Origin of the sequence: Enteractinococcus coprophilus (assembly GCF_006716305.1) — a bacterium.
GTDB lineage: Bacteria > Actinomycetota > Actinomycetes > Actinomycetales > Micrococcaceae > Yaniella > Yaniella coprophila.
Genome location: NZ_VFOU01000003.1, coordinates 346,029 through 403,699 on the forward strand (window position 1 = coordinate 346,029; position 57,671 = coordinate 403,699).

The window sequence follows — 57,671 nt, forward strand, 5'->3', positions numbered from 1 at the left end:
CAGCTGGGCGCCGACGTCATGATGGCTTTCGACGAACTGACCACTCTGCATAACTCCCGTGGATACCAAGAAGAGTCCCTGGAGCGCACTCGCAGGTGGGCCCAGCGCTCCCTGGACGAACACGCCCGGTTGACCGAGCAGCGCTCGCATCGGCCGTATCAGGCACTTTACGGCGTCATCCAGGGCGCCCAATATGAGGATCTGCGGCGCAAAGCCTGCCGCGATCTGCGCGAGATGCGAGCCGAGTTCAACGGTGTTGAAGCCGGTTTCGACGGCTACGGTCTGGGCGGAGCTTTCGAAAAAGAAAACCTCGGGACCATTGTTGGCTGGTGTGCAGAAGAACTGCCCGAAGACAAACCGCGTCACCTACTGGGTATTTCCGAACCCGATGATCTCTTTGCCGCGATCGAAGCCGGCGCCGATACGTTTGATGCCGTCTCCCCCACCCGCGTGGGCCGCACCGGGGCGTTTTATACTGAGTACGGGCGCATCAATCTCCCGCGCGCCGAATTCGCCGCCGACCTATCGCCGCTGCAAGACGGCTGTGACTGCTACACCTGTGCGAATTATTCGAAGGCCTATATTCGGCATCTCATCAAGGCCGATGAAATCTTGGCCGGAACCCTGATGTCGATTCACAACTTGCGCTTCACAGTGCGTTTGGTCGACGACATCCGACAGTCGATCATCGACGGCGACTTCCACGAGTTCAAAGATCAGATGCTGGGACGGTACTACAACCAGCAAAAACGTCCGGTTTAGGGCTCGAATCTTTCGGCCAGCTGCTGCAGTGCTATGCGGTGGCCGTTGAGCATGCCGGTCATCATGTCTTCTCCAACAAATGACGTCGTTTGATTGGTGACGACGATGCTCGTGCCCTTCGGTGACTCGTCGAATTCCCAGGTCACCAGGCTGGTGGCCAGTGGCGCATCCTGCGTGCCCAGCGTCTCCGTGTAGACGATTAGGCGCGGCGACTCGACGAGAACATAGTCCACGACGACCGCGAACTCCAAAACGTCAGGCGTCCCGCAACGATAGGTCGCGTTACCGCCGGTGACGAACTCATCGGAATCATATTCCAGTCCGTCACCGGAGGGCACCGACCATTGCGCCCGCACCGCTGTGTCCGCATATGCCTGCCACACGTCGGCCACCGGGGCGTTCACCAGTTGGGTGACCGTTATGGTGTCATGAACCAGGTTGGTGTGCGTCATGGCTGTAACCATACGCTGGCCCACACGCTGCGTCTACGACGCGGCCTGCCCCACGGTGTAGTTACGCTCGGGCGAGACGCCGTTGACAACATAGTCTCCCAGGATGCGGGCCCGGTAGATCAACGGGTTGTGGCTTGCCAGCACTCGAGCGTTACGCCAGTGCCGATCGAATGCGCGCAATGTCGACGTGGCTGAAGCACCGCCGACCTCAAAGATTTTGGTGGCAACCTCAAGAGTGACCGGGGCGATGACCTGCTGTGCTTGATACACCTGCGCATACAGGGCGTCGACTTCGGCTTCGGGCAATGTCTCGCCACGGGCATCAGCGGCGAAGTGTTCGGCCAACACCGGTGGGATCGCACGGAAAATCGTTTCGATACCCGTCACTTGTGAGCTCAGTTCGCCAAGTAATTGCAATACCTGTGGGTCGTGTTGCACTGTGTCTGCCGCGCCGTGGCTAAAAGTGCGGGTTCGCGATTGCACATACCCAACCCCGTCACGAAGCACAGCCTTTGCGATCCCCACGAGCGTAGCTAAGTGCACGGTTTGCCAGGTCGCCTGCCCAAACGCGGTTCGGTCTCCAGAATCTAGGCCATGTCCGGGTGGGAACACGTCGGCGTCAGCGACGACGACGTTGCGGAAATACGTGGTGCCCGATGCCGTGAGACGTTGGCCGAAGCCATCCCAGTCGTCGATAATTTCGACCCCTGGCGCATCGGCGGCAACGATCAGCGAGGCTGACTCGTCATCATCGCCGGTTGCTGAGACCAAAATTGCGTCGGCATAGCCGGTGCCGGTGGAGTAAAACTTCGTACCGTTTAGAATCCACTGCCCGTCACGTCGAGAAAGTCGCGTTGTGCTTTCACCGTGAACGTTGCCGCGCTCGGTGATCGCATTGCCAACAATGAGACCAGTACCGAGCTGGGTGAGCCAGTGCCGGGCGAACTCGGCCTCATCCGCAGGACGAGACAATAGATCTTCGGCAAATCCCCAGTGCGCGCGCAGGGCTTGGGCGAGATTCGAATCGGCGGCTGCCAGGGCCACGAAAAATTCATAGGCTTGCGGCAGTGATAGGCCGTAACCGCCATATTCGACGGGCACGCGCAATCGGGTGAATCCGGCATCGCGCAGGGCTTTGATGGGAGCTTTGTTGATGCCACCGGTGGCATCGCGTTGTGGTGCAGTAGCGGTAATTTCGGCAAAAACCGGGGTCAAGGTGTCCCAGAGTTGAGCCAGCACGACGTCGTCGGCAGATTGTACGGGTGAGATAATGGTCTGCGTCATGTCAGATTCCTTGAGAATTTTGTGGCGTCGGCTTCAAAAGCTGCTGCGCACGGCGCCATACTTGCTACGAACGATTGAACATAGCCGAATCGTCACCTGGAGCACCCCACTACGGGCAGAGGGTTGCCAGCTGATCAGCCAGGGCTTCAATGATCAGCACTCGTGATTCTGATGTACTACCTAATCAAGTTCACCCTAGATTTGCAACGTGACATGACACACGGCGTCATTTAGGCGTTGGAGAGTTCACCATAGTGCGGTTCGGCGGCTTTCACTTTGCCGATCACCCAGATGGTCACCGGGGAAAACACCAGCTCGACGGCGGTCTTCCATAACCAGCCGACCAGTACGAACACCAGGTATTGGCCGAAAGTCTCGATGCCGATAACGGTTGCTGCGATGGCAGAAAAGGCAATGGTATCCAGCAGCTCACCGACCAGGGTGGAGATCGCAATGCGGCCGAAAAGGTAGCGTTCGCCGCTGCGCTGTTTCATCGCGACCATGATTTTGGCATTGGATAGTTGTCCGGCGGCAAACCCTACCAGCGAGGCCAGCACAATCAGCGGGACCGGCCCTAGGGTGCGAGCTAGGGCGTCTTGACCGTCATAAAAGTCGGCCGGCGGCAGGATGATGATCAGCCAGTATGTGAGTGAAGCGAACGCGGAGATTAAAAACGTGGTGATGATGACCCGGCGCGAGGCTTTGAACCCGTAGACTTCCGAAATGATGTCACCGACAATGTAGGCGACCGGGAATAAGAAGAACCCGCCGTCGGTGAGAATTGGACCGAACTGGACTCCTTTGGCAGCACCGATATTCGACAGAATAAAGACTACTGTCATGATGGCGAATAACACCGGATAAACATGAGATCCTACGGGCGCAAAACTGCCGTGGGAGGATGCGGTGGCATGGGTTTTTTCGGTCACGAAACGTCCTTTACAAGCGATTATTCGCGACGGTGTCACGGCCTCTGCGGCCCCGTACTCAGCTGCTGCCCCAGCTGGCGTTCAGTGGTCTCGAAAGCACATTGTAGTCAAAGTTTGGTGTCAGTTTTGAATGGTTCGACACCGCGCGGCACGAAGATCAAAGTGGTGATGATGCCAATTGCCGAAGCTGTGACGGTCATGGTCCATGACATCTGCCAGGTGCCAGCTGCTGCGGCGATGGCCGATAAAATCACCGGGCCGACGAAATTCGCGAGGTTGAACATCTGGGTGATTAGCCCGACGACCGCCGACGGCGATCCACCTTCGGGTGCAATGTCGACGGCTTGGCGGGTCACGGTGGTGGGTACCAGTGCTCCCATAAATGAGAATATGGCCGCAGCGATCATCGCCCACACGACGGTGCCGGGCACTTGGGACCAGTCCGGAGCAAAAACCAGCGTCGACATGATCGCCATGGTCGTCAGCCCGGTGATCAGCAGCCGGCGTGGCGGATGACCACGTTGCAGCAGCATCCCGGTGATAATATTGGCGATGCCGTTGACTCCCCCGACAATGGCGGTCGCAATCCCAATGATGATGGCTGCATCGATAGCGGTGTCGATGTTTGCTTCCCCAAAGATCGTCGGTAAGAAGCTTAGGATCGCGCCCCACTGCAGGGTATAACTGGCAAAGATCAGCCCGAGAGCCCACGGTAAGGGGGTTCCAATCGATGTCACAATAATGCGACCGATCCGTCTCAGTTGCACGACTCTGGGCGGATCCGCGGGAACCACAGTGACCACCACCGGGATGAAGCCCAGAGTCGCAGCCCCCATGATGAACCACCAGACATTCCAGGACACATCGGTTGCATTGAGCAATACCGCTGAGATGCCGACGCCGAGAAACAGGGCAATTCCTTGAAATGCACCCCACCAGCCCATGGCACCATTGACTTTGTCTTGCGGGGCCAACACGCGGACCATTGCGGGAGCCACCACCGTGATGAGGATAAACCCGACGCCTTCGATCGCGCGCGCCGTCATCAGCCAGGCCGTATTCACCGCAAAACCACCGGCCACCGAGGCCAGGCCGGCTAACACCAGTCCGACAAGCAACGTGTTCTTGGAACCGATGCGTTCCGCTACCACCGAAGCGGCGAGTCCGCCCAGGCCACCGGCCAGCTGAACCACGCCGACCAGCGCTCCCGCGGCCACTAGGTCAATGCCCAGGTCAGCGCGGATGAAATCGAGAGCCGAGGGAAGTTTCCAGACATGCATTGCCGCAAGAATGCCCGTGGCGACCACCACGGTCCAGGCCGGTATTCGGGATCCAGTTGTAGCCATAACCACACAGCCTACTCGGGCCACATGAAAAGATATTACAATTGGGGCAGTCAGTCCCCTGTTGCACCCGTTTGAAGGCCCGTTGTGACCACACCAGTCCCAGAAAAATACGATTCCGCACCGAAACGTCGCAAAAATACCAAACCCAGAGCTCGGTTATCGATGTCGATCTACGGTTTCCTGCTGGCCTGGTTGATCCCGAACATTGTCATGGCAGGACTCGTGGTGATCCTCAACCTTCTACCACTTTCCGATACCGTCGGTGATCTGACACCGCTGCTGACCATCGTGGGACTCTCCGGGCTCGTTTTAGGCCTCCCCCTCGCTCTGTTAACAAACTGGCTGCTGCGATACCAGCTGAATCAATCGGTGCACATTTTGGCCTATGCCGTGATCGGCATGCTCTATGGACTCACCGTCCTGCTGGCCGGCGGCGAAGGGCTCATCCCGTTGCTCATCCCGCTCGTGGGTTTTCCCGCTGCGATTTTAATGGCGCTTGGCCGGTGGACCGCAAGCTCCTTTGTGCACGTCATCGAACCGACTGGCCCATCGGGTGCTGACGACGTCGAATAAGGTGCGTTATCTCAGCGCATAAAGTCAGAAACATTGGCCTAGGCCATATAGGATGGTCCGCATGTATAGTATTCATGCACCTGCCGTGACCCTGACCATTGCGGGATCTGAAGCCACCGGTGGCGCCGGGGCCCAGGCCGATCTTCGGACCTTCCAGGAACTCGGCACCTACGGGACCGCCGCGCTGACATGTATCGTCGCCTATGATCCCAGCAACGACTGGAATCACCGGCTGACCCGTATCGACCCCGTGGTCCTAGCTCATCAGCTTGAGGCCATCCAGGCGAACTTCACCGGCCAACTCGACACGGTCAAACTGGGCATGATGGGCTCGGTTGAAACCATCGACGTCGTCGCCAACGCGCTACAGGCTCAGGAGTGGAAAAACGTGGTGCTGGATCCGGTGCTGATCTGTAAGGGCCAGGAACCTGGTGAAGCTCAGGACACCGACGAAGCGCTCAAAGCCAAGTTGTTGCCCCTGGCGACCGTGACCACCCCGAACCACTTCGAAGCGGAACAGCTCTCCGGTATGACGATCTCGAATCTAGCGGAGCTCAAGGATGCGGCCCGCAAGATTCATGACGAGTCCGGGGTCGCGGTTCTTGCCAAGGGTGGCGTTCGTTTAGACGGCCCAGAAGCCGTGGATGTATTTTACGATGGCACCGATCTCGAAGTGTTGGGGGCCGCTAAGATTGGTAACCACGCTGTGTCGGGTGCCGGTTGCTCCCTGGCTGCCGCCGTGACCGCTGAATTAGCGAAGGGGCGCACGCCACTGCAGGCAGCCGAGCGGGCCAAAGACTTTGTCACCGCGGGCATCAACCAGCGCATGTCTGCTGCCACCCCATATGACGTGATGTGGCAAGGCGGGCTGCGCAAGCAAGCCTAATCGCACTATTTTAAAAAATCGTTGCCTCGAACCACATCGGGGCAACGATTTTTTATTGCAGCGTCTCAATGGGTCGTTGATCGCGACGCAGCGGGTGTTCTGCCGGGATCTGCACTAACACAATCTGAATGCCGTCGGGATCGGCGATCCAGGCTTCGATCAACCCCCAGGGTTCGGTTCGCGGTTCCCGTAGGGTGGTCACGCCGGCACGGTCTAATCGGTCATATTCGTTGGCGACGTCGCGCACCTGCAGCCACAACGACATCATCGAGGACCCGACGTCGGCGCGCGGGGTCGCTTGCCCGGAAACTTCTAACAGTCCGTTGCCATAGAAAAAGACCAAACTGGGGGCATCGGGTGGACCGAATTCCCGGTGGACTGCCAACCCGAGCATATCGCGGTAAAACACCTGGCTGCGTGTCGGGTCAGTGGGGCGCAACAGGGTGCGTCCGGACAATACGTCCAATGGTGCTCCAATCCGTTAGATAAAATCTCGGTCGATCTTCGTGGTCCATGTTTTGGATCTCACCCTACGCTCACCCTCGTATGCGTCAAGTTCGGCATAAAGATGAAATGCTTCGGGGGTCGAGGTCAGGACGGTTTTCGTAAAGGTGTAGATCGACCAATCATCACGTTGGAATCCCATAACCCATTCGGTCTCGCCGCGCACCGAATTCGGGTCAGCATCGCGAAAGGTGTAGCGTTCCACCACACGCCGAGTCACATCCAAATCAATTTCTTTGAACCGGACCACGCCGAGGTCTTTGACGACTTCCAGTTTGCCGGTGAGCTCCACCAGATTACGACTCACCGACCAGTCTTGAGCACCGGGTTCGATCTGCACGGTTTTCAAGGGTTTGGCGCCTTCTGGGCGGTCAAACACCGGGATCATGGCCGGATCGTCGTCCGCATGTGTCGGCCGCACCGGTAAGATGAGCGAGCTGGTCATCGGGTTAACCGTCAGGCGAACCGAACTCGGCGAGGGCCATACGACCGGCCAATACGACGTCGAGATGGACACCCGGAGCCGGTGACCTGCAGGAAAAGATTGGGCCAGACCGTTGAGTTTCACTTTGTAGGTGTGTTCCTCGCCCTTGGTCAGAGGCTTGGGCTGATCGGAACCGTCGTAGTGGTTAAGGTTCAATATCCCATAGCTCACCCGCGTCGCGGCATCATCAGGGGCCACATCAGAGAGCCGCACCGCGACCATCGCCACTGGATCATCGGCTGATACCGTCAGCTCCAAGACCGGTTGGCCCAGCACTTCCAGCCGATGTGGCAGCGGGTCGCTGTCAAAAGCCAACGAGCCGCCGTCTTCTTCGCGTTGGTCGTAGGGCATATCGGGTGGTGCATTATATGAGCACCATTTGCCTCCGAACTGGCCCACCGATAGCGGGGATTCGACCGTGAGTTTCGGGCTGACTGGTAACGCGTTACGTTCTTCTTGGGAAAATAAAATACGACGACGCCCTAGCGGATAATGGGTTTCCACAATCCGGTGGCTGGGCCAGGTGCGCTCTCCGACCCATCGGCCCGGACGGTTGTCGTAGGTCGTGGCCGGCTTGACGGCGTCTTGCATCCAGATCGACAGTTGGGGGCCGTCCATTGCACCGTTCTCGGTGCGGTCTTTGAGCCAGTAATCCCACCACGCTACGACCTCTTGGAGGAAACCGATTGCGGGACCGGGCTGGCCCAGGTGCGGATATTTATGACTCCACGGACCGATCAGCCCGCGGGTGGGTGATTTCAAGCCGCGCAGCAGTCGAAACACCGCGTTGGAATATCCGTCGGCCCAGCCACTGACGGCAAAGACTGGGATGTCGATGTCGTCATAGTTTTCATTAATCGACCCGTGGCGCCAGTAGTCGTCCTTACGCTGGTGTTGTAACCAGGTTTCCAGCCATAAGCCTGAGTTATCGAGGCGGTCGTGCCACATCTCGCGCCATTTCTCGCCGACCAGCTCAGGGTCCGGGGGCGCCGAATTGTAGGCAAACATTGTTGAAGCCCAAGACAGGTTGTCCGTCAGCAGACACCCACCCATGTAGTGGACATCATCGGTGTAGCGGTCATCAGTCGAACACACCGTGACAATGGCACCGAGACTTTCTGGTCGCCGGGCTGCCACTTGTAAGCCGTTGAACCCACCCCAGGAGATCCCCATGATACCGGTGCGACCGCTGCACCACGGCTGACGACTTAACCAGGCCAGCACCGCTTCGACGTCATCAAGTTCTTGTGCTAAATATTCATCAGTCAGCACACCTTCGGAGTCACCGCTGCCGCGCAGATCGACTCTCAGGCAGGCGTATCCGTGACCTGCCATATACGGGTGATGAATCGAGTCACGCACAGCGGTCAAATCACGTTTCCGATACGGAATCATCTCGACAATGCCGGGGACCGGTACCACGTCGGCGTTGACCGGTTTCCACAGCCGTGCGGCTAGCCGGATCCCGTCGGACATCGGGATCCACAGGTGCTGGGTCTCTTCGATCTCGCATGGCAGTACAGTGACTTTTCGCATCAGGATCCTAAGAGTCGTCGATTTCAAAGTGCAGGGCGTTGACGCACGTTTCGTATATCTCCACAGCCTGTTGGTCCGTGTGTCCCGTGGTGTAAATGGTGGCTAATATGAAGCTGTAGCTGTCTTGGCTGAAGCTATCGGACAGCCGCTGACCTTCGGTGACGTCGAGTTCGATAATGGTCCCCGGATACCGCTGCTCAAGGTCTGCGATCTCGCGTGCGGTGGGGATGGTGCGAACCGTGCCGTCGGAGAACCAGCGATACATCCACTTCGAGGCGGTTTGAAAATATCCTTCACCCGTTGGTTGCCGTGGCTTTCTGTCGAGGGCCAGGTCGATCATTTGGGCGTGGTTCGTCAAGCCCTCGACATATCGAAACAACGGCGCATGTGATTGGGAATGCCTGGTGTTGACTTCCAACAGCACCAGCCGGTCAGTGTCGGCGTCCCAGAAGTATTCAACATTGAAGGTGCTGTTGCGGAGTCCCAGACCGGTCATCACGCGCTGAGTTACCGAACGTATCCGTTCTTGGACGGTCTCAGGGAGCTCCGAGGGATACCGGTATCGTAAAAAGCTCGATGAGTTCTCGTAGTGTAGTGAATCCACGATGCCGGTGAGATACACTTCGCCCTGCCAGTTATAGCCTTCGATGGTGCATTGGCTGCCCGTGGCCGCTTCTTCCACCATGTACGCGCCGCCGGGGATTGCGGCAATTTCTTCCGGGAGTTTCAAGGTGGCCAGAATCTGTTCGAAGGCCGGTCCAGCACGCTCTGGAGAGTTCCGCCGCTTGGCTAACACCGCTTGCAGTTGCTCATCAGAAGTCACCCGGTAGGCACCCTCTGAAGAGAAGGATTTGATCGGTTTGGCCCACACCGGATACGACATGTGTGCTGGCAACGTGGCGTTCGGGTCATGGTAATCGACCAGGCCAAATTTGGGGTATTCCTCGATGAAGCGTTGTTGTTCCAGCCGGCTCCAATACTTGTGTTCGCATTTTACTGCGGCGTCAAGATTCTTCGAGGGCAAATGATACCGAGCGCACAGCATCGGCACCATCAGGCTGATAGGAAAATCCCAATACCCTACGATCCCATCGATCGTGTCATCAAAGGCGTCCAGCTGTCGCTGAGCTTTTTGTAACAGCGCCGTCAGATCGATCGTGCCGCTTTGCAATTCTTCTAGGGTCAACAGCCCATGGAACACGAAATCCTGCGCATCGGGCAGTGTGGCGAGCTCTGCTCTACCCAGGTCATCCAGGCCAAGAACGAAAATATTCGAGGGCATTGGCGGCCTCCTCCTGCGCTGCGCGCTCCCCCGCATGGGACTATTGCGCGTCAATCTAACACAGTTGACCTCTGCTTCCGCTCACACCAAACTTCGAGTTTGCTGTACATACCTCACCACCGCATTCACTTGGGCCCGGGGAGCGCTGAGGCCTTACTGGGGTGTTCAACATTTCGGGCACACAAAAACCTGGCCAACACAGATGTTGACCAGGCCTTCAGACAGTCAGCTATTCGTCCTCGTCGTCACCGGCTCCATCGCCATTCGAGCCCATCTGCTCGGTCTGAATTTCTGGCGTTGCAGCGGGAGCGGTGTCGGCGATTTCTTGTTCTTCCGGCTGCTCCTGGGGTGCTTCGGATGACGCTTCCGGTGCCGGTAGATCCTGGGCGTCCTGTGGTTCTTGGTCCTCTTGCGGCTCGGAGTCTTCCTGGGGTGCTGGTTCAGGTTCGGGCTCTGGCTCTGGCACGTCGATGCCTTGCAGGTCGGCGCGTTTGGCTTGTGCATCTTCGATGAGTCCACGGATCTCGTTGAGGTGGTTCTCGATCGTATCGATGTATTCCTGTTTGGCTTCGCCCCATGCGAGCGCGGCGACCGAGTCATCGTTTTCGGTATCTGGAATAGCTGAAAGCATCGCCACGGTCTGCTGGGCATCTGAGCGAATGCGGTTCATCTCGCCAATGTATTTCGTCAGTTCGACAACATCGTTGGCTCGCGGTGACTCTGGCAGCTTTTCCAACATCTCTATTACAGGTTTGACCTTGGACGGCAGTGTGCATTCGGCGTCAGTCGAAAAGATTCCTAACTCGTCCTGTCGGGCCTTATTCTGCGCCGCCACCAGCGCGTCCAGTTTTTGCGGATCGTCGACCGATGCCGGATCGACGACGGCGTACCCGGCCTCGACCATCTTCACACCCAGGTCACTGCCGCCCTGGTAGATCATCGCCCACAGCTCTCCGTTCGGAGCATTAGCGTAGGCTTCAATTTCTACCTCGAGCGAGGTCCCCTCGCCGGCGAGACTTTCGAGATGCTCTCGTGCCTCTGCTGCCATGCAGGTATCCAGGGTGTCGCTGACGTCTTCTTCCGCGGGCAGGGGTGCACGCACGGCTTGGAACCGGATGACATCAAGTCCGGTGGTCCGGTTAACTTCCATGGACTGACCAGTCAACACGGCGTTGACCACCACGGGATCATCTCCGCGTGTCATGGCTTTGACGACCGAGGCGATGGTCAACGCGAGCAGTAGCGCCGCGATGACGACGAAAGTGATCATCACCGGTGTTGTCAGGCGACTAGTGCGCCGAGTGGACGTTTTTGACATAAGTTTTTCTTGCTACTTTGACGAGGGGTGTGGACAGCAGCTTGCTGGCCCTCACAGATTCTACCGTGCAGATCGACTGTGATCCTATTTCACTGTAGGACCGCTCAGTTGAGCTGCCGTACATGTTAAACGAGTTACCGGTCCTGGCGATAGCTTTCGTCACAGTCAACATCAGCTATGGCGCACCGGCCCGTCACCCTGGCCGCAGTATTATCCTGGTCTAATACGTGGCGAACACTTCGCCAATCTCGTCATGAGCCATTCCTTGTGCAAGGCAAAGTTGCAATAAGATCCGTGCTTTGTGCGGTGCCAGATCACTATTGGCGATCAGGCCTCGTCCGACTAGTCCGCCACGTGCCATCACGTCCGGCTCCAAGAATGCGCGGGTCGCTTGCACGACGACGAGGCCATCAGCAATGGCCCGATCCACTGCATCGTCCAGTTGTTGTGTCAGCGTTCCGGGCGGATAGCCCACCACAATCAGCCCGGTCGCTCCCGCTGCACGGAACGCTTCGAGCGCGGTGGCATCAGCATCCGTGTACGCGTGCACAAGATCGACCCGCGGTAGCGGTGTTGCCGGGTCGATGAAGGCTGAGCGGCTGGTGTGTGGATTGGTCGGGGTTCGCCAATACTCCACGGTGCGATCCGCGTGTATGACACCCAAGGGACCGCGAACCGGAGACTGCAATGCATCCAGCCGATGGTTGGCGACCTTGAGGACATCGCGAGCGCTGTGTATCTGACGATTCATCACGACCGTCACCCCTCTGTCCTGGGACTCCGGATGCGTCGCGACCCGAAACGCGTCGAGCAAATTCAGTGGAGTATCTGAGCCCAGGGCTGTCCCGGGACGCTGTGCCCCAACCACGATGATGGGCTTCGTCGAATTGACCGTCAAATGCAGAAACCATGCGGTTTCTTCAAGCGTTCCCGTGCCATGTGCAATAACCACGCCTCGGATGTTCTCATCCGCTAAAGCAGAGGAGACCTGTTGGGCCAATTGCACCCAGTGCGCAGAGGTCACATATTTAGAGCGTAGCGCTGCAAACGCCTCAACACGGATCTGTGAGATCTGTCTCAACTCGGGGTGAGCAGCCACCAGCTCGTCGGCTTGCATCACTGTGCCAATGTCGAGATAGTCCACAAAATTATCCGGTGCGGTACCACGGTTTGAGATCGTCCCACCGGTACCAAACAATGCAATGGTCATAAGCGCCTCCTGGCCTCACAGTGTAGCGGTCAAGATATACCCATAGATTTTCCAGGCTGTGGCACCTGACATCAGCCCGCTGACCTTTCTACACTGGAGATAGTCAACGTGTCGTCGAGAGAAAGCAGAGCGCCGTGAGTATCCATCACAAACTAGAGCGTACGATTGCTGCAGAACAACAGGCACTCAATGATCCACAAGATCGTAAGCCTGCCAAGCGTTTACCGGGTGCCGCGTTCAAATACGCAATGATCCGTTCAGTCAAACAATTCCTGATCGATAAAGGCACTGACCGGGCAGCGATTTTGACCTACTTCGCCGTCTTATCCTTAGCGCCGCTTTTGTTAGCTGTCTTTTCGATCATGACGTTATTTTTGGCCTCTGCTGCAGACACCGTCGAGAATTTTGCCGAAGACCTGGTCACCCAGACCGTTCCTGCGGAATATCAAGAACTCGCGCTCAACCTCGTCAACACCATGACGCAGTCAGCATCCGGGGGTATCATCGCCCTGATCGTTGGTACCGTCGTCGCGCTGTGGTCAGCATCGAAATACGTCCAAGCTTTCGCACGCAATATGAATGAAATCTATGGCGTGGTCGAAGGCCGCTCAAAGATCAAATTCTATATCACGACGTTGCTGATTACCCTCGTCATGGTGATTACCGTCGTGGCTGTGCTCGTATCCTTGGCACTGAATCAGACCATCACCGACGCCGTTTTTGCCCCCTTTGCACAGGTTGTCGGCGCCGAAGGTGTTTTGAGCACACTGACCAACACGTTCCTGCCAATTTGGGAATGGGTGAAGTACCCGGTCGTCCTCATCTTGCTGATTATCATGATTGGCGTTCTATACCACTTCAGTGGAAATGTTGAACGAAAGTTTAAACCTTTATCCATTGGTGCGATCATTGCGGTGCTTGGCATTGTGCTCGCCGGTATTGCCATGATTATCTACCTGACCTACTTCGCTTCGTATTCTTCCTACGGTGCGATTGGGACACTGATGGCCGTACTGTTCGTTATCTGGATCTTCAACATTGTGATCTTGTTAGGGGCAGAAATCGATGTTGAGATCTTGCGAGCACGTCAGCTAGTCGCCGGTATGCCGGCTGAAGAGCATGTTCAGGTTCGTCCGCGTTCTGTCGCAACCGTAGAGAAACAAGTCGAAAAACACGCCGAGTCGGTCGAAGACGGCAAGGTGCTACGTCGGTCGTTATCGGTTATCCATCGCGACGACAACGAGGAACAAACCACAGATAACCGGACCGGCTCCTCGACGTCCTAAAGGTGCCGTATAGGTGTGGTCTCCAATGAGTATTTGGAACTACCCACACAGCGAGTGTCTAGAGACAACAAAGCGGCCCTGATTTTTCTCAGGGCCGCTTTGTCATACATGTTTATTTTTTGTCTTTACCGCGATCCAAGCCCAGACGGGTCAACGGTACACCATCAATCGCACCATCAATGGTGCGTTCTGCTTCTTCATGGTCGACATCGAGCACGAGAGCAACTTCTGCCACGAGCATGTCCTTGGCTTCTTGGTACAGATTACGCTCTGCCATGGACAGGTCTTTTTCTTGCTGACGACGGTAGAGATCACGAGCAACTTCTGCGACATTGTCAAGGTCACCGGTTGCTAGCTTCTCACGCAGGGCTTTGAGACGACGGGACCACTGCTTTTCGAGTTTGTCACCGGTCTTGGCAAGCAGCGACATCAGCTTACGCAGTCGAGTGTGGCTGGCCAGATCACGGACGCCAATTTCTGACAGGCTGTCTTCGGGAACGGCGATCTGTAAGCGCTGGTCTTCTACTTCCAGCACCACGTACTCGACGTCTTCACCTTTGACCTTCCTGGTTTTGCGCTCAACGACCTCTGCTGGACCGTGCTGAGGGTGAACTACGAATTTACCAAGGGTCAGACGCATGTGCGGTGGGCACCTTTCGTTCGAGAGAACAACGAGCTGTGAGGGGACACCGAAAAAGGACACAGCTGTCGCTAATAGTTTAGTAATACCTACCTTAACAGCGGGGTGCGGGTTGGACAAGAAGCATCTGGGTAAAATTCGCTCACTGAGTGAAATGTTCTTGAGCAGCTAAAAACTCATACACGGCGACGTCGTCCACGCCAGGGAATGCTCCGGGCGGCATCGCCGCCAACATGTGTGCGTTGGTGCGTGCTGCAGGCCAAGCGTACCCACCCCATTGGGCTTCCAGCTCAGGTGATGGAGTTCGACAGCATGTCGGATCGGGACAATTCGACTGGGATCGCTCTGCGGTGCCGGCTCCACGGAACCACCGTGCTTGTTCAAAAGGGACGCCGATGGACAAGGAGAATAGCGAGGACTGCGAAGGTTCCACGACTGCAGTACACCAGAATGTACCGACCGCAGTGTCGGTGTACTGATTGAAGGGCCGAAAACGGTCGCTAGTGCTAAACACTTCCCGCGAGGTCCAGTATCGGCAGGCTGCCTGCCCCTCGATGGCCCCGATGGAATCCACAGGGAAATTCACGCCGTCATTCTCATAGGCCTTGTGCAAGACACCAGACTCATGAACTTTTTGAAAGTGGCATTCAACCTCCAGGTGGCGGGTGGCCAAGTTGGTAAAACGATGCGCGGCTGATTCATACGAGACTGAATAAGCATCACGAATGTCTTCGATGGCAATATCGCGATTCGCCTTACGTTGCCTCAGCATCTTGACTAATGGCTTCTCTGGCATCATCAGTGCCGCGGTCATGTAGTTGGTATAAACGCGCTGTCGCAAAAAGTCCTTATAATCCACCGGTTCGCCATGGCCTAATACATATGAGACCAGTGCCTGTAATGCCACAGACCTTGGGTCATGGTCAGGGTTTCGAGCATCAGCAAGAAAGATGATGCGATTTTTCAGGTCGGTGACTGAGCGAGTTGAGTGCGGCAGCGACGAGATGAAACGCAGCTCGAAATTCAGATGATCAGCAATGTCAGCGATCGCATGATAAGACAAGGGGCCCTGCTCATGCCCAACTGCCATCAGCAATTCGCTGGCCTGCTCCTCTAACTCTGCATAGTAGTTGTCGCGTTCACGCTGCTCTTTGCGCATTGCCACATTGGCCCGGCGTGCTTCTTCCGGGGTCGCTGCTTGTTCTGCATACTGTCGTCGAAGCTCACGATTCAATCCGTCAATGACCTCTAAGACTGCGGTTGGCATCCGCGACGAGACACGAATAGTTGGCAACCCCATAGCTTGCCAGTGCCGAGTACGCTGCGCTTTTTCAACCGAAATCTCTAAAGCAGCTCGAACTGAAGGCGCCTCAGGTTGTAAAAGATCTGCGACCTCCACGCCTAAGTGTTTTGCGGCGTCGGTCAACAACGACAGCTTGGGCTCACGCTTGCCATTTTCTATCATCGAAAGGTGCGATGCCGTCGCACCCAACTTTGCTGCTAACTCATCTAACGTCAACGACGCAGCAGTTCGAAAATGTCGTAACCGATACCCCAGAATGACGGGGTCGATCGACGCTGTTGAGACCGTCTCGACGTCTTGCGGTGCAGGGGCATGAGGGTCAGTGAGTGAAGTCATATCGGCAGCCTAGTCAACATCGCGTGATTTTCACAGACGTAAGCACCAATTCAGCCACACCAGGCCGGCTATCTCACAGGAAGACCAAGCTTCCTCTTTCCTGCCGAGAAGATCTTTCGGCGGTTTTCTCATGGAGTTCACCCTATTTTCTCGACATCAAGGTGGATAACTAGATTTTCAGTGAAAAGATTTCGCATTATTATGACGCCATTCGCTCGTTGCCGCCACTACCAGCGCAGTTGAACAGAAAATCCACCAAACATTTCGAAATAGAAAGTTTGACGATTATTTTCTTGCAGGGTGTCTACTTTCCCCTTGCGAAGGACGGCAGAGTAGTGACTACACCGATTGCAACGTCCCACTCCGTAGCACGTAGTCACCAAGTTAAGACTTCCTCGGGAGTGCCAGACATTTGCAACACCAAACAACCTGTGAATGAGGGAGAACCATGGAACAAGCGAATAAGCAAGCAATCCAGGCAGCAGCTGACCAGATCCAGGAAGACTGGAAGTCTAATCCACGCTGGGACAACATCACCCGCGACTTCACGGCCGAACAAGTGGTCCGGCTTCGGGGCCGCGTGCAGGAAGAACACACCCTAGCCAAACGTGGCGCAGAGAAACTCTGGGAACAGCTCACCGACGAGCACGCCGAAGGTCAGTTCACGAACGCCCTAGGTGCTATGACCGGTGGGCAAGCCGTCCAGCAGGTCAAAGCTGGCTTGCGTGCCATCTACCTGTCCGGTTGGCAAGTCGCAGCCGATGCGAATCTCTCCGGTCACACCTACCCGGACCAGTCTCTCTACCCGGCCAACTCGGTGCCACAGGTTGTTCGTCGCATCAACAACGCCCTGATGCGCGCCGATCAAATCGAATGGGCCGAAGGCATCCAGTCGGTTGAGGATTACCTGGTACCAATTGTCGCTGATGCAGAAGCTGGTTTCGGCGGCCCACTGAATGCCTATGAACTCATGAAGTCGATGGTAAACGCCGGTGCTGCTGGTGTGCACTGGGAAGACCAAGTCGCATCCGAAAAGAAATGTGGCCACCTGGGCGGCAAAGTGCTTATTCCGACTTCGCACCACGTGCGCACCCTGAACGCTGCACGTCTGGCAGCCGACGTCGCCGGTGTTCCGTCACTGATCGTTGCACGCACCGACGCCGAGGCCGCGACCCTGCTGCAATCAGACGTCGATGAACGTGATCACCAGTTCCTCACCGGTGAGCGTTCCTCCGAAGGCTTCTACTACATCAAGAATGGTCTGGAACCATCGATCGCTCGTGCCAAGGCCTACGCACCATACTCTGACCTGCTGTGGATGGAAACCTCCACCCCAGACCTGGATGTGGCTCGTCAGTTTGCTGAAGCCGTCAAAGCAGAGTTCCCAGACCAGATGTTGGCCTACAACTGCTCGCCGTCGTTCAACTGGAAAGCCAACCTCGACGATGAAACCATCGCCAAATTCCAGCGCGAACTAGCATCGATGGGTTACACCTTCCAGTTCATCACACTGGCCGGCTTCCATTCGCTGAACTACTCGATGTTCAACCTTGCTAAAGGCTATGCAGATCGTCAGATGTCAGCGTTTGTTGAATTGCAGGAAGCAGAATTCGCTGCTGAGAAAGACGGCTTCACTGCGACTCGTCACCAGCGTGAAGTTGGGACCGGTTACTTCGACCTCATCTCCACCACTGTCAACCCCGAATCCTCAACCACCGCTTTAGCTGATTCAACCGAAGCACAACAGTTCTAGTTCACCTGCTAGGCAAGATTAGGAGCACCCGCCATGGCATCACCAACTATCCAACACACAACACCCGCAGGCATCAACGTGACCGTGTTCGGTGAACTGGATGCACGGCAGCGCGAAGTTCTTACCGATGACGCCTTGAATTTCTTGGCTTATCTCCACACTAAACAGAACCCACGCCGTCTCGAACTGCTTGCAGCACGTAGAGACGCCCGGGCGAAGGTGGCAGCCGGTGAACCGCTCGACTTCGAGAAGTCGACGCGCAGCATTCGCGAAGACGATTCATGGCGGGTCGCTCCGCTCGCTCCAGGGCTGAGAGACCGCCGGGTGGAAATCACCGGTCCGGTTGATCGCAAGATGACTATCAACGCGCTGAACTCCGGAGCAAAGTGCTGGCTGGCCGATTTTGAGGACGCCTCATCGCCTTACTGGACCAATATGATCAACGGCCAGGTCAACCTGTACGATGCCATCCGCCACAACATCGATTTCACGTCAGAGCAGGGCAAAGCGTACCGGTTGAAGAAACCCGCGCTGGCACAGATGCCAACTATCATCGTACGGCCGCGTGGTTTGCATCTGGAAGAATCGCATATTCAGATCGACGGCGAATCATTGCCGGCATCGCTAATGGATTTCGGGCTCTACTTCTTCCACAACGGAGCCAAACTCGTCGAACTGGGCCGTGGCCCGTATTACTACCTCCCGAAACTCGAACACCATCTGGAAGCTCGCTGGTGGAACTGTGTTTTCAATAAAGCTCAGGACTACATGGGGATTCCGCAGGGCACGATCCGTGCGACCGTACTGATTGAGACCATCACCGCAGCATTTCAGATGGAAGAGATCCTGTACCAGCTGCGCAATCACGCTGCAGGACTCAACGCAGGGCGCTGGGACTACATCTTCTCGATCATCAAGACTTACCGTGACTCGGGTCCCGAGTATGTCTTGCCGGATCGCGCAGACGTTTCGATGACCCAACCCATGATGCGGGCTTATACCGACCTGTTAGTCCATACTTGTCACAAACGTGGCGCTTCGGCCATCGGTGGGATGAGTGCCTTCATCCCAGATTCTTCGAATCCGGAACGCACGAAACAAGCCCTAGCAAAGGTCCGGGAAGACAAAACGCGTGAAGCCAACGACGGTTTCGATGGTTCATGGGTCGCTCACCCGGGTCTGGTCCCCACGTGTATGGGCGTCTTTGACGAACTGCTACTGGATGCACAGCACCAGATCCGGACCAATAAACGTCAAGACGTCGTCCCGTACGCCCAAGGACTGACGAATGTCCAGGGTACGACAGGGTCAATCACCGAAGCTGGACTGGAGACCAATATCGAGGTGGGCATCCGGTACATGGATGCCTGGCTCAACGGTTCTGGTGCCGCAGCGATTAACGGACTAATGGAAGATGCTGCCACCGCCGAGATTTCGCGCTCCCAGATTTGGCAGTGGATACGCTGGGGTTGCGAGGCGCTCCGGGAAGACGGATCCGTGAAAACGATCACGACCGAATGGGTCACCCAGAAGATCGATGACGTCTTCGCGACGCTCACCCGCTATGACGGTGATCGACTCAACGATGCGAAACAACTGTTCGCTGAATCAGCACTATCCGAGGACTTCGAAGATTTCTTGACCATCCCTGCATATGAGCGATACCTCGCTCCTGAGATAAAGGTCGCCGCTTAATAACTTCCTCGTGTGCTCACAGTTCGTGGGGTCTCGCCGTGTTCCAACGGCGAGACCCCACGATCCTTTAATAACCTTCAGGCAGTGTGTTCAGATCGAGTGTGACGTTCGTGCCGCCGCTGCACTCGCCAGGTGAGCATGAAGGCTAAGACCGTCATGGCTGCCACCGCTAACCACACTGCAGACAGCCCCATGACCACATAAGCCCAGGCTCCCACCAGGGCGCCAACGGCAATAGCGGACCACAAGAATACATACCGCACGAATCGGAAGAGATAGACCGATGATCGTAAAGCGATAGCCGAGGCGAGGGATTGACCCATTTTCACTAATGTCCCGGTCATATAGGTCAGGCCCACGGTGACCTCACCGCGCCGAGTAAACGTTCCATTCACCGCGCCAGTGGCCGAGGCAACTACAAAAGGGGCATATGGTGATAGGACCGGAACACTGGCAGTTATTCCCCCCAGCAGCATCAGAATAAACGCCGTCCATACTGCAGAGCCATGAGGCGCCACGCGCTGGGAAAGCAGAGATTCTGCGGGTGGATCGAAGCGTTTGGGGCCAAAACGCACAGCAAATGACGACAACATCACCCCAGCCACAAAACAAAAGATCAAAAGCGATGCTGCGAGCCATTCCTGGACCTCGCCTTGGGCCAGGGCAGCGGCTGCGCGGGTCGAGTTTCCCGACATGAATGATACAAAGTATCCACCAAGGTGGATGAAAAATAAGCCGTCCACGAAGCCAGCGTTGGCGGTTAACCCCACGGCCAAGAGCCGTTGACGCGTTGAGAGCGAAGCTGCCAAGTATTTCCTTTCACTAGGATCCCCTACGCTTCATTATCGCCAATCATCGGGTGCTTAGGAGTTACGAGACGAGACCGACAGCGAAATCGTTCGCTCATCTGGGAATTTTTTATAACGACGAACCCTCAAGAACCCTGCTGATGACGAAAGCCGTTGGCAGCCACACGAGTGGCCGCCAACGGCTTTCATCGAGCCAGGTTGTTATGCGCCTAGTTTGTTAGACCATCAACATATTCTTGGTTCTCGCCGACCCATTCTTCAACGATTGGTTGGTAATCGTCAGTATCGGCGTTTTCGTTGAACATGAGGTTTTCTAGCGAGTAGAGGGTCTCGCCGTCCATTTCGAAGTTGCGCAACCAGTCGGCGACCTCCGGGTTGTCTTCTACGAAGGTTGGATTCGCAAACGTGTGAATGCTTTCAGCTTCACCCAGGCTGCCCTTTGGATCTTCAAGGTCGCGGATGGGGAATTCGTCGTAGGCCCAGTGTGGTCGCCATAGGGTTACGACCACGTTATCGCCATTATCAATAGCAGTCCGAAGCTCTTGCAACATAGCTGGCGTCGACGAGGTGGTGTATTCCATGTCTTCCAGTCCGTAATCTGGGATCACTTGATCGGTGGTGATCCGGGTCAGACCTGCACCGGGTTCGATGCCAATCAACTGATTATTGAACTCATCGGCGTGATCAGCAAGTTCATCCAGTGAGGTGATCGGTGCATCTTCGTTGACTGCAATCGTCAAAGCGGCTTCATCATTCCAAGCACCAAGGTCTTCCATCTGCTCGCCGTATTCATCTACATAGTCTTCGTGGGTAGCAGGGAGCCAGGCGTCCATGATGACGTCGTAGTCTCCTGATGCTACACCGGAGAAGGCTGGCGCTGGATCCGCATATTCAAGGCTCACGTCGTAGCCTTTTTGATCCAGCACGTATTTCCATAATTCAGAAACGGCGATGCCTTCATCCCAACCGTTAAAAAACGCCGATCGTGATGGGGCCGCCTTGTGCTTCACCGTTACCTTCTTGAGCGGTCTCTCCGCCGTCGTCGCCACAGGCGACCAAGGCTAGGCCTGCAATGGAGAGCATCACGGTTGTCTTATAAAAACGAGCTGAGATTTTCATGGTGTGTCCTAGGTGTCGAGAGGAGTGGATGCGCTGGTGCCGCTAGCTTCCATACGGGTGGGAGCCAGCGGCTGTCAGCAAGCTGAAGGACTGACTACTGGGTCAGACCGTCAACGTATTCTTGGTTCTCTGCTGCCCATTCTTCGATGATTGGACGGTAATCATCGACGTCTTGGTTCTCGTTAAACATTTCGTTTTCTAACGAGTACAGCAGTTCGGAGTCCATTTTGAAGTTTTCCAACCAGCCGACTACTTCGGCGTTGGCCTCATCAGTGGCCCATTCAGCATTCGCGTAGGAGTGCAGATATTCTACATCGCCTAGCGCGCCTTCAGGGTCTTCCAGGTCGCGGATTGGGAAAGCATCGTATGCCCAGTGTGGGCGCCAGAGGGTGACGACGATATTCTCGCCAGCTTCAGTAGCGCTTTTCAATTCCTGCAACATTGCTGGAGTACCTGAGGTGGTGTACTCCATGTCTTCAAGACCGTATGTTGGAATGACCTCATTTTCGGTGATCTGAGTCAAGCCTGCACCCGGATCAATACCGATGATCTGGTTGTTGAATGCATCAGCATTTTCGGCCAGTTCATCAAGTGACTCGATTGGGGCATCTTCGTTGACTGCAAAATGCAAGGACGATTCTTCGTTCCAGGCACCCAGGTCAGCAATGTCATCGGCGTATTCTTCAACATAGTCAGCGTGCGTGACCGGCAGCCATGCATCCAACGTGACGTTGTAGTCGTTGGTGGCTAGGCCTGAGTAGACAGGTGCAGGGTCAGCGTACTGAAGATCTACCGTATAACCTTCTTCTTCTAGCACGTAGGCCCACAGTTCAGATACTGCGATGCCTTCTTCCCAACCGTTGAAGACGCCGATAGTAACCTCGCCGTTGCCCCCTGCAGCAGCGTCGTCGCCACCATTTGAGTCCTCGGAGTCACCACAGGCGGTGAGTGCGAGGGCGGCTACCGATAAAGCGGCTGCAGATTTGAACAAACGTGACATCAAAGTCAACATCTTCCTTTCGTTTTACTTATGAGTTACAAGTGGTGCATTGCACCACCGATTTATCGCTCGTTGGCCTTTGACTGCATCGAGGTCAACCGGTCGAGGTACATCGCCAGAATGACGACTGCCAGACCGGATTCAAACCCAAGACCGGCGTTAATGCGGTTCAACGAGGCAACGACTTCGCCACCAAGACCACCGGCGCCGACCATACCGGCGATAACGACCATGGACAGGGACAACATAATGACCTGGTTGACACCGGCCATGATGGTAGGCATCGCGAGTGGTAATTGGATCTGACGCAAGATCTTGCCGGGAGGGGAACCGAACGCCTTACCTGCTTCGACTACCTCACGGTCTACGCTGCGGATCCCCAGTTCGGTAAAGCGCACGCCTGGAGCCATCGCAAAAATGACCGTCGCAACCATGCCCGGGACAACTCCGACACGGAAGATTACCAGCGCTGGAATGAGATAGACCATGGGCGGCATCGTCTGGATGAAGTCCATGAGAGGGCGCAACACTTTTGAAGCTGTTTGCGATTTGGCGGCCAGGATACCAAGTGGAATCGCAAAAATGACGGCGATCAGGGTGGCAATGGTAACCAGCGCGAGGGTGGACATGGCGTTGGCCCACTGGTTCACGCCCACGATAATGACGAAACCAATGACCGTTCCCACAGCAAGTTGCCAGTTGCGCAACCACCACCCCAGCGCCGCTAAGACCAGGGTGACGATCCACCATTCGGGAGTGGTCAGTAGCCAGAGGAGAAGGTCGTAGGCTCCGACCAGAATGGTCCGAATAAAAGTAAAGAAACCACCAAGGACCGTCAGGATCCAATCAAGGGCAACTTCTACCCAGTCCCCTAAGGGAATACGTGGCACTGGAATTTCCATTTAATTTGCCTCCTCTGGATCTGGGACAACCTCGGATCGCTGTGGAGTGAGTGATTCAAGCAATACACCGAGCGGGATGTAGCCAATGCGTTGGCCAGATTCTGCACTTTCGACTGCAATTGGCCCATTGGCTTCAATGACTACGGGCACGATATCTTGCAGTGTGGCATTTGACGTCACCGCCATCTGGTGACGTTCGAATGCGGCGCGATCACTTTCGGTTAGGCGTTCTTCGCCCACCATGATGGCTTCTGCCGTTAGCACTCGTGCACGGTCAACGTCAGCGGTGAAGGATGCTACATATTCATCGGCTGGTTCAGACAGGATTTGTTCTGGTGTACCGACTTGGACAATACGGCCATCTTTCATAACGGCAATGCGATCTCCAAGGAACATCGCTTCATTGAGGTCGTGAGTGATGAAGACAATGGTTCGACCAAGTTGGCCTTGAATTTCCTTGAGTTCGTCCTGCATCTCGCGCCGAATCAACGGGTCGAGCGCAGAGAATGCCTCGTCCATCAGCAAGATGTCGGTGTCAGCAGCAAGTGCACGGGCTAACCCAACGCGCTGCTGCATCCCGCCGGAGAGCTCTGAAGGATAAGAGTCTTCCCAACCTTTGAGACCAACGGCAGCTAGGACTTCACGCGCTCGATCGTAACGTTCTGTTTTTTCCACACCCTGAGTCTCGAGACTGTAAGCAGCGTTTTCGATAACGGTCCAGTGCGGGAATAAGGCGAAATGCTGGAAGACCATCGAAATGTGTTTCGAGCGCAGATCGCGAAGCTCTCTTGGCGATAGGGCCGAAAGATCTTGGCCCAGCACTTCTACTGTCCCTGCAGTGGCGGGGTGTAGAGCATTGAGTGTACGAATGACGGTAGATTTTCCGGAGCCTGAGAGTCCCATAACAACGAAAATTTCGCCGGGGTAGACATTGAAGGTCGCATCGATCACCGCTGCGGTGCCTTCTTTCTCAACGTCCTGACGCGTTTCGCCGGCCTTGATTCTTTCGACGACGGCTTCAGGACGTCGCCCAAAAACCTTGTAGACATTTTCCGCCCGTATCACGGGCTGGGCTGTGTTTGGCTCGCTCATGGTACTTGACCCACCGCCAGACTTCAGGCGGGTGAGCTCCTCCTCACGTCCTTGTACAACTTGCTAACAAAATAAAATTAGGTCGAGCCTAATCGCCTGCGTTGGATCGCAAGTCAGGTTCGAGTAGACACAACCTCTCGAATTTCCACGGTAACAAGATTGTTCAGACAATTACAGGTTTCACTCAGACCGTTATCAGGAAGTGACCCTTGAAGTTGACAAGACGCAAAACTGCGCAAATGGTCCCTTGTCAGCGCCCGGACATTCGTGATATAGATCACAGGAATCCCTCAAGGATTCGACACACTTCCAAGGGAGTGGCGCCACGCCTCCCGCTATGCCCGACGCCTCCAGTGCACGCCCATCATCGGACTATTCACCCCTATCGGAGCAACTTGAGGCCGACCCGAAGCCCCTGAGGCTCGCTTGGACGTCTGCTTGCGGCGAACAACTTCAGGGCGTTTTTCGCTCACTAAATCCATTGACTACGAAGCTCCCGGCTCGATACGTCTCGTTGTGCCCTTGACATATACGACGCTTTAGCATTCAAGGATTTTACTCTGGAGATTAGGTTCGGCTCACCTTGCTAGATATTCCTCGGGTTTATCGACATCATGAGGGTATGGAAGCTCAGCCTCGTGTTAGCCGTCATCCCCTCTTGCACCCTCTCGTGCTATTCGTTGCAGTCGGTCTGGGCTTGGGTGTCGTATTCTTTTTCACCGGCTTGGATCTTCAGTTGGCGATCACCGCCTACCTCGTGGTGGGCGTGACCCTCCTGGTGACCATGGTTGATATGTTCCAGGCCCTCAGGGCTGGTCATTGGGGCCTGGATATCCTGGCGGTCGTGGCCATGATTGCCACCCTTGTGGTGGAAGAATACTTAGCCGGCATGATTATCGCGTTAATGCTCACTGGGGGTGAAGCACTCGAGGCGATGGCAGCCGGTCGGGCGTCACGCGAACTGGACTCGCTGATCAATAGACGACCAACCTTCGCTTATCTCCTTGAAGCCGATGGGGTAACGGTCACGAGAGTCGCACTCGACGAGGTTCAGGTAGGCGATCTCCTTGTCGTTCGCGGTTCTGAGGTGGTGCCCGTTGATGGCCACTTAATCTCAGATCGAGCATCTCTCGATGAATCATCGGTAACCGGTGAAGCTCTCCCGGTAACAAAGCACCCGGGCGATGAAATCATTTCCGGTACTGTCAATGGCTCCGAGACATTCCAAATGCGTGCAACGACAACGGCCGCAGATTCGCAATATGCCAAGATTGTGCAACTGGTCGAAGAAGCAGTGCAATCCCGGGCACCTATGGTGCGGCTAGCGGATCGCTATGCTGTGCCGTTTACCGTCATCGCCCTGCTTGTAGCCGCCGTAGCCTGGTGGTATTCGGGAGATCCGGTTCGGTTTGCCGAAGTCTTGGTCGTGGCCACCCCGTGCCCGCTGCTCATTGGCGCACCCGTTGCATTTATGGGAGGCATGTCGTCTGCAGCCCAGGCCAATGTGATTGTCAAAGACGGCGGCACCCTGGAACGACTCGCTCGCATTGAATCTGCTGCGTTCGATAAAACCGGTACGCTCACTCAGGGACGTCCCACCGTTGGACGCATTACCCCGGTACATGGCACTGTTAGGAAAACTCTGCAGCTGGCAGCTTCAGCTGAGCAATATTCTGTGCATGTTTTCGCTGGACCGATCATCGAACATGCCCACCAACACGGCGTTGAGCTCATCTCCATAGATCAGGCTCAGGAAGTGGCGACCAACGGTGTCGAGGCAACGACCCATAGTGGAGAGCGCTTACGAGTCGGGAAATCAGCTTTCATCGCTGAAGTGGTGAAGCCATTTGAAGACTTAGAACTGACCGCGGGCGAGACCGCGGTCTATGTCTCCTGCAATGATCAACTGGTCGGGATTATTGTGCTGACCGATCCGCTGCGAGCAACGACCACTGCCACTATTGAATGGTTGGCTGATCAAGGTGTCGACCAGATGGTCATGGTCACCGGCGACATGGACAGTACAGCCCAAGCAATCGCCAAGGAAATTGGCTTTGCCCCAGATCAAGTCCACTCTTCAATGACGCCCACCGACAAGGTCCAGGTTGTTCAGGCGATGCCGTCGCCAACGCTGATGGTCGGCGACGGCATCAATGACGCCCCGATCCTGGCAGCCGCAGACATCGGCATCGCCATGGGGGCTCGAGGCTCGACAGCGGCTTCAGAATCAGCTGATGCTGTGATCACGTCGGAACGTTTTGCTCGGCTTGCCGACGTCACGCATATTGCAAAACGTACGGTCTCCATTGCGTTGCAGTCCATCTGGTTTGGCATGGCTGTTTCTATCGGGCTGATGGCCATCGCAGCATTCGGATACTTGCCGGCGACTTTCGGAGCTCTGATGCAAGAGGTTGTGGATATTGTCGCGATTGTGATCGCTTTGCGGGCGTTGAGACTCCACCGTCACCTGCCATCCGACCGACTTGGGAAATCATCTCGACGCCCAAGTCCAACACACGCGCCCAGTTCATCCCGATGAATCCGGCTGTTCGAAATATAGGTCGTAGTGCGCACTACATCCTGGGTTAAAGGATGAACGACAAAATGGGCAGTGGTCTTGGTAAATATATTGAGCGATCAATAACTCGCGCTTGCAGACACCACACAGCACAGCAGGTTCCCCAGCCCGGTCGTTCGGCCAGGGCTGCCGTCGGTGGTCGGCAGTTTCGTCGTGGCATTTATAACACGGATAGTAGCGTTCACAACACCCAAAACGAAGCGCCACAATATCGAGCACGGTGGCATAATGTTTGCAACGCGTCTGATCGTCCACCAGTGGCCCGTAAACTTTCGGCTCAGTCATGACTCAAACCTAGCAGTCGGGCGTAGAGATGGATGAAACGAAAAACCCCACCAAATCAACGATCTGGTGGGGTTTCATTCTGCGGAGGATGGGGTGTCTAGTGTCACGACATCGTTGACAGGTTTTGACTGGACTGAACCCAAGAGACCGTTGACCGATGTGTCGGGACATCGTTGACATTTTGGGACAGTGATCGTTGACCGGTGAGTCGCGACATCGTTGACAGTGCTGCCGGCAATGATGAGCTATGTCTAGCTCACAAAAGAATCTGGTTATTGCTCGCTCGGTGGTAGATCAAGGCTTGAGTATTGCTCAGGCTGCAGCGAAGTTTGGAGTGTCCCGGCAATGGGTCCATCAGCTCGTGCAACGGTATCGATCCGGTGGGGTTGCGGCGGTCTTGCCGCAATCTAAGGCACCCAAATCCCGGCCGCAAACGACGACCGAGACGGTGCGGGCCCGGGTTATTGGCTTGCGTCAAACCCTAGTGGCTAACGGGGCCGATGCTGGCCCAGAGACCATTGCCTGGCATCTGGCCCGAGAGGGCTTCCACGTGCCATCGACCTCCACCATCCAACGCATCCTGCGCGCCGCCGGACTGGTGGTGGCCCAGCCGAAGAAGCGTCCGAAATCCTCGTATATCCGATTCCAAGCCGAACTACCCAATGGGTGCTGGCAAGCCGATATCACCTACTGGTTCTTAGTCGATGGCACCCGGGTGGAGATCCTAGATTTCTTAGATGATCATTCCAGGTTGCTATTGACCATCCAGGCCAAAGCCCTGTGGACCAGCGCCGATGTCGTGGCCGTGATGGACCAGCTGATCACCACCTATGGGCCGCCAGCTGCCACGTTGACGGATAACGGGATGGTGTTCACTGCTCGATTCACCAGCCGGCCCGGGGCCAAAAACGGGTTCGAAAAACTGCTAGCCGCCCATCACATCCAACAACGCAACGGGGCACCATCACATCCGCAAACCCAAGGCAAAATCGAACGCTTCCACCAAACCCTCAAACGCTGGCTGGGCGCCCGCTCATTGCCGGCCTCCCTAGAACAACTGCAAATGCTCTTGGATACCTTTGCTACCTGGTATAACACCGAACGACCCCACCGAGCGATCAACCGGCGCACCCCAGCCCAGGCCTACACGGCCTTACCCAAAGCCACCCCGAACACCACCCATGACACCGAATACCGCACCCGCACCGACCGGGTGGACAACAACGGGAAAGTCACACTGCGCTACGCCAGCAAAATCCGCCATCTGGGCATCGGCTCCGCGCACCGCGGCAAGCAAGTGCTGATGCTCATCCACAACGACCACGTCACTATCTCAGATGCGGCCACCGGCGAGATCCTCACCGAATATATCTTGGACGCCACCAAGGATTATCAGAAACCGACCTGGCGCAAACCCCTCAGTGAATGAACCCATGAACAACCCCGGGAACGACAAAAGCCGCAGAAAATACATTCTGCGGCTTTTGTCATCCATGTCGCGACTCATCTGTCAACGATGTCGCGACTCAGGACATCTGCGGAGGATGGGGGATTTGAACCCCCGAGGGCTTTCACCCAACACGCGTTCCAGGCGTGCGCACTAGGCCGCTATGCGAATCCTCCTGAAGGAAACTTTACAAAGTGTTCACCTTGCAAAGACCAGATTTTAGCATAGCCCATTCTTTATTGAATAAGCAAAATAGCCAAGACGGCGTTAGTCACACCCGTCGACACCGCAAGTCTGTCCCTCTGCGCCGAGGGTTTGAAGCGGAGCTGGATTCAGTTCGTCCCAAACTTGCTGAAGAGCCTGGCTGAATGTTTCAACCGATTGGGCACCTGGCAGCGCGTATTTCTCGGCCAACACGTATGTCGGCACAGCGGACACACCGAAAGCGCGGGCTTGATTAACATCGGCTTGAGCTTCGGTGTCGAATTCATCTGATGCCAAGACTTCGCGCACACGGTCCTCATCGAGTCCTACTGAAACCGCTACCTGAGCGAGTTGATCATGATCTGACAGATCCAGTCCGGTGCCAAAGTGGCCGGCGAGCAATTCGCGTTTGAGTGCCGGGGTCATCATCTGATCGTGATCGGTGACGTTTTGGTCGTGTTGTTTGGCCAGGTGCAGCAGACGGTGAGCGGTCCAGGAGTTGGCGACAACGACGTCGTCCATATTGAATTCCACCCCGGCTTCTTTACCGTGGGCTTTGACAGTTTCAAACATCTGATGAATCTGGTTAGCCGGCATGCCCTTAGTCTCAGAAAGGTACTGGGCCTCGCTGCGGTCGTCGCGCTCCGGCAGGGTGGGATCCAGCTGGAACGTGCGATAGTGGACTTCGACGGCATCTTTGTGTGGGAAGGCTGCGAGCGCTTCCTCAAACCGGATGAGCCCGATGTAGCACCACGGGCAAGCAATGTCAGACCAGATATCGATTCTCATGATTGCTACTCTGACACGCCTGTGCGCGCGTGAGCAATGTCGTTTCCCGGATAGCGTGGAATCGACAGCGACGATCACCGTCAGAGAACGGGTTCCCCCGAATTCGCACTTTGGCAACGAATTGGTATGATAGACCCTGGCCCCTCACGCGGTGCTATCTTACTCAACTCCCCCAGGGCAGGAATGCAGCAAGGGTCGGTAGGCTCTGGCAGGTGCGTGAGGGGTTCTTAGGTTAACTCCCCCAGTAGGTCGTCACGCAGCGTCGTGGTGTAGAGGTCATCTTCCGTGTTGATTCCGTAGGCCAGTAATTCTGGCCAGGCGTGGTGAATGAGATCCCGTTGTAGCTGCGCAGTCGGGCGGACCTGAAGCGGTTGGCTGATGAGCAGCTCATAGATGCGCCGAACGTTGACGGGGACGATCGAATCAAAGACCGTATCGGTTTCATTGGCGACTTCTGCGTACCAGCGAGATGACCGGTTCTCCCAATGATAGGCATCGGTATATTCGACGTTCTCGTGGAGCCGGTCGTATTCAAATTCCGTGAATTTGTGCCAAAAGAACTCGCGATAACGACTGGCCGCTGGGCGTCGTCGTCGGATAATTTCTTCGGCGACTTGTGCAAAGCGGTCTTTTTTGTCTGGAATGTCGAGTCTGCCCCGGATCAGTCGGCCCATTTCGACGAAGTTACCGCGGACGTGGATGCTGTTCAGATTCGGGAAGAGGTCCTTATATTTGCGCACGTAAGGCCACCCGTGATTGCTGGTCGTGTTCCGCGCCAGAGTCTGGTGGTCGGCGTCAGTCAGGATGTCATCACCGGGTTTGATAATCACCGCGAAGTCTTCCGGGAGGTGGTCTTGCATTTGTGACAAGATGTTGTGATCGGTGACCATTGTGCGCTGCCAGAAGCTTGCTGGCGCTTTACCGGTGGCAATATTTGATGAGGTGTAGGTAAAGGCTCGAGTGCGTTCACGGTAGGGGCGCATGTGTGCCAGCACGGTGCGAGAGTCCAGCCCGCCGGACAGTGACATACCCACGGGGCCATGCGGACTGTGGGCAAAAACCTGGGCAAGCTGTTCGTGCCATAGCTCGTGGATCATGTGGATCCGTTGGGTCCAGGTGAGTTCGATGAAGGGGTTGGGTTGCACCAGGCCGAAGCGCGGTTGGGTGCCGTGAGCTAGCTGGAGTCGGTGGTTGGGCAAGAGCGCGCGGATATCGGGATGATCGGTGAGGTCCCACATCCCGTCTGGTGAGGTCTCGGGGCGTTTGCTGCCCAGACTGCAGGTCAGTTCGCGGGGGTTGGTCAGTCGGTGCAGCATATCGAAATGCGACGCGATGCGCTGCTGGGCGTGGTTGAAGTGCACGGTGCGGTGACCTGCGGCATCGTTATAGGCGTAGATGTTCCCATTGGAACGCAGCAGGACCGCGTGGCGTCCACCAACGTCATATAGGGCGGTTTCGATTCCAGCAAAGCCATCGCGCTGCAGCTGCCGCAAGAGCTGCTCAGCATAATCGGGGCTGGAAGCGTCCAGGATACCGGTTGATAGGGGTAGTATTTTGCCCAGCGTTACCACCCAGTCGTCACCGGCAGTTGCAATGCTCAGTTCGGTGATCTCATCTACGTAGAGGACGCCACCGGGCAGGTCGTGACGTTGGAAATGTTCGAGATCTTCCAGCAGCCCGACGGGCGCGGGTCCAAAGAAGAATCCTCGAGCATAGAGCCGTACCCAGGAAGTGGTCATGTGGTAAAAGTCCTTACTGGCGTCGGAAAGGTAGTCCGGCAACCCAAGTTCTGAATCTGGACAGTGTACTGGGCTGTGCGTGTGCACCGGGTGGGGAGATCGTCAGTCGTAGATCAATCACAGAGGCTTCTGGATGGTCCGAGGGCTCTCGCGTGACCATAACGACTGTTGTTAAGGAATCGCGCCCCCGTCTTCTGGGGAGCGTGACGTCCTGCTGCAGTTGACTTGATGCGATATCGCTACAGTGCACCAGCTTGTGGTTCCGGTGCACTTGGAGCTGCAATCCCCCGTGATTACCTGAGTTCGTATTACAGTGCATCGTCACACCCGAGCCTGAATTGAAGACCTTGCCTAGCGGTGTGAGATCCAGTTCTAACCGGTTGCCGAGTTTCATCTCGTCGGGCTGCAGCTCCAGTGTTCCCACAAACTGCCGTCGGCTGATCACGGAACCATCGGACTCCACCAGTCGGCACCACAATTGCGGCAATGCTGCATCAAAGTCTTCCGGTGGGGTCAACCATTGCGGATATTTGGATCGTTCATAGAGGTCAAGCGGGTTGAAGCGGTCGCCGAAAAAGTTCAGGAACCGGGCATGGTTGTCAATCGCATCGCGCAACACCAGCTCATGCAGCGGATGCCTTTGATCAGGCAGGTTGTCATCCAGCGCGTCGAAGCCGGTAAATAGCGGTGTCAACGTCGCATCTGGAAAACGCTCTTCGAGGGTAGCTCGAGTGTGCTGCTCAGTTCGCTCGCGATCGATGGCCCAAATCAGTGGACCCGAGGCAGCAGCGAGTTGGTGTGCACGAGAATGGTCTATCAGGTGCACTCCTGGGGCGTTTCGTACGGTTTCCAGAGCGGTTTTCAAGGCCCGAACATACGATGCGGTGGGCTCCTCGGTGACAATGTGCACGGTGAGCTGCGATCGATGCGCCCAGAGTACGGCGAGGACAGCCCGTCCGGTGAGATCGTTTTCCATCACGAGGTTGTAATGCAGCGCCTGGTCAAGTGGCGTTTTGTTTTGCAGTTCTGCGGTCAGATTGGCAGCGCGGTCATGCCCGGTGGTGCTCACGACGTCCCCTCTATATGGTGCATCTAGGCAGTATAGTCTCTGGTTTTTGGTTTCAATTAAAGTTGTTCCCACTCAATCAATAGACCCTTGGACCTGCATGTGACTGGTGTTACCGTGGAACGACCTGCTCGCTTACACAGAGGAAAATTATGCGCAACACCGCTCAGAAAAAGTTCCAGATTTTTGGTCGTATGACTGCCATAGCAGCGGCGGCGGGGCTTGCTCTCACTGCCTGTGGCAACGGCGAGACCGCTGACACCGGTTCCGGCGAGGGCGGCGATGAAATTAACATTGCTATCAACCATGGTTGGGAAGAAGGCATTGCGGTAGCTGAACTGTGGTCTTTAATCCTGGAGGATGAAGGCTACACCGTCAATAAGACCTACATGGACCTGGCCCCTAGCTTCTCCGCGCTCTCAACCGGTGACATGGACTTCAACATGAACATCTGGCAGCCTGTCACCCACAAAGACTATCTCGAAGAATATGGCGACACTCTCGAAGAAGTTGGCGTCTGGAATAGTGACGCGAACCAGGTCATTGCTGTGAACGCTGATGCTCCATTTGATTCTCTGGAAGATTTAGCTGATCATGCTGAGGAGTATGACAGTCGCTTGGTTGGGATTGAGCCAGGTGCAGGGCTGACCGAACGTACTGAGCAGTATGTTATCCCTGAATACGGTCTTGAAGATTGGGAGTTTAGAACTTCTTCAACCCCTGCGATGTTGCAAGAAGTTAAAACCGCAACCACCGCCGGCGAGCCCATTGCTGTCACCCTGTGGCGTCCACACTGGGCGTTCAATAGCTATGACATCAAGGCTTTGGAAGATCCCAAGGAAGCACTTGGTCAAGAAGAGAATATGACCATTTATGCTCGGGAGGGCTTCTCCGAAGACCAGCCTGAGGTGAATGAATGGCTGGCGAACTTTGAGATTGATACCGAACGACTCCAAGATCTTGAAGTTGTCCTGTTCGAAGAAGAAGTTGAGCAAGACCAGTACGAAGAAGTCATTCGTGCGTGGATGGACGAAAACCAAGACTGGGTTGACTCGCTGACCTCATAAGCCCCCTATACGATCTGACAGGCGTCGTCGAAGGATAATCGACCGGCCCGGGTTCGAATCGCTGCAGGATCATCGGCACTGGGTGCCCACCCGACGTTGATGATCACTTCAGTTTGCCACCCGGTATCGGCATGAAATTCCTCGTCGACGCCTGTTGCATTAAACCCCGTCATCGGGCCGACATGCAGCCCGTGGGCGCGCAGGCCCACAACCAGATATCCGATCTGCAAGTGTGCTGAGCGCTGCCCAATTTCGCGGCGCGCGCCCGGATCGTCTTCAAGTTTGTCTCGAGCGCCCGCTTTATGGGGCGCAAGCACTGATAACTGTCGATGCCAATAGGGATCCCAGGCAGCAAGAATTGTCAGGGGCGCCGCAAGGGTTTTGTCTCGATTGCCCTTACGCATGTGCGGAGCCAATCGTGCCCGAGACTCGACAGTGTGGACCAGGGTGAGGCGTAGCGGCTGGGAGTTCATCTGTGTTGGAGCCCAGCGAATGTCGTCGTAAACGGCCGCAATGGTCGCAGGGTCCACGGCGTCATCGGAAAAGGTGTGGGTGGTGTGCGCGTCAACGAATAACATATCGAGCAGATCGCGAGAAAGACCCGAGGTCGAACCAGTATGCGACATGAGTTTTCCTTTCCTGGGCGTGGCGGAATAAAGTCTAGTGGTACAGTTCGGCCAGCAGATAATGCTGGTGCCGAAGCAGCCGTCGCCACGCTAGGGTATTGAGAGTGACCACCGCTTTATATCGCCGCTACCGTCCGGATACGTTTGAAGAAGTTATTGGCCAGGAACACGTGACCGTGCCACTGGCCAATGCGATCGACAAACACCGGATCAACCACGCCTACCTGTTTTCAGGCCCTCGCGGCTGCGGTAAGACCACCTCGGCACGCATTCTGGCGCGCTGTCTGAACTGTGCCCAGGGCCCAACCGCCACCCCGTGTGGGACCTGTGATTCCTGCGTGGATTTAGCCACCGGTGGTCCGGGTTCGCTGGATGTTATTGAAATTGACGCGGCCTCGCACGGTGGTGTCGACGACGCGCGCGATCTGCGCGAGCGGGCAACCTTTGCTCCGACGCGCGATCGGTACAAGATCTTCATTATTGACGAAGCGCACATGGTCACCTCGGCCGGGTTTAACGCGCTGCTGAAAATTGTTGAAGAACCACCCGAGCACATTAAGTTTATTTTTGCCACGACCGAGCCCGATAAAGTCATCGGGACCATCCGGTCGCGGACCCACCACTACCCATTCCGGTTGGTACCGCCCGAACCGCTCATGGAGCACCTGGAAGCGCTGGCTGCTGCCGAGCAAGTCACGATCGCACCGGGTGTACTGTCGCTGGTCATCCGTGCCGGTGGTGGCTCGGTCCGTGACACGCTGTCGGTATTGGATCAGCTCATTGCCGGTGCCACCGAAGATGGCGTCAGCTATGACCTGGCCGTGAACCTGTTGGGCTTCACGCCGGAGAACCTGTTGGACGACGTCGTCAATGCGCTCGCCGCTGAGGACTCCAGCACCGTGTTCCACGTGGTTGATCAGGTCATTCAGTCCGGGCAGGATCCCGAGCGATTCGTCCAGGATCTACTGGAACGCTTCCGCGACGTCGTCATTGTCAAAGCCGCACCCGAACAGGCCCCGGGAATTTTGCACGGCATGCCCGCCGATCAGCTGCGCCGACTCGAAGCTCAGGCACAGCAGCTGGGACCCGCCGAAGTCTCACGGGCTGCCGACATTACCGCCGCGGCCCTCACTCAGATGTCGGGGGCGACCTCACCGCGGTTACACCTGGAACTGCTGATGGCTCGGCTCATGCTGCCGGCCACCGATGAGACCGAACGCGGCCTGGCCGCACGCATCGACCGGTTGGAACGTCGCTTTGAATATGGCGGTCTACCTGAGTCTGCCACGGTTGAACAACCGGCTGCCAAACCCGTGATCGTGCGTTCGGAGGAGACCGGGTTGTCCGGTGCCGCCGCCGCACGGGCCGCATTGGGTCGCGATTACGATGAAGATGAGCAGCCCGAAGATCTTGTACCAGAGCTTGCTCGTCCAGCCGACGCCGAGTCTCAACCTGCACCCACCCCTATTCCGCCGCAGCGCCAAGCACCGCAGCCAACGCAGACCTCAGAACCTGCACGACCTCGGGCTCAAGCGACACCACAGGCTCCGCAGCAGCCCGCCACATCCCAGCCAGTGACTCCGGACCAGACCGCGTCGACGCCGCCGCAACAGGATCCGCTCCAGCAGACCGCCCAGCAACCTGCTGCCCAGCAGCCATCTCAGGTGGAGATGGCGCGTCGTGCGTGGCCGGAAGTGCTTGAGTTTTTGAAAAACGAGTCTCGGCTGATCTGGATGACCGTCAACGGCAACGCCCAAGTTGTTGGGTATGACGGCAAACTGTTGACCATCGGGTTTGATAACGACGGCGCACGCAGCACTGTCCAACAACGTGGTGGCGAAAAACTGCTAGCCGCCGGTTTCAATCATGTGCTCGGGATCCAACCGGAGCTCGATCTGATTTCGGGTACCTCGGATGGTGGTTCCCCAAAAGCACCTAGCCGCCCGGCTCGGCCACAGCCTCAACAGGCTCCAGCCCAGAGGCAACCGCAACCACCAGCCCAACAGCCGCGAGGCCAGCAGGCACCGCCAGTTCGACCACAAGATCAGCAACCGGCATCCCCGGTTCCCCCGCAAGCTGCGGCCCCAACACCCGGCGCACAGCCGGTGGGGACCCCGCAATCACCGGTATCGCCCGCGTCTCCGCAGTCACCTCAGTCTCCGGCGTCGCCGTCCTCACCACAGCTCGACCCTCCGCAACCACAAGCCCCACAACCGGCCCAGCAGCGTCCGCAGCAGCCCTCGGCTGATCCGATTCATCCGACACCCCCGGCCACCGGTGTCGGAGGATGGGGCTCTGGTGAACCAAATCAGGCATGGGGCCAACCTGAACAACCCACCTGGGGTCAACCAGACGAAGCAGGTTGGGGCGCCTCCGATCCCAACTGGGGTCCACCCGAAGACGATTGGCTGCCACCGCCTGAAGACGACTGGCAACAGGGCCCACCGCCCCAACAACCGCCGGCCCAGCAACAACCACCGGCACAGCAATCAGAACCTGGGGTCCAACCCGCACCGCCAGCTCAGCCGCAGCCAGGTTCATCAGCCGGTCCAACTCCGGGATCGGAAGCAACCCCGGCACCAGAGCCGGAGCGGCCCACCGAACCGGATCCAGTGGCCGCCGACGGCTACGCCGGGTTTATCCCGCGGTCTGCCCCGGATGAGGAACCCTTTGTTCCGGCATTTGCGAAGTCTGAGGCCGAACTACGCGAAGAGTTCAAACGCCGCTTCAGCGACGTCATCCCCTCGAGCCCCGGGCCTACGAAGCCCCAGCGTGAACAAACTCAACCTGCCGGCTCGCGGTTTGCCGATATGGTCGCCCAATACGCGGGCGAACAGTCCGCAGAACAGGATGCCGAACCGACTGTTCAGAAGGATGAACCGACCGACGATGACGACGATTATGCCTCGGATGATGATGAGATCATCGAAGAATCGGGAATCGCCGGGCGGCGCGTCGTCGAAGAAGTCCTCAACGCGCGACTGATCGAAGAACGCAACCCCGACGGCACCCCCAAGGTTTAGCAACGCTGCCACCACCCGAACGAAAGAAGGCACCCACGTGTACGACGGTGCGGTACAAACCCTCATCGATGAACTCGGCCGACTGCCGGGCATTGGCCCAAAATCTGCCCAACGCATCGCCTTCCACATCCTGGAGGCCTCCGAAGCCGACATGGTCGCCCTGGCCAATGCGATCACCGAGGTCAAATCCAAGATCCGGTTGTGCGAGATCTGCTTCAACGTGTCCGAACACGAAACGTGTGCGATCTGCCGCGACGAGCACCGCGACGCCGGGCTGTTATGCGTGGTTGAAGAATCCCAAGACGTCATCGCCATTGAACGGACCCGTACCTATAACGGGCGATACCACGTGCTGGGCGGGGCCATCAACCCGATCGGGGGCATCGGTCCAGAACAGTTGCGCGTGCGCGAACTGCTCACCCGCTTACAAGACGATACGGTCACCGAAGTCATTCTCGCGACCAACCCGAACCTCGAGGGCGAAGCAACCGCAACCTATCTGACCCGCATGCTCTCGCCCGTGGGCATCACGCTTTCCCGTCTGGCCTCGGGCCTGCCGGTCGGCGGCGATCTGGAATACGCTGACGAAGTGACCCTGGGGCGGGCCTTTGAAGGACGACGCAAACTTTAGCGAAGCCCAAGAGCCCAGCCATTACACTTAACCGCAGTCCCATGTTCTAACCAAAAGGTAGTTATGAGCCTGATCATCCAAAAATACGGCGGTTCGTCCGTGGCCGACGCCGAAGGCATCCAACGCGTCGCCCGCCGAGTGGTCGCCACCCAACGCGCCGGGCACCAAGTGGTAGTCGTCGTCTCCGCAATGGGCGATACCACCGATGACCTGCTGGATTTGGCAGGTCAAGTCACCGACGACGCGCCAAAACGGGAAATGGACATTCTGCTGTCCTCGGGTGAACGTATCTCGATGGCCCTGTTGGCCATGGCCGTCAATGCCAACGGCTCCCGGGCCCGATCTTTTACCGGATCGCAGGCCGGCATGATGACCGACACCTACCACGGCCAAGCCCGCATCACCCGGGTCTCCCCCACCAGAATTAAAGAAGCCATCGACGACGGCAACGTGGCCATCGTTGCGGGCTTCCAGGGCATGTCGCCCGAATCCAAGGACATCACCACCATGGGTCGTGGCGGATCCGACACCACCGCCGTCGCACTGGCCGCAGCACTGGACGCTGACGCCTGCGAAATCTACACCGACGTCGACGGCATTTATACCGCTGACCCGCGTTTGGTACCCTCGGCCTCAAGAATCTCGGAAATTACCTCGGAAGAAATGCTGGAACTGGCTGCTTCCGGTTCTAAGATCCTGCACCTACGTGCGGTGGAATACGCCCGCCGATTCGGGGTCAAACTTCACGTCCGGTCGTCCTTCACCGATGAAGAAGGCACCTGGGTTATCCCAGATGAGCAAGACACCATCCAACTACCAGAAGGCCAACCCATGGAACAGCCAATCGTCGCCGGTGTCGCACACGACACCTCCGAAGCCAAAGTGACCATCGTCGGGGTCCCAGATATTCCGGGCAAAGCCGCCGAGATCTTCAAAGTCATCGCCGATGCGCACGCGAATATCGACATGATCGTCCAAAACCCGTCACGGGCCGGTGCTGGGGCAACCGATATTTCCTTTACCGTCCCGTTGAACCAGGGTAAAGACACGATCGCAGCACTGCGTGCAGCCCAGGAACGCATCGGCTTTGAAGACGTCGCTCACCAGCGCAACATCGGCAAGATCTCACTGATCGGTGCTGGCATGCGGTCCAATCCTGGCGTTTCGGCCACTTTCTTCGACGCGCTGCACAAAGCTGGCGCCAATATTGATCTGATTTCCACCTCCGAGATTCGCATCTCTGTAGTCACCGCAGAAGACAAACTGCAAGACGCCGTCCGCGAGATTCATACGGCCTTCGGTCTCGACGCCGAAGAAGTAGCCAAGGTCCACGGCGGTACCGGCCGCTAACGGCCACCGACCCCAACGTTAAACCCCAGAGCCATCGCAGGATTTCGCTGCGATGGCTCTGGGGTTTCTTGGTGCTTCAGGTTATTGCTTATCCCACTGCCCGGGCACGCGACGGTCGCTTCCCCTAATTTCCCCAATTCGGACCGATATGCTACACATTCGCAAACATCGCCGGTGTGCTCGACCTGACGCACTAGTGTGGGAGCTAGACGGCGCCAAGGCCGTTATGCGGTGGGAGGAGGTAAGGTTGCTGGATTCCGACTTCGACGTGACAGGAACTGAAACCGTGCGTCAAACCGGCCAAGCCTTCTTAGAAAAACTCCGTCCCAGTGCCAAAGCAGATCCAGCAGAACAAGGTGCCACCCCGTTTCCAGAAGCCAGTGATATCACCGGACTCGCGCTGCGCTATCATCCAGGATCGGAGATCGACTTCTTAGAACCCTGCGTGGGCACCGGCATCTTTTTCTCCGCCCTGTTGCACCACGTCGCGGACCGACACGGAACGCTCAATATTCACACCGCCCACGGCGTCGAACGCGATGACCAGTTTGCCGCACTTGCCCATGATCTGTGGGCACCGGCCGGTTTAGAAGTTCTCCTACGCGACTTCTTACGCCTGTCGTCCAGTGATCTGCCGCAGGCAAGCATGGTGCTATCTCGACCACCGGCCACCTTTCATCACCGGTTGTCATCCGATGCCAAAGTTCGTGCCGCTGACGCCGCCGAGACATCCTCTGGGATTCGACCTACCGGAATGGCCGATCTGTATAGCCACTTCGTGTTAGCAACCCACAAATTCTTGGCTCCAAAGGCTGTGTCAGCCTGGGTGCTGCCCACAAAGTTCTTACGCCATTCATCTGGTCGAGCACTGCGACTTTATTTGGCCAAACATGTCACACTGCATCGGATTCATGCCTACGATGCACGTGCTTTCGATGTCACCCGGTTGGAAGAAACGATTGATGAATGGTCCGTTGTGGTCTTCACGAACGAATTGCCACACGCCTCGGATGCATTCGAGTTTTCTGTTGGCGGGGATCTTTTCGATCCCAATGAAACAACGCACATGCCCTATGCGCGGTTGAGTCCCGAGATAAACTGGCTTCAACTGGCTGACCTTGACGAAGACAACAGTCCGACGAAGTCGTACACCCTTGAAGACTTCTTTTTCATTCGCAGTGGTTGGGAAGTGCCAGCGCCCAAATTCTTCGTCCAACCGGAAACTCGTGCCTGGGCTTTAGGTATCCAACCCATGCACATGCACCCATTACTACCCCACCCAACAGCGGTAACTGGCAAAACGATCACCGCAGATGAGTGGGGATGGCCTGCAAGTAAGCACCGCCACGTGGTGCTCGCCTCAAATAAAGACGAATACACTCTGGCCGAACTTGACCCAGCCTTTCTGCGGTATCTCGATGCAGCAAATGGAGATACGCGGCAAGCAGCGCAGCGTTCTCACGACGCCCTCTGGTACAACTTGCACCTTCGTCGGCCCGCACCCATAGTGGTCAAAGCAGCCACCGAAGCTGATGATGGACTCTTCCGGTTCATTCTCAACCAATCTGATGGCATCGCCGGCCCCGGCTGGATCACCATGTCACCAAGTCTAGGATTCGCGAAACCCTGGTTTTTGAATAACGACGTGAATTGGTCTGAAGTCATCGAGATCTTAGAATCCATCCGACTTCCGGACGAGGCCGCCAAGCCCACGTTTTCACCTGATGCGCTGGCTTCATTAGACGCCACACCGCTTGTCGAATACTTAGCCAATTTCGATTAGCCGGCTAATCATTTTCGGCCCGAGAGATTCGTCCAGCTCAAAACACTGCCCCTACGTTAGCTAGGATATGAAGCATACCGCGTATGCTCACTCGACCATCTTCAAGGCGCCCTCACCATGTCATCACACCGTATCCGAACTACAAACGAGCCACCGAAGCCGGAAACGTTTGTGCGGAGGCTTCCGGAAAACTGGTTGCGGACGGACGTCATTCTGGCAGTGGTAGTCGCATTCGTTTCAGTGCTGAGCCTGCAGGCTTTGCGGTTGACGGATATTTATACGGGCTCTGGTCTCGACCTCGTGCTAACGCAGGTGTTCTCCTTGGTGATTTCGTTTCTGTTGGTGCTCTACCGACGCTTCCCGATTACTATCGCGGCGATATATACGCTGTTGATCGTTGCCCTGGCATTTATCTCGTTGTCGTTGAATATCTCCTCCGAGTCGTACTCACTACTGTTCGTTGGGTTCATGACGATCTATTCAGTGGGTGCGTGGGTATCGAACCGCAGAGTGGCATTCTGGGTCAGACTATTCTTCGTGTTGGCGCAATGGAGCGGATCGATAGCCATTACCGTCATTGTTGGTTTTGACGAGGCGGTAGATCCCAAAGGGGCGATGCCAGACTTATCGACTGGAGATATGGCCTATGTGCTGGGGACGACCCTGGTTATCTCGCTGGGCTATTACGCTTCGGCTTGGTATTTCGGCGGACGGGCATGGAACCGCGCCAGGGAACGCTGGAAATTGGAAACCGCACACGATCAGCTCGCCCAGGCCAATGCGAAAATCGCCGACGCAGCGGTCCAGGCCGAACGTTTACACATTGCCCGTGAACTGCACGACGTCATTGCCCACCACGTGACGGTGATGGGAGTCCATGCTTCGGCAGCCCGACGGTTGGTCGAAGCCCAGCGTGATCCAACGGCCGTGGTTGACCAGCTGGAACATATCGAAGCATCCTCGGCCCAGGCGGTCCATGAACTGCAAACAATGGTGTACACACTGCGGGATCAGGACGGCTCAACCGAACCACTGCCGGATCTAAGCCAACTCCCCGAGCTCGTTCGACAGGCTGATTCGACGACCCAGACGGTAACCTGTGAAGTAGTCGGTGAGCCGATTGAAGTGTCGGCCGCCGTGGAACTCACCCTCTATCGGGTAGCACAAGAGGCGCTATCGAATGCGCGCAAACATGCCGGCGACGACGTCGAGGTACAGGTAAAATTGGATTACACGGATCAAGACATCACCTTGTCCGTGACAGATAACGGCAAAGCCTATGATCCGGTCCTCAACGGCACCGGGACCGGGATTCAGGGCATGAAAGAACGCGTGCACGCGGTAGACGGCACGTTAGAATATGGTCCCCGCGCCCCGTATGGCTGGAAGGTCATTGTTCGAGTGCCGTGTGCACGATCCATGGAAAGAGTCTCATGACCCAAGAAGCAATTCGCGTGTTGCTAGTAGATGACCAGCCGCTATTGCGGACCGGGTTAGCCACCATTTTGTCCACCGAACCCGGTCTCGAGGTGGTCGGTGAGGCCTCGGATGGTCGCGAGGCGTTAGCGCAGGTCGAGCTGTTGGATCCCGACGTGGTGTGCATGGACGTGCAGATGCCGCACATGGATGGAATTGAAGCGACTAAAGCGTTGACCGCGTTCGAAGCCAGGGCGGCAATTTTGATCCTGACAACTTTTGATCGGGATGACTTTTTATTCGAAACACTCAGGGCCGGCGCTTCGGGTTTCTTACTCAAAACGGCTGGGCCTGAAGAATTGATTCACGCCATCCAGGTGTTAGCTGGCGGGGAGTCACTGTTAGCGCCAGAAGTAACCGGCCGAGTGTTAGATCGGATGTTCACCGAATCTGCCGTTGAACCAGCGGTGGTTTCGCCACCGGTTCCAGAATTTGCCGTGCCCTTGACCCGGCGTGAGGATGAGATCCTATCGATGCTGGTTAAGGGGAAATCAAATGCAGCTATCGCTAAAGAATTATTCGTCGGACCGGCCACAGTGAAAACCCACGTGTCGAATATTTTAATGAAACTCGACGTCAAGGATCGTATCCATGCGGTGATCTGGGCATATGAACACGGTTACGTGAATTCCACGAGGTGAAGTCACGCCGTCGTTGGGCGTTTCGACCCATTGATTTAAGGGCTGCGTTTTTTCGATAAAATCGGGGGTGCCAATTGGTAGATTCCAGATCAGGAGCAATCATGCCCACAATCGTCGTTGAAGTCATGCCGAAGCCAGAGGTGCTTGACCCACAAGGGAAAGCCATCGATGCTCGGCTGCCCGAACTCGGTTTCCGCGAGTTTTCATCCGTACGCCAAGGAAAGCGTTTTGAACTCACTGTGGAGGGTGAGGCCACCGCGGAGGTTCTGGATCGTGCCAAAGAACTGGCGGCTCAATTGCTGGCCAACCCATCGACCGAATACATTGCCAACGTTGAGGTGGCTAAATGAGCAAACCGAAAATCGGCGTCGTGATGTTCGACGCGGCAACGGATGCGGCCTCAGTGATCCGCGCCGTGGAGTTAGCCGGTGGACAACCGGTGAAGCTGCACCCCAAAACAACCACCGCACCTGATGTAGCTGATCTGAGGGTCGTGATTTTGCCTGGTGGTTTCTCCTACGGAGACTATCTGCGTCCCGGTGCACTTGCTGCGACCCAGCCGATTATGAGCGTGTTGGAAGATGCAGTCAAGGCTAAAGAGCTCACCGTTGTTGGTCTGGGCAATGGGTTTCAGGTGCTCACCGAAGCCGGGATGCTTCCCGGCGGGTTTATCGCCAATACCACCCCCGGTTACCACCACGCCGAGGTGGAATTCATGGTCGAAAACACTGTTTCGGCGCTCACGAATGCTTACGAAGCCGCCGATGTGATTCGACTACCGCAAAAGGCTGCGTTTGGTTCCTACACCGCCACCGAGACCGAGCTGGAAGCACTTGAGGCCAATGGGAATGTCATTGTGCGTTCCAAGGATTCCTCGTCGGGCTCAGCCCGCGACATCGCAGGCATTAGCTCCGATGACGGGCTGGTATTAGGACTGATGGCCAACCCGGAATACGCGATCGAAGAAGGCTTTGGTACCGATCATCCAGATGGCCCCGGATTGGGCGTCGATGGTCAGGGCCTGTTTATTTCCGTGGTGCGCGCCGCAGGTGCAACCAATGCTGAAGGAGTTGTCGGTGCATAACACTCAACTAGATACGGTCGCTCACGCCGGAAAAACCCCCGAGGTTGAGCAACCCTGGGCTGCTCTCGGGTTGAATGCTGAAGAATACGGTCGCATTCGAGACATCCTCGGCCGCCGTCCGACCGAAGCCGAGTTGGCCATGTATTCGTCGATGTGGTCCGAGCACACCTCGTATAAGTCCTCGAAAGTCCACCTGCGCCAGTTCGGTGAGAAAACGACCGAAGAAATGCAGCAGCACATGCTGGTGGGCCTGGGTGAAAACGCCGGTGTGGTCGATCTGGGTGACGGTTGGGCGGTGACCTTCAAGGTCGAATCGCACAACTCGCCGTCCTATCTGGAACCGTTCCAGGGCGCTGCAACCGGTATTGGTGGTGTGGTGCGTGACATTATCTCGATGGGTGCCCGCCCGGTGGCCGTGTTGGATTCGCTGCGCGTGGGCCATGAGGATCACGAAGATACCGCTCGCATTGTCAAAGGGGCCGTGGCCGGTGTTGGGCACTACGGCAACATCTTAGGGGTACCAAATATTGCGGGAGAAACCGCGTTTGATGCGGTGTTCCAAGGCAACCCGTTAGTCAACGCTGGCGCGGTGGGCGTGCTGCGCCACGAGGATTTACGCCTGGCCCAGGCTTCGGGGACCGGTAACAAAATTGTGCTGTTCGGTGCGCGCACCGGTGGCGACGGCATCGGTGGCGCGGCCATGAGCTCGGCTGCGTTCGACGACGAGGGTGCCGCCAACACGCCGGTGGTCCAAGCCGGGGACCCGCTGCAGGAAAACGTAATCATCGAAGCCACGCTGGAACTATTTGCCACATCGCTGGTCGAGGGCATCCAGGACCTGGGGGCCGCCGGAATCGCCTGTGCGACGTCCGAGCTGGCTGCCGGTGGCGACGGCGGAATGCACGTCGAACTGACCAACGTGCTGCTGCGCGACGAGGGCCTTTCAGCCGGTGACATTTTGATGTCCGAGTCCCAAGAACGCATGATGGCCGTGGTCACCCCGGAGAACCAGACCGCATTCGAGCAGATCATGGAAAAATACGGGGTCGAGTACTCCTGGCTTGGCGAGGTCAACGACTCGGGTCGGTTGACCATCGACTGGAACGGCGAACGCATCGTCGATGTCGACCCCACCACGGTTGCCGATGGCGGACCCGTCTACGAGCGCCCATATGCGCGCCCTGAGTGGTTGGACACGGTCCAGGCCGACACGTTCCGTGCCTCGGATGCGGCTGCCAGCCTCCCGGAAACCGGTGAAGAGCTCAAGGCCGCCGTCATCGAGCTGATGGCTAGCGCCAATATGGCAGATCGCTCGTGGCTCACCTCCCAAACCGATACCTCGGTGGGTGGCAACACCCGGCAAGCGGCCCCGAATGACTCGGGCGTGCTGCGCGTGGATGAGGAAACCGGCATGGGCATTGGTCTGGCAATTGATTGCAACTCGCGTTACGTTTATCTGGATCCGTACGTGGGTTCCCAGTTGGCCGTGGCCGAGTCCTACCGCAATGTGGCCACCTCGGGTGCGACCCCGTTGGGGATTTCCGATGGTCTGAACTTTGGCTCACCGGAAGATCCGGGTGTCATGTGGCAGTTCGCCGAGTCGACCCGCGGGATTGCCGATGCCTGCATGGAGCTGGGTATTCCGGTGACCGGTGGCAACGTGTCACTGTACAACCAAACCGTGGACACCCCGATCCACCCGACCCCGATGATCGTGACCCTGGGGCGTTATGACGACGTCGCGACCGCGGTGCCATCCTGGCTCCACCCGGCATTTGATGGTTCGGCTATCTACCTGCTGGGTGAAACTTTCGATGAGCTCGACGGTTCCGAATTCGCGCACCTGCGCGGTCACCTGGGCGGTGTCCCACCGAAAGTTAATTTGGCCAAAGAACAACAATTAGCCGGGTTATTGTCCAATGCCTCGCGCACGCACATGTTGGATGCCGCACACGACCTGTCCGATGGTGGACTGGCCGGTGCACTGTCCGACATGGTGCTAGCGGCCGGGGTTGGCGTGCGCATTAACCTGGACTACATCACCGAACGCGACGGTATCGACGCGTTCACTGCGCTGTTCTCCGAATCGCAGGGCCGTGCGCTCGTGGCTGTGCCATTATCCGAGGAAGTACGCTTCCGCGGGATCGCCGAGTCGCGAAACTACCCATCGCTGCGTATCGGCGTGGTGGATGCTAGCTCGCAGGCTCTGGAACTGCAGGACCTGTTCGCCATCACCATTGATGAGTTGCGCGAAGGCTGGGCTACCGCCTTGCCGAAACGCTTCGGCAACTAACTTCAGTAAACAACGGGTGGGGTGAGGGATCATCCCACCCGTTGTGTTGTGCACAGCCAAATTCCACCTTCCGGACGAGTTCAGTTCACCAAGTACTCGCTAAAATTGAAGGGGCAACAGCGTTTTGAGGTAGGTAGTTCTTTTTGTCCGATTCCATCCCGCTGCGTCACAGCGCGGCATCGACCAACCCCGAACCATCCCAGGTGGATGTCTCATCGGAGTATCGCCACACGCTGTTGACCGCTCGCGGTGTTGGGGACCCAGGAATGATCTCCGACGACGTCCTGCTAGCATCCGGCCTCACCGAGACTCAAGTGACGGCCCGCAAAAACGCCGGGTTGATCAACACTCAGCCGGATGAATCTTCGCGCTCACTGGCCACTATTCTGCGCACCCACATTCTGACCTTATTCAATTTGGTCCTGTTTATCTGTGCGTTGGGCATTATCATCATGGGCCGCTGGCTCGATTTACTGTTCGCCATTGCCGGGGTGTCCAATGTGATCATCGGCGTGGTCCAGGAGTACTCGGCCAAACGCAAACTTGATCGCATCGCGCTGTTGCACCAAGACGGCATTATCGTCCAGCGCAACGGGACACACACCGAAATCCACCTTCATGAGGCCGTGTTGGACGACGTTGTCTTCCTACGTGCCGGTGACCAGGTCCCCGCAGATGGCCTCGTGTTAGCCTCCGAGAGCCTGGATGTTGATGAATCCCTGATCACCGGCGAAGCAGATCCCGTCTATAAACCCACCGGTGCCACCGTGCTATCGGGCACCTCGGTCGTGGCCGGGAACGGCTACTTTCGCATTACCGGGGTGGGCTCCGACTCGCACGCGGCCAGACTGACCAAACGTGCCCGCAAATTTACGAAAATTAATTCGGAGCTGCGCACCGCCTTAGACAAGGTGGCCAGCTGGATCACCATCGCGCTCATCCCGCTGATTGCGGTGGTCGCCTGGGGACAGATCAATGCCCTGGGCGGTTGGGATCAGGTGGTCGCTGACGGCACCATGAACTGGGCGCTGATCGCCACAATCTCTGGTATCACGACCATGATCCCACAAGGGCTGGCGTTGATGACCACCATCTCATTTGCTATGGCTGCCCTGACCCTGAGCAGCAAGAAGGTACTCATCCAGGAACAGCCGGCCGTGGAGATCCTGGCTCGGGTCGATACCGTGTGCCTGGATAAAACTGGCACGCTTACCGAAGGGATCATGCAGTTCTCCGAAGCCAAACAGCTTGCCGTCACGGATCGCGGCTGGCGACTCGTGTTGGGCCATATCGGAGCGGATCCGAACGCCAATATCACGGCCTCGGCCCTGCGCGAGCCGTTTCCCGACACTCCTGAGCTGCCGCAAACCGATGCGATCTCCTTTGCTTCGGAACGCCGTTGGTCGGCCTTTGCCTTCGGGCAACCCGGCGCAACAGTCCCGGCCGCTGGGGCCTGGGTGCTGGGTGCGCCTGAGTCAATTATTCCGGCACTTGGTGTTGATGACTCCACCAAAGACCGCTACCATCAGCGTGCCAAAGACCTCTCGTCAACCGGTAAGCGGACCATGATGCTTGCGCACTCAATGACGCCCTCGGTTGCGGCCACCGCGCAGCAGCCCTGGTTCGGCGACCAGGTGGCCTTACCGCCAAACCTCTCCCCCGCCGCAATCCTGACCTTTGAGGAAAAAGTTCGAGACGACGCCCGCGAGACGCTGGAATACTTCCAGGAACAAGGCGTCGGGCTAAAGGTCATTTCCGGGGACTCCCCGCACACCGTGGCCGCAGTGGCTCGGCAGATCGGTTGGGAGCACCCCGGCCCCGGCTACGATGCTCGCGAGCTGCCCGATAGCATTGAAGGGATGGCCAAGGTCATGGATCAACACTCGGTCTTTGGTCGGGTCTCACCGGATCAAAAAGAGCAAATGGTCAAAGCGTTGCAATACCGCGGCCACGTGGTGGCCATGACCGGGGACGGCGTCAACGACGCACTAGCTGTTAAAACTGCCGATCTAGGTATCGCGATGGGTGACGCAGCTGCTGCGACCAAGGCTGTGTCGCGCATGGTCCTGCTAGATTCCAAATTCTCGCGACTGCCGCATGTTCTAGCTGAGGGCCGCAAGGTCATCGCTAATATGGAACGCCTGGCGCACTTGTTTTTGGCCAAGACTTCCTACGCATTTCTCTTCGTGTTGTTCTTCTCGCTACTGGCCTGGCAATACCCGGCTCTACCCCGACAGATGTCGACCGCAGACTTCCTGTTCATCGGGATCGCTTCATTTATTCTGGCGCTGATGCCCAACCCGAGACGCTACGTGCCAGGGTTCTTGTCGCGTGCTTTGAAGTTCGCCATCCCCTCGGGCGTCGTTTTGATGGCAGCCCTATGGGGTATCAATTGGTACGCCCGAGTCTGGGCGGGTGATTTCAGTGGCGTGCTGCCGCTTGCCGCAGAAGATCCCACCGCTCCGCTGGTCATGGAACAGCTGCAAACCGCCACCTTCATCACGCTGACCCTGACGGGCCTGTGGCTGCTCAACGTCATCTCACGGCCACTGAACTGGCAGAAAATTGCCATGCTCATTGGGCTGTACGTGGTGTTCATCCTCGTACTCACCGTGCCGGTCTTACTGTGGTATCACCAGTTCATCCTGCCTCCGGCGCCGATTATTATCGCAGCCGTAGCGATCGCTGTCCTGGGATCCGTCGGGATCGAGATCATCCACCGTATTCACGATGCGCGCATGGGCGTGGCACCTATCGATCCGCGCCCGAAAGCCTAGGCACGAGCAAGGCCCGGGGTCAGAACCTCCCCGGGCCTTGGTACCGCAACCACAGAACCTCAGCGGTACAGCAGGAGTAGAATTTCCCGCCTCATATAACCACACAGGAACAACACATCTGCGTCTTCGGTAGTGCCGCAAGTCATCTCGACGTTCAAGCGACTACCAGATGGTTTCCATCGTGAGACCATTATGCATGTGACAACAATCACAGTCAAGCTTTGTTCTCACGTTGTTCCCTTGCGCAACCATCAGGTAGGATGCCGGTTACCCTCAGCTAGCTGGCCACGACAACATCGGCCGCGTCGGCTTGCACGAGCTCCTCGATGACGGTGGTGACCCACGCGATCGTTTCATCAGTTGCCAACGTGCCCCCACCGGCGTCGTGCCGCCCGATTTCTCCGACGCGTCGGGCGCCTAACTCTTGGAAAGCTGCATCCACCAGGGTTGCGCCTTTGGCAAAGAATTCATACGAGCTATCGCCGAGTCCAAACAGCGCGTAGTACAACGATGTGAGATCCGTACCCTCGGCTAACAATTGGGCATACAGGTCACGAATGCCGGTGGGCAGTTCGCCCTCGTCATAACTGGAGGTGATGACCAGCATGGGGGTGTCCGTCTGGAAGTCGCCCGGTTGCATGGTCGACATATCGACCGCCGTGGCGTTGGCACGGTCTGCGAGCGCCCGGACCAGTTCTTCGGAGACCAATTCGGCATTGCCCGATTCGGTGGCATAGGCGATGGTCAGCGGTGGCAGGTGCTCGTTGTTGAGCTCAACCTCGTGTTGCGGTTGCTGCGCGCGCGGCAGAGCTGTCGCAGAGGCCGCAATGAAACGGCGTTTTTGCGTATCGGTCAGTTTGGTGCGTGGTCGCAGGTCGGTTGTATTGGACTTTTCGTACGCATCGATCATCAACCAACCGTCCCAGGTGGTGGACCGGGCCAGGTGATGACGTAGGGCAGGCAAACCCGCGACCTGCTTGATTCGCGGGGCAGCGAGATCGGTTGCGATGACCTCTGCCAATTCACGTGCATCGGTGCGCTGAGACGGAATGGTGCCAACCGGTCCGCGGCGTAGCCAACCAGCAGCATAGAGACCCTCGGTGATCCGGCCGGTGCTGCGCGCCTCGTCACTGACCTGCAGCAGTTGTTCGGTTTGGTCACCGTGGAACCCGATCGCGGTGATAACCGAGGTCGTTGCGATCTTGTACGTCGTGGTCGTCGAGGACATCATCAGCGCTTCGACCTTACCGTCGGTAGTGACTACTTCATCAGGGGTATGGCCGAAGTACCAGTTGATCTTCATGCGCGCAGCCGGGTCTGCTGGGCGAGCTGCGAGTTCGGCCACGAGTTTTGCGCGAGCATCATGAGGTGCTGCTTCGGGGTCGAACCCGGTCACGGTGTGGGTGATGCCGGGTAGGTCAGCGATTTCACGCAGCATGACGGTATCGAATTTTGCTGCGGTAACGTCAGACCGGCCGATGACATTGATCGCGTGCAAGTGCTCGGTCAACGCTGCGTGAGTGGGTTCATCAATATCCGTTGCCGCCAACTGCTCTGCAGTGGAGGCCAGCAGCCGAATCATGTCCATGGCCACGTTGCCATTGCCCACGACCGTGGTCGTAGTTCCCAACGTTGGCAGCTGGGTGGTGGTCCGGTGTTGTTGAGCATCAGCGTTGAGCAGTCGCGCGAGCTGTCCTGCCCCATAAACTTGGGGTGCATCCGCACCGTCAATGGCCAGGGTGTTATCGGCGCTCAGGCCCGTGGCGACGACGACGACGTCGTGGGTGTCGCGCAGCTGCTGCAGAGTGATTTCGGCGCCATCGGAGTGCATCGTGGAGACCTTCGGCGCGTGGAAGGATGGGCGGCCGTGGATGGCGACGTCGTCGAGTGGCTGGCCGGTGGTCACCGTGGTGGAGCCGATGAATTCGACGCCGTGGCGTTCAAAGAGCTGACTGAATTGGACTTCTACATCCTTGGTGCCCTGGTGATCGGCGGCCACACCCGAGCGTACGAGCCCAAAGGGGGTTGGGGATTTATCGAAGACGGTCACCCGAGCATCCGGCAGACGGCGTGTGATGGCCTGAGCCGTATAACAGCCCGCTGGTCCGGAGCCCACGATGGCAACATGTGCTGGCTGCATCTCAGACTCGACAGCTGACACTTCGGCGTCCCAGCGTACGGGCAGCAGATCCATACCGCGGAAGACCCAGCCACCGGCTTCTGCCGGCCGATCTGGAATCAGCCCGAGGTTTGGGAGCTCGGAGAACAGTTTTGGCAGGGCCGCGGCGAACTGTGCGCGGGCAACCCAGGCGCCCAAGCACACGTGCACGCCCTTACCAAAGGCGAGGTGAGCGCCTTCGCCGGTTCGGGTCAGGTCGAAGCGCTCTGGGCTCTTCCAATAGTTTTCATCTCGGTTTGCTGACAACAGCGAGATGCCAAGTTTTGCGCCGGCCGGTAGGAACGTGCCCTGCAGTACGACGTCGCGGGTGGTTTGCCGCGAGTACATGCCAATCGGTGCGACCCAGCGGATTGCTTCATCAAATACCGCATCCCACAGGGCGGGGTCGGCTTGGACCATAGCCAGCTGATCTGGGTTTTGCATCAGCGCCCAGGCGGCCACGCCGATCGCATCGCGCGGTTCATTGAGTCCCCCACCGATGGTCATTTTCAGATTGGCTCGAATCGATTCCACCGGCATCTGATAGTCCGGCAACCGAACCAGAGCGGACAGCATCGAATCGTCCTGGTGGATTTTATGCCAGGCCAGCATCTCATCGAGGGCTTCATCGACTTCGTTATACGAGGCCTCACCTTTTGCCCACACCACTGGATCATCTGCATAATTACCGGTGGCATCGATCATGGTCTGGGACCAGCGCTGCAGATCCTGTTGAGTCACGTTGTGTAACCCCGTAACGGCGCGCAGGTTTTCCCCAGCATAGGGCGCAGCAAAGTCCCACACGAGATCCGCCCCGGGGCCTTTGGCTTTGAGTTCATTGAGGTACCGCTGGGCGTTGCGTTCAAAAATAGGTGCCCAGGTTTTCTTCACGACAGACGGACGCATGACCGGCTGCCAGGCTTGTCGTTCGACCCGGTGCTCAGGGTCGTCTTTACGCAGCATGGAATGGCCCATGGCTCGGATCATCAGGGAACCTTCTTCGTTGGCCGAAAAGGTTTCTTGATCCAGCTCGGTGTCGTGCACGGCATCATAAGAGGTGATCAGATACCGACCGATTGCTGGGATCCAGTGTACTCCGCCTTCGGCGCGGAGACGTTCGAAGGTTGGGAACGGATCGCGGTAGAGTTCTTCGATCGTCACCCAATCCGCAACTGGAGCGGGTTTGCCGTGGCCATGTGTTGTCGTCATTTGTGTGCGTCCTTTTCTTTCCAGACAATTCGTATCGGGTCAAAGACCGTGCTGTCGGTGTAGTTGCCCATGAACAGATCTGTTCCGGATTCGGTCAGTCGAGTGATGCCGGTTGCGTCGTCCTGGAACACAACCTCCACGATCGACATCCGGGCGCCGGGTTCAAATGGATCGGCGATGGTTAACCACCAGCGTTCACCTTCGCGTTGAAGCCTGGGATGGGCCACGGTGACAGCCATCATGCCCTGGTGACCGCGAAATTCCAGACTGCCGGCAAACGGCAGCTCGCGCGGAGCTGCCGATTCGACATCCAATGGAAACAACGTCTCGCCCGATTCCAACATCTGTGCACCATCATGCACCGCGACGTGGCCGTCCGCTAGGCGGTGGATGTATTCCCGGAAAGGGCGGTGAACACCCCATGCCAGCCCGGCGATGCGGTCAATACGTGCAAAGAGCGTGTTGTCGTTCACACCATTAACTGTGACCTAGACAATAGTGAAGTGCAAGTGAGAGCAATGTTGTTATATGTGCACTAAAATCTAGCTATGACTTCTCCCAGCACCCAACCCACACTGCGCCAGCTTGAGCTGTTTATTGCAGCAGCGCACTACGGGTCGTTTGTGGCAGCCGCCGACATCAAGTACGTCACTCCAAACGCGGTGTCGTCGGCGGTCACTGAACTCGAATCCATCTTCAACACGCAACTGTTTATTCGGCGTCGTGCCAAGGGACTGATTACGACGACGGCGGGCCATGATCTCATCGCACACGCGGAGCGCCTACTGGCCCAGGCCGAAGAACTGACACTATTGATCGGCAACCGTGACGATACACCGCGGGGTTCGGTGAAGATCGGCTGTTACGCGACCTTGGCGGCCACAATCATTCCTGAACTCTGGGCGCGCACCAGCCACCAGCTGCCCCTGATTACCTTGGACATTGAAGAAGGTCCCGTCGAGCAGCTGAGCCAAAAGCTTCTCGAGGGACGTTTGGATATGATGATTTCCTACCAGATCGGCTTGCCCACCGGCGTCGTCTCCAATGAGCTTTTCCACGCCACGCCACACGTATCTCTACCAGACAATCATCCACTGGCATCCCAGCGACCCGTGGCACTCAAAGCGCTAGAAGACGAGCCGCTTATCCTGTTGGACTTACCACCGGCCGGAGATAACACGCTTCGATTACTCCACAGTCAGGGCCTGCACCCCAATGTCATTCACCGCTCCACCAGTTACGAAACCGTGCGCTCCATGGTGGCCCGCGGCTTTGGCTACTCGCTATTCTTTCAAGAAACGCATACCGAACTGTCCTATGAGGGCTTGCGCATTGTCGATCTGCCAATCGATCCGCCCCTCGAAACGGAGCCCGTGGTACTGTCTTACGATCGCGAAGCTCGGGCCACGCATCGAGCAAAGGCCGTCCGGGACCTTATGCTCGACATGTTCGATCTTTCGCGACAATGAGGCATGAGCACGACAAACGGTGCAGCTCACATTGGGCCGCGACTACGCTAAGGCCTTATGAGCTTCGGTAAACAACTTAATCTGTTTCTTGTAGATGGTAAACCCGGTGGCCTTTTAACCGCCGAGGTGCGCGGCTGGACAGGTCACATAACGGCTGCGCCCAGGACACGGATAAAGGAACTGCTGGAACGCGAAGAAGCATCGCGAACCGGGGTTTACATCCTATTAGGCGAAGACCCAGAGGCTCCGGAGAGTATCCGAGCATATATCGGTGAGGGCGATGAGATAGGCATTCGTCTAAAATCCCACACCCAGCCGCCCGAAAAAGGCGGGAAGGACTTTTGGGATCGCGCGATACTCATGACCAGCAAGGATGCGAACCTCACGAAAGCACATGTACTGTATCTGGAATCGCGCCTCATTCAGCTGGCAAAAAGAGCTCAACGCAGTCAAGTGGAAAACACACAATCATCTGATCGAAGTCAACGACTCCCCGAAGCCGACATCGCGGTCATGGAGTCATATTTAGCAGAGCTAGAAATCGTGCTGCCAATGTTGGGAGTCAATATCTTTCGCCAACCCCGGCAGCAAATCGATCGCTCAACGCAAGTGACCACCGCGGTTACTAGCTCAGACGCTCCAATTTTTTATTTAGAGCATAAGCCCTCGGATCGAAGAGCTCGAGCCCAAGAATACGACGGCCAGTTCACCGTTTTAGAAGGTTCCCAGGCCGCCAGTGCCTGGACCGGGGTTCGGCGGGGATACCGCCAATTGCTTGAAAACCTCCACAAAGACGGGACGTTACGACCTGTGCCCACAAAGGACTATTCTGTATTTACTCGAGATCGAGTCATGAGCTCTGTCTCCGCAGCGGGGGCTATGATAACTGGTCGCGCTACAAACGGCCGGACGGAATGGCGGATAGAAGACTCAGAGATGACTTACGCCGAGTGGCAAAACTTCTCCTTAGGGGAAGACCACACTTCCGCTTAGTCCCGACGTCTAGGAAAGCCAACTGAACCTCACAGGGCTTACATTCGCCAACCAAGTGAGCGCATGCGCCCCTCGATGGACGGACACGTGTCCACGACGACGTTCATGCCGGCTTTCAGGGCCGCATCGACCGCCTCGGCACCGTCGACGTCTTTTTGAAACCAGATCGTTTTAATGCCCTTACGGATCACCTCGGCCACGACGCCAACTGCTGCGGCTCCGTTAACGAAAACATGCACGACATCGACGTCAAACGGGATTTCTGCAATGCGCCCAAACGCCCTATCGCCATTGACCGGTTCGCGGCGCAGATTCACCGGGACGACGTTCATGCCGAGTTCGGATTTCAAAAAAGAAGCAATGGGCTTGGCAACACGGTCGGGGCTGTCGGTCAGTCCTACGACGGCCCAAGTGGCACCCGCATCACCCAAAAGAGACGCAATAAACTCAGGATCATTAGTGGTTTGTGGACGATTCGAAAGCTGTGTCATGGCACCACTATAAAGTTGTGGCGCACATCACGTCTAGGTCGGTGATTTACCTGACGTGATTCAAACCGTATCCTTAGAGTTGATTATTCTTCAGGAGGTAGCGTGGCCCAAGTGGTGTATTCGACTCGGTTAGCTCAGTTATGTGCAGCTACCGGTGTGGAAACCGTGTTTATTCCAAGACAGTTATGGAATACACAGCTCAGCGATGCGTTTGAGAACGCCGAAGGTAATATCGCAACTGCTGACGGTATTACGGAGATTGATCTTCGGCCCGTCCGCACGGGAACACCAGACGGCGCGGTGATGGCCGCAGCTGGGTACCGCCACGCTGGTGGACCGCCCGCTGCTGTGGTGCTGGATGCGTCGCAGGATTTTTTGACCACGCTGGACAAAATTGGCCAAGCGGTCCGCGACAAACTGTCGATGGTCATTATTCTGGTCGAACCCGATGAACGGTTTAACGGCATTAGCGCGAACTGGGCGAGCCTGGTAACCGGGGTCGGGGCGATTGCTGTACCAGCAGGTGAAGCGGAGAACGTTTCGCAGGCCATGGTCGATGTCATTGAGGGCCTAAACAAACAGCTTCCGGCAGTCCTGATTGTCAAGCCCGAAAACCTCGAGGCTGAGATTACCGACGAAGCCGAACCAGAGTTCGCCGCCCCACGCACCGGCGCCGTGCCCCAAACTTCCCAGGTGGTTCGTGCTGCAAAATCACTCGCGCAAGCCCGGTGGCCCCTCATCATTGCCGGCCGCGGCGCCCGCCACGCTAAATCGACGATCGTGGATCTGGCCAACACCACTGGAGCACTGCTAGCCACCTCGGCCGGAGCGCACGGGTTATTCGAAGACCAAGAGTTCAATATTGGTGTCCTGGGACGTATCTCGACACCGGCCACCGCCGAGCTGGCCCGCAATGCGGATGTGATCGTTGCATTTGGCTGCGCGCTTGATGATTGGACCACCCGAGACGGCAAGCTCATCGGCCCCAATACCCTGTTGATCCAGGTCGACACATCGCCCTGGGCGGTGGGACGCTTCGCTGCGGTGTCACAGTCGCTGATCGCCGACGCCCAAGCGGTAGCGATTGCGTTGGATCTGGAGGTCAACAAGCTGCTGGCCGAACCCAAAGTCGGGTATCGGACCCAAGAAACGGTCGAACACTTGCAGTCCAAGTACTGGAACTCCCGGCCAATTCCAGAACACCAGCTACGCGAAGATACGGTAGATGCCCGAGCATTCTTAAATCGACTCGAAGAGGTTCTCCCCACCCAACGCACGGTCATCGTGGATCAGTCACCCCAGGCAGGGTATGCCACCAGTTACCTGCGGGTACTCGATCACCGGGGCTACATGTTTTTTCCATCCGGTGCCGTGGTCGCCGGGATGGGTGCATCGATCGCACGCGATGACCGGCTGATCGTCGTCGTGACCGATGAATCCGGGCTGATGGATGCGCTCACCGATTTCCGCACGGCTGTCGAAAATCTGCAACGCGGCGTTTTCGTGGTTTTCCAGCAGGAAGCGCCGGTGGTTGAAATGGCCCGCTACTACGGGCTACCGGTTCATGAGATCACCGGCCTGGAGCAACTGACTGCGGATATGTTCATTTCCGGTGTGGTGGTCTTAGCCGTGCAACAACAGTAGAGCCCCGTCAGCGAAGGTATTTGCACACCACAGGTGAACATGCTGAGCTGAGACTATGAGCACCGTTGCACTGTCGATTCTTGACCGCGCCAATACTCGGATCGTTGACGGCCACACCGTTAGCGCACGACAAATATTTGCCGAGGTCACCGCGCGGGCCCAAGCCGCCGAACAGCTGGGCTATCACCGCTTCTGGGTCGCCGAACACCACTCGGTTCCGGGTATTGCAGGCTCAGCACCCACCTTGCTAATCCCCCATGTGGCGGCGGCCACGTCGCACATTCGTCTGGGCACCGGGGGCATCATGGTGCCCGGTCACCAGCCTTTAGTGATTGCCGAGCAGATCG

The 57,671-nt window shown here is 56.9% G+C and carries 48 protein-coding genes, 1 tRNA gene, 1 other RNA gene and 1 riboswitch (2 of these 51 cut by a window edge); of the genes, 24 read left to right on the forward strand and 26 right to left on the reverse strand.

The window, feature by feature from the left end:
* Positions 1-762, forward strand: partial view of a tRNA guanosine(34) transglycosylase Tgt gene (tgt, locus tag FB556_RS09625; protein WP_141867133.1) — the 3' portion only. It extends 507 nt beyond the left edge of the window; only the last 762 of its 1,269 coding nucleotides appear in the window; its start codon lies off the left edge, out of view; it ends in the stop codon at positions 760-762.
* On the opposite strand, the gene FB556_RS09630 is transcribed toward tgt, so the two are convergent.
* The 4 genes from FB556_RS09630 to FB556_RS09645 form a co-directional block, all read right to left on the reverse strand.
* Positions 759-1,214 (reverse strand): SRPBCC domain-containing protein, encoded by a 456-nt coding sequence (locus FB556_RS09630; RefSeq protein WP_170200435.1) that lies wholly within the window; start codon positions 1,212-1,214, stop codon positions 759-761. The genes tgt and FB556_RS09630 overlap by 4 nt on opposite strands.
* Before the next feature lie 33 nt (positions 1,215-1,247).
* A complete protein-coding gene (locus FB556_RS09635; RefSeq protein WP_246057360.1) occupies positions 1,248-2,498 on the reverse strand; it encodes an acyl-CoA dehydrogenase family protein in 1,251 nt (416 codons plus the stop codon).
* Between the two features lie 52 nt (positions 2,499-2,550).
* A riboswitch (SAM riboswitch) is annotated at positions 2,551-2,666 on the reverse strand.
* 62 nt (positions 2,667-2,728) lie between these two features.
* Positions 2,729-3,427, reverse strand: a complete 699-nt coding sequence (locus tag FB556_RS09640; RefSeq protein ID WP_246057362.1) for a queuosine precursor transporter — start codon at positions 3,425-3,427, stop codon at positions 2,729-2,731.
* 107 nt (positions 3,428-3,534) lie between these two features.
* On the reverse strand, positions 3,535-4,773 hold the full coding sequence (locus FB556_RS09645) for an MFS transporter (RefSeq protein WP_141867139.1): 1,239 nt from the start codon (positions 4,771-4,773) through the stop codon (positions 3,535-3,537).
* A gap of 84 nt (positions 4,774-4,857) precedes the next feature.
* Between FB556_RS09645 and FB556_RS09650 the strand changes: the two genes are divergently transcribed.
* Both FB556_RS09650 and thiD read left to right on the forward strand, forming a co-directional pair.
* Positions 4,858-5,346 (forward strand): hypothetical protein, encoded by a 489-nt coding sequence (locus FB556_RS09650; protein WP_141867141.1) that lies wholly within the window; start codon positions 4,858-4,860, stop codon positions 5,344-5,346.
* Between the two features lie 52 nt (positions 5,347-5,398).
* Positions 5,399-6,232: a bifunctional hydroxymethylpyrimidine kinase/phosphomethylpyrimidine kinase gene (gene thiD / locus FB556_RS09655; RefSeq protein ID WP_141867143.1), complete on the forward strand. Its 834-nt coding sequence runs from the start codon at positions 5,399-5,401 to the stop codon at positions 6,230-6,232.
* 52 nt (positions 6,233-6,284) lie between these two features.
* Here thiD and FB556_RS09660 read toward each other — a convergent pair whose 3' ends face one another.
* From FB556_RS09660 to FB556_RS09680, 5 genes are all read right to left on the reverse strand, one after another.
* Positions 6,285-6,698 carry a VOC family protein gene (locus tag FB556_RS09660; protein ID WP_141867145.1) on the reverse strand — a complete coding sequence of 138 codons (414 nt, stop codon included), beginning with the start codon at positions 6,696-6,698 and terminating at the stop codon, positions 6,285-6,287.
* 15 nt (positions 6,699-6,713) lie between these two features.
* Positions 6,714-8,756, reverse strand: a complete 2,043-nt coding sequence (locus tag FB556_RS09665; protein ID WP_141867147.1) for a CocE/NonD family hydrolase — start codon at positions 8,754-8,756, stop codon at positions 6,714-6,716.
* 7 nt (positions 8,757-8,763) lie between these two features.
* Positions 8,764-10,038, reverse strand: a complete 1,275-nt coding sequence (locus FB556_RS09670; RefSeq protein WP_141867149.1) for an ATP-grasp domain-containing protein — start codon at positions 10,036-10,038, stop codon at positions 8,764-8,766.
* Positions 10,039-10,267: 229 nt separating this feature from the next.
* Complete coding sequence (locus FB556_RS09675) at positions 10,268-11,356, reverse strand: thermonuclease family protein (protein WP_141867151.1); 1,089 nt, start codon at positions 11,354-11,356, stop codon at positions 10,268-10,270.
* Positions 11,357-11,576: 220 nt separating this feature from the next.
* Positions 11,577-12,566, reverse strand: a complete 990-nt coding sequence (locus FB556_RS09680; RefSeq protein ID WP_141867153.1) for an asparaginase — start codon at positions 12,564-12,566, stop codon at positions 11,577-11,579.
* Positions 12,567-12,700: 134 nt separating this feature from the next.
* On the opposite strand from FB556_RS09680, the gene FB556_RS09685 reads away from it, so the two are divergent.
* On the forward strand, positions 12,701-13,852 hold the full coding sequence (locus FB556_RS09685; protein ID WP_141867155.1) for a YihY/virulence factor BrkB family protein: 1,152 nt from the start codon (positions 12,701-12,703) through the stop codon (positions 13,850-13,852).
* Between the two features lie 112 nt (positions 13,853-13,964).
* Here the strand turns inward: FB556_RS09685 and FB556_RS09690 are convergent, their stop codons facing one another.
* Complete coding sequence (locus FB556_RS09690; protein WP_043056642.1) at positions 13,965-14,492, reverse strand: CarD family transcriptional regulator; 528 nt, start codon at positions 14,490-14,492, stop codon at positions 13,965-13,967.
* A 142-nt stretch (positions 14,493-14,634) separates the two neighbouring features.
* The gene (locus FB556_RS09695; protein ID WP_141867157.1) at positions 14,635-16,131 is read right to left on the reverse strand and encodes a helix-turn-helix domain-containing protein; all 1,497 of its coding nucleotides are present in this window, start codon (positions 16,129-16,131) and stop codon (positions 14,635-14,637) included.
* A 448-nt stretch (positions 16,132-16,579) separates the two neighbouring features.
* On the opposite strand from FB556_RS09695, the gene aceA reads away from it, so the two are divergent.
* Both aceA and aceB read left to right on the forward strand, forming a co-directional pair.
* On the forward strand, positions 16,580-17,884 hold the full coding sequence (gene aceA / locus FB556_RS09700) for an isocitrate lyase (RefSeq protein WP_141867159.1): 1,305 nt from the start codon (positions 16,580-16,582) through the stop codon (positions 17,882-17,884).
* A 33-nt stretch (positions 17,885-17,917) separates the two neighbouring features.
* Complete coding sequence (aceB, locus tag FB556_RS09705) at positions 17,918-19,579, forward strand: malate synthase A (RefSeq protein WP_141867161.1); 1,662 nt, start codon at positions 17,918-17,920, stop codon at positions 19,577-19,579.
* A 77-nt stretch (positions 19,580-19,656) separates the two neighbouring features.
* Here aceB and FB556_RS09710 read toward each other — a convergent pair whose 3' ends face one another.
* The 6 genes from FB556_RS09710 to FB556_RS09730 form a co-directional block, all read right to left on the reverse strand.
* Entirely contained in the window at positions 19,657-20,388 is a 732-nt protein-coding gene (locus FB556_RS09710; protein ID WP_141867163.1) for a YoaK family protein, read from the reverse strand.
* A 209-nt stretch (positions 20,389-20,597) separates the two neighbouring features.
* Entirely contained in the window at positions 20,598-21,398 is an 801-nt protein-coding gene (locus tag FB556_RS09715) for a glycine betaine ABC transporter substrate-binding protein (RefSeq protein WP_246057363.1), read from the reverse strand.
* The gene (locus FB556_RS13705; RefSeq protein WP_246057365.1) at positions 21,358-21,507 is read right to left on the reverse strand and encodes a hypothetical protein; all 150 of its coding nucleotides are present in this window, start codon (positions 21,505-21,507) and stop codon (positions 21,358-21,360) included. The genes FB556_RS09715 and FB556_RS13705 overlap by 41 nt, the downstream gene beginning before the upstream one ends.
* Before the next feature lie 94 nt (positions 21,508-21,601).
* A complete protein-coding gene (locus tag FB556_RS09720; RefSeq protein WP_141867165.1) occupies positions 21,602-22,507 on the reverse strand; it encodes a glycine betaine ABC transporter substrate-binding protein in 906 nt (301 codons plus the stop codon).
* Positions 22,508-22,569: 62 nt separating this feature from the next.
* Entirely contained in the window at positions 22,570-23,409 is an 840-nt protein-coding gene (locus tag FB556_RS09725) for an ABC transporter permease (RefSeq protein WP_141867167.1), read from the reverse strand.
* A complete protein-coding gene (locus FB556_RS09730) occupies positions 23,410-24,501 on the reverse strand; it encodes a quaternary amine ABC transporter ATP-binding protein (RefSeq protein WP_141867168.1) in 1,092 nt (363 codons plus the stop codon).
* Between the two features lie 622 nt (positions 24,502-25,123).
* Here FB556_RS09730 and FB556_RS09735 point away from each other — a divergent pair.
* Entirely contained in the window at positions 25,124-27,040 is a 1,917-nt protein-coding gene (locus FB556_RS09735) for a heavy metal translocating P-type ATPase (RefSeq protein ID WP_141867169.1), read from the forward strand.
* Here FB556_RS09735 and FB556_RS09740 read toward each other — a convergent pair.
* Positions 27,029-27,364, reverse strand: coding sequence for a CHY zinc finger protein (locus FB556_RS09740; RefSeq protein ID WP_141867170.1), 336 nt, complete (start codon positions 27,362-27,364; stop codon positions 27,029-27,031). The genes FB556_RS09735 and FB556_RS09740 overlap by 12 nt on opposite strands.
* Positions 27,365-27,611: 247 nt before the next feature.
* On the opposite strand from FB556_RS09740, the gene FB556_RS09745 reads away from it, so the two are divergent.
* On the forward strand, positions 27,612-28,793 hold the full coding sequence (locus tag FB556_RS09745; protein ID WP_141864361.1) for an IS481 family transposase: 1,182 nt from the start codon (positions 27,612-27,614) through the stop codon (positions 28,791-28,793).
* Between the two features lie 109 nt (positions 28,794-28,902).
* Here FB556_RS09745 and FB556_RS09750 read toward each other — a convergent pair.
* Together FB556_RS09750 and FB556_RS09755 are read right to left on the reverse strand one after the other, a co-directional pair.
* Positions 28,903-28,987, reverse strand: a tRNA-Ser gene (locus tag FB556_RS09750).
* Between the two features lie 91 nt (positions 28,988-29,078).
* Positions 29,079-29,804, reverse strand: coding sequence for a DsbA family oxidoreductase (locus FB556_RS09755; RefSeq protein WP_141867171.1), 726 nt, complete (start codon positions 29,802-29,804; stop codon positions 29,079-29,081).
* Between the two features lie 135 nt (positions 29,805-29,939).
* Here FB556_RS09755 and ffs point away from each other — a divergent pair.
* An RNA gene (gene ffs, locus FB556_RS09760) (signal recognition particle sRNA small type) lies at positions 29,940-30,036 on the forward strand.
* On the opposite strand, the gene FB556_RS09765 is transcribed toward ffs, so the two are convergent.
* Together FB556_RS09765 and FB556_RS09770 are read right to left on the reverse strand one after the other, a co-directional pair.
* Complete coding sequence (locus tag FB556_RS09765) at positions 30,032-31,543, reverse strand: hypothetical protein (RefSeq protein ID WP_141867172.1); 1,512 nt, start codon at positions 31,541-31,543, stop codon at positions 30,032-30,034. The two genes, ffs and FB556_RS09765, sit on opposite strands and share 5 nt — an antisense overlap.
* Positions 31,544-31,556: 13 nt before the next feature.
* Positions 31,557-32,612: a hypothetical protein gene (locus FB556_RS09770; RefSeq protein WP_141867173.1), complete on the reverse strand. Its 1,056-nt coding sequence runs from the start codon at positions 32,610-32,612 to the stop codon at positions 31,557-31,559.
* 149 nt (positions 32,613-32,761) lie between these two features.
* Here FB556_RS09770 and FB556_RS09775 point away from each other — a divergent pair, with 149 nt between their 5' ends.
* Positions 32,762-33,676 carry a glycine betaine ABC transporter substrate-binding protein gene (locus tag FB556_RS09775; protein WP_246057368.1) on the forward strand — a complete coding sequence of 305 codons (915 nt, stop codon included), beginning with the start codon at positions 32,762-32,764 and terminating at the stop codon, positions 33,674-33,676.
* Positions 33,677-33,681: 5 nt separating this feature from the next.
* Here FB556_RS09775 and FB556_RS09780 read toward each other — a convergent pair whose 3' ends face one another.
* Complete coding sequence (locus FB556_RS09780) at positions 33,682-34,302, reverse strand: malonic semialdehyde reductase (RefSeq protein WP_141867174.1); 621 nt, start codon at positions 34,300-34,302, stop codon at positions 33,682-33,684.
* Positions 34,303-34,406: 104 nt separating this feature from the next.
* On the opposite strand from FB556_RS09780, the gene FB556_RS09785 reads away from it, so the two are divergent.
* From FB556_RS09785 to FB556_RS09830, 10 genes are all read left to right on the forward strand, one after another.
* Positions 34,407-37,325, forward strand: a complete 2,919-nt coding sequence (locus FB556_RS09785) for a DNA polymerase III subunit gamma and tau (protein WP_141867175.1) — start codon at positions 34,407-34,409, stop codon at positions 37,323-37,325.
* Positions 37,326-37,362: 37 nt separating this feature from the next.
* Positions 37,363-37,956, forward strand: coding sequence for a recombination mediator RecR (recR, locus tag FB556_RS09790; protein WP_141867176.1), 594 nt, complete (start codon positions 37,363-37,365; stop codon positions 37,954-37,956).
* Between the two features lie 63 nt (positions 37,957-38,019).
* Entirely contained in the window at positions 38,020-39,306 is a 1,287-nt protein-coding gene (locus FB556_RS09795) for an aspartate kinase (protein WP_141867177.1), read from the forward strand.
* A 247-nt stretch (positions 39,307-39,553) separates the two neighbouring features.
* Positions 39,554-41,089, forward strand: a complete 1,536-nt coding sequence (locus FB556_RS09800) for a DNA methyltransferase family protein (RefSeq protein WP_141867178.1) — start codon at positions 39,554-39,556, stop codon at positions 41,087-41,089.
* Positions 41,090-41,206: 117 nt separating this feature from the next.
* Entirely contained in the window at positions 41,207-42,526 is a 1,320-nt protein-coding gene (locus FB556_RS09805) for a sensor histidine kinase (protein ID WP_141867179.1), read from the forward strand.
* A complete protein-coding gene (locus FB556_RS09810; protein WP_141867180.1) occupies positions 42,523-43,206 on the forward strand; it encodes a response regulator in 684 nt (227 codons plus the stop codon). The genes FB556_RS09805 and FB556_RS09810 overlap by 4 nt, the downstream gene beginning before the upstream one ends.
* A gap of 101 nt (positions 43,207-43,307) precedes the next feature.
* On the forward strand, positions 43,308-43,556 hold the full coding sequence (gene purS / locus FB556_RS09815; RefSeq protein WP_141867181.1) for a phosphoribosylformylglycinamidine synthase subunit PurS: 249 nt from the start codon (positions 43,308-43,310) through the stop codon (positions 43,554-43,556).
* Entirely contained in the window at positions 43,553-44,290 is a 738-nt protein-coding gene (locus FB556_RS09820; protein ID WP_141867182.1) for a phosphoribosylformylglycinamidine synthase subunit PurQ, read from the forward strand. Before purS ends, FB556_RS09820 begins: the two co-directional genes overlap by 4 nt.
* Positions 44,265-46,583 (forward strand): phosphoribosylformylglycinamidine synthase subunit PurL, encoded by a 2,319-nt coding sequence (gene purL, locus FB556_RS09825; RefSeq protein WP_141867183.1) that lies wholly within the window; start codon positions 44,265-44,267, stop codon positions 46,581-46,583. The genes FB556_RS09820 and purL overlap by 26 nt, the downstream gene beginning before the upstream one ends.
* 143 nt (positions 46,584-46,726) lie before the next feature.
* Positions 46,727-49,360 (forward strand): HAD-IC family P-type ATPase, encoded by a 2,634-nt coding sequence (locus FB556_RS09830; protein ID WP_141867184.1) that lies wholly within the window; start codon positions 46,727-46,729, stop codon positions 49,358-49,360.
* Positions 49,361-49,637: 277 nt separating this feature from the next.
* On the opposite strand, the gene FB556_RS09835 is transcribed toward FB556_RS09830, so the two are convergent.
* Complete coding sequence (locus FB556_RS09835) at positions 49,638-52,727, reverse strand: cytochrome P450 (protein WP_141867185.1); 3,090 nt, start codon at positions 52,725-52,727, stop codon at positions 49,638-49,640.
* Positions 52,724-53,200, reverse strand: coding sequence for an HtaA domain-containing protein (locus tag FB556_RS09840; RefSeq protein WP_141867186.1), 477 nt, complete (start codon positions 53,198-53,200; stop codon positions 52,724-52,726). Before FB556_RS09840 ends, FB556_RS09835 begins: the two co-directional genes overlap by 4 nt.
* A gap of 75 nt (positions 53,201-53,275) precedes the next feature.
* Between FB556_RS09840 and FB556_RS09845 the strand changes: the two genes are divergently transcribed.
* Both FB556_RS09845 and FB556_RS09850 read left to right on the forward strand, forming a co-directional pair.
* Positions 53,276-54,196 carry a LysR substrate-binding domain-containing protein gene (locus FB556_RS09845; RefSeq protein WP_141867187.1) on the forward strand — a complete coding sequence of 307 codons (921 nt, stop codon included), beginning with the start codon at positions 53,276-53,278 and terminating at the stop codon, positions 54,194-54,196.
* A gap of 57 nt (positions 54,197-54,253) precedes the next feature.
* On the forward strand, positions 54,254-55,189 hold the full coding sequence (locus FB556_RS09850) for a GIY-YIG nuclease family protein (protein WP_141867188.1): 936 nt from the start codon (positions 54,254-54,256) through the stop codon (positions 55,187-55,189).
* Between the two features lie 38 nt (positions 55,190-55,227).
* Here the strand turns inward: FB556_RS09850 and FB556_RS09855 are convergent, their stop codons facing one another.
* Complete coding sequence (locus FB556_RS09855) at positions 55,228-55,680, reverse strand: CoA-binding protein (RefSeq protein WP_141867189.1); 453 nt, start codon at positions 55,678-55,680, stop codon at positions 55,228-55,230.
* Positions 55,681-55,782: 102 nt separating this feature from the next.
* On the opposite strand from FB556_RS09855, the gene FB556_RS09860 reads away from it, so the two are divergent.
* Positions 55,783-57,324: a thiamine pyrophosphate-binding protein gene (locus FB556_RS09860; protein ID WP_141867190.1), complete on the forward strand. Its 1,542-nt coding sequence runs from the start codon at positions 55,783-55,785 to the stop codon at positions 57,322-57,324.
* A 55-nt stretch (positions 57,325-57,379) separates the two neighbouring features.
* Positions 57,380-57,671, forward strand: the 5' end (the start) of a protein-coding gene (locus FB556_RS09865; RefSeq protein ID WP_141867191.1) for an MsnO8 family LLM class oxidoreductase. The gene runs 731 nt beyond the window's last position; 292 of the gene's 1,023 nt are visible here — the first part of the coding sequence; it begins with the start codon at positions 57,380-57,382; its stop codon lies off the right edge, out of view.

Bases quoted from the DNA above. Each gene is read 5' to 3' on its own strand.
- FB556_RS09755 (WP_141867171.1), bottom strand. From the start codon at position 29,804: ATGAGAATCGATATCTGGTCTGACATTGCTTGCCCGTGGTGCTACATC.
- FB556_RS09630 (WP_170200435.1), bottom strand. From the start codon at position 1,214: ATGACGCACACCAACCTGGTTCATGACACCATAACGGTCACCCAACTG.
- FB556_RS13705 (WP_246057365.1), bottom strand. From the start codon at position 21,507: ATGAAAATCTCAGCTCGTTTTTATAAGACAACCGTGATGCTCTCCATT.
- purS (WP_141867181.1), top strand. From the start codon at position 43,308: ATGCCCACAATCGTCGTTGAAGTCATGCCGAAGCCAGAGGTGCTTGAC.
- FB556_RS09665 (WP_141867147.1), bottom strand. From the start codon at position 8,756: ATGCGAAAAGTCACTGTACTGCCATGCGAGATCGAAGAGACCCAGCAC.
- FB556_RS09780 (WP_141867174.1), bottom strand. From the start codon at position 34,302: ATGTCGCATACTGGTTCGACCTCGGGTCTTTCTCGCGATCTGCTCGAT.
- FB556_RS09670 (WP_141867149.1), bottom strand. From the start codon at position 10,038: ATGCCCTCGAATATTTTCGTTCTTGGCCTGGATGACCTGGGTAGAGCA.
- FB556_RS09855 (WP_141867189.1), bottom strand. From the start codon at position 55,680: ATGACACAGCTTTCGAATCGTCCACAAACCACTAATGATCCTGAGTTT.
- FB556_RS09850 (WP_141867188.1), top strand. From the start codon at position 54,254: ATGAGCTTCGGTAAACAACTTAATCTGTTTCTTGTAGATGGTAAACCC.
- purL (WP_141867183.1), top strand. From the start codon at position 44,265: ATGCTGAAGGAGTTGTCGGTGCATAACACTCAACTAGATACGGTCGCT.
- FB556_RS09765 (WP_141867172.1), bottom strand. From the start codon at position 31,543: ATGACCACTTCCTGGGTACGGCTCTATGCTCGAGGATTCTTCTTTGGA.
- FB556_RS09810 (WP_141867180.1), top strand. From the start codon at position 42,523: ATGACCCAAGAAGCAATTCGCGTGTTGCTAGTAGATGACCAGCCGCTA.
- FB556_RS09645 (WP_141867139.1), bottom strand. From the start codon at position 4,773: ATGGCTACAACTGGATCCCGAATACCGGCCTGGACCGTGGTGGTCGCC.
- FB556_RS09845 (WP_141867187.1), top strand. From the start codon at position 53,276: ATGACTTCTCCCAGCACCCAACCCACACTGCGCCAGCTTGAGCTGTTT.
- FB556_RS09745 (WP_141864361.1), top strand. From the start codon at position 27,612: ATGTCTAGCTCACAAAAGAATCTGGTTATTGCTCGCTCGGTGGTAGAT.
- FB556_RS09795 (WP_141867177.1), top strand. From the start codon at position 38,020: ATGAGCCTGATCATCCAAAAATACGGCGGTTCGTCCGTGGCCGACGCC.
- FB556_RS09730 (WP_141867168.1), bottom strand. From the start codon at position 24,501: ATGAGCGAGCCAAACACAGCCCAGCCCGTGATACGGGCGGAAAATGTC.
- FB556_RS09720 (WP_141867165.1), bottom strand. From the start codon at position 22,507: ATGTCACGTTTGTTCAAATCTGCAGCCGCTTTATCGGTAGCCGCCCTC.
- FB556_RS09675 (WP_141867151.1), bottom strand. From the start codon at position 11,356: ATGTCAAAAACGTCCACTCGGCGCACTAGTCGCCTGACAACACCGGTG.
- FB556_RS09740 (WP_141867170.1), bottom strand. From the start codon at position 27,364: ATGACTGAGCCGAAAGTTTACGGGCCACTGGTGGACGATCAGACGCGT.
- FB556_RS09725 (WP_141867167.1), bottom strand. From the start codon at position 23,409: ATGGAAATTCCAGTGCCACGTATTCCCTTAGGGGACTGGGTAGAAGTT.
- FB556_RS09775 (WP_246057368.1), top strand. From the start codon at position 32,762: ATGCGCAACACCGCTCAGAAAAAGTTCCAGATTTTTGGTCGTATGACT.
- FB556_RS09690 (WP_043056642.1), bottom strand. From the start codon at position 14,492: ATGCGTCTGACCCTTGGTAAATTCGTAGTTCACCCTCAGCACGGTCCA.
- thiD (WP_141867143.1), top strand. From the start codon at position 5,399: ATGGTCCGCATGTATAGTATTCATGCACCTGCCGTGACCCTGACCATT.
- aceB (WP_141867161.1), top strand. From the start codon at position 17,918: ATGGCATCACCAACTATCCAACACACAACACCCGCAGGCATCAACGTG.
- FB556_RS09735 (WP_141867169.1), top strand. From the start codon at position 25,124: ATGGAAGCTCAGCCTCGTGTTAGCCGTCATCCCCTCTTGCACCCTCTC.
- FB556_RS09695 (WP_141867157.1), bottom strand. From the start codon at position 16,131: ATGACTTCACTCACTGACCCTCATGCCCCTGCACCGCAAGACGTCGAG.
- aceA (WP_141867159.1), top strand. From the start codon at position 16,580: ATGGAACAAGCGAATAAGCAAGCAATCCAGGCAGCAGCTGACCAGATC.
- FB556_RS09635 (WP_246057360.1), bottom strand. From the start codon at position 2,498: ATGACGCAGACCATTATCTCACCCGTACAATCTGCCGACGACGTCGTG.
- FB556_RS09680 (WP_141867153.1), bottom strand. From the start codon at position 12,566: ATGACCATTGCATTGTTTGGTACCGGTGGGACGATCTCAAACCGTGGT.
- FB556_RS09820 (WP_141867182.1), top strand. From the start codon at position 43,553: ATGAGCAAACCGAAAATCGGCGTCGTGATGTTCGACGCGGCAACGGAT.
- FB556_RS09835 (WP_141867185.1), bottom strand. From the start codon at position 52,727: ATGACGACAACACATGGCCACGGCAAACCCGCTCCAGTTGCGGATTGG.
- FB556_RS09805 (WP_141867179.1), top strand. From the start codon at position 41,207: ATGTCATCACACCGTATCCGAACTACAAACGAGCCACCGAAGCCGGAA.